The 57,048-nt window shown below is 70.8% G+C and carries 49 protein-coding genes and 1 tRNA gene (2 of these 50 cut by a window edge); 26 read left to right on the top strand and 24 right to left on the bottom strand.

The window, feature by feature from the left end:
* The 7 genes from asnB to WME79_RS21540 all read right to left on the bottom strand — a co-directional run.
* Positions 1–1,723: the 5' portion of an asparagine synthase (glutamine-hydrolyzing) gene (asnB, locus tag WME79_RS21570; RefSeq protein ID WP_437538516.1), read on the bottom strand. The gene continues 290 nt to the left of window position 1, outside the view; the window shows 1,723 of its 2,013 coding nt (coding positions 1–1,723); the start codon lies at positions 1,721–1,723; its stop codon lies beyond the left edge, outside the window.
* A gap of 1 nt (position 1,724) precedes the next feature.
* Positions 1,725–3,314: a class I adenylate-forming enzyme family protein gene (locus WME79_RS21565; protein ID WP_437538515.1), complete on the bottom strand. Its 1,590-nt coding sequence runs from the start codon at positions 3,312–3,314 to the stop codon at positions 1,725–1,727.
* 19 nt (positions 3,315–3,333) lie between these two features.
* Positions 3,334–3,594 (bottom strand): acyl carrier protein, encoded by a 261-nt coding sequence (locus WME79_RS21560; RefSeq protein ID WP_437330509.1) that lies wholly within the window; start codon positions 3,592–3,594, stop codon positions 3,334–3,336.
* 383 nt (positions 3,595–3,977) lie between these two features.
* Positions 3,978–4,952 carry an NAD(+) synthase gene (gene nadE, locus WME79_RS21555; protein ID WP_272099610.1) on the bottom strand — a complete coding sequence of 325 codons (975 nt, stop codon included), beginning with the start codon at positions 4,950–4,952 and terminating at the stop codon, positions 3,978–3,980.
* A gap of 192 nt (positions 4,953–5,144) precedes the next feature.
* Positions 5,145–6,110: an aspartate carbamoyltransferase catalytic subunit gene (locus tag WME79_RS21550; RefSeq protein ID WP_272099608.1), complete on the bottom strand. Its 966-nt coding sequence runs from the start codon at positions 6,108–6,110 to the stop codon at positions 5,145–5,147.
* Between the two features lie 8 nt (positions 6,111–6,118).
* Positions 6,119–6,682, bottom strand: coding sequence for a bifunctional pyr operon transcriptional regulator/uracil phosphoribosyltransferase PyrR (gene pyrR, locus WME79_RS21545; protein ID WP_437538514.1), 564 nt, complete (start codon positions 6,680–6,682; stop codon positions 6,119–6,121).
* Between the two features lie 165 nt (positions 6,683–6,847).
* On the bottom strand, positions 6,848–8,182 hold the full coding sequence (locus WME79_RS21540; protein ID WP_437538513.1) for a hypothetical protein: 1,335 nt from the start codon (positions 8,180–8,182) through the stop codon (positions 6,848–6,850).
* Between the two features lie 106 nt (positions 8,183–8,288).
* Between WME79_RS21540 and WME79_RS21535 the strand changes: the two genes are divergently transcribed.
* The 9 genes from WME79_RS21535 (at position 8,289) to ribD (ending at position 15,578) form a co-directional block, all read left to right on the top strand.
* On the top strand, positions 8,289–9,020 hold the full coding sequence (locus WME79_RS21535) for a YceD family protein (protein ID WP_437538512.1): 732 nt from the start codon (positions 8,289–8,291) through the stop codon (positions 9,018–9,020).
* A 4-nt stretch (positions 9,021–9,024) separates the two neighbouring features.
* Positions 9,025–9,219, top strand: coding sequence for a 50S ribosomal protein L32 (rpmF, locus tag WME79_RS21530; protein ID WP_012236448.1), 195 nt, complete (start codon positions 9,025–9,027; stop codon positions 9,217–9,219).
* Positions 9,220–9,307: 88 nt separating this feature from the next.
* The gene (locus WME79_RS21525; RefSeq protein ID WP_437538511.1) at positions 9,308–10,303 is read left to right on the top strand and encodes a beta-ketoacyl-ACP synthase III; all 996 of its coding nucleotides are present in this window, start codon (positions 9,308–9,310) and stop codon (positions 10,301–10,303) included.
* A gap of 159 nt (positions 10,304–10,462) precedes the next feature.
* Positions 10,463–11,404: an ACP S-malonyltransferase gene (gene fabD, locus WME79_RS21520; protein ID WP_437538510.1), complete on the top strand. Its 942-nt coding sequence runs from the start codon at positions 10,463–10,465 to the stop codon at positions 11,402–11,404.
* Positions 11,405–11,410: 6 nt separating this feature from the next.
* Positions 11,411–12,157 (top strand): 3-oxoacyl-ACP reductase family protein, encoded by a 747-nt coding sequence (locus WME79_RS21515; protein ID WP_437538509.1) that lies wholly within the window; start codon positions 11,411–11,413, stop codon positions 12,155–12,157.
* Between the two features lie 146 nt (positions 12,158–12,303).
* Positions 12,304–12,558: an acyl carrier protein gene (gene acpP / locus WME79_RS21510; protein ID WP_012236444.1), complete on the top strand. Its 255-nt coding sequence runs from the start codon at positions 12,304–12,306 to the stop codon at positions 12,556–12,558.
* A gap of 127 nt (positions 12,559–12,685) precedes the next feature.
* On the top strand, positions 12,686–13,930 hold the full coding sequence (fabF, locus tag WME79_RS21505; RefSeq protein ID WP_437538508.1) for a beta-ketoacyl-ACP synthase II: 1,245 nt from the start codon (positions 12,686–12,688) through the stop codon (positions 13,928–13,930).
* A 24-nt stretch (positions 13,931–13,954) separates the two neighbouring features.
* Positions 13,955–14,416: a transcriptional regulator NrdR gene (gene nrdR / locus WME79_RS21500; RefSeq protein ID WP_012236442.1), complete on the top strand. Its 462-nt coding sequence runs from the start codon at positions 13,955–13,957 to the stop codon at positions 14,414–14,416.
* A gap of 16 nt (positions 14,417–14,432) precedes the next feature.
* On the top strand, positions 14,433–15,578 hold the full coding sequence (ribD, locus tag WME79_RS21495; RefSeq protein WP_437538507.1) for a bifunctional diaminohydroxyphosphoribosylaminopyrimidine deaminase/5-amino-6-(5-phosphoribosylamino)uracil reductase RibD: 1,146 nt from the start codon (positions 14,433–14,435) through the stop codon (positions 15,576–15,578).
* 18 nt (positions 15,579–15,596) lie between these two features.
* Here ribD and def read toward each other — a convergent pair whose 3' ends face one another.
* Both def and WME79_RS21485 read right to left on the bottom strand, forming a co-directional pair.
* Positions 15,597–16,109 (bottom strand): peptide deformylase, encoded by a 513-nt coding sequence (def, locus tag WME79_RS21490; RefSeq protein ID WP_437538506.1) that lies wholly within the window; start codon positions 16,107–16,109, stop codon positions 15,597–15,599.
* Between the two features lie 124 nt (positions 16,110–16,233).
* Positions 16,234–18,444: an ATPase, T2SS/T4P/T4SS family gene (locus WME79_RS21485; protein WP_437538505.1), complete on the bottom strand. Its 2,211-nt coding sequence runs from the start codon at positions 18,442–18,444 to the stop codon at positions 16,234–16,236.
* A gap of 928 nt (positions 18,445–19,372) precedes the next feature.
* On the opposite strand from WME79_RS21485, the gene WME79_RS21480 reads away from it, so the two are divergent.
* Complete coding sequence (locus tag WME79_RS21480; protein ID WP_012236438.1) at positions 19,373–19,579, top strand: cold-shock protein; 207 nt, start codon at positions 19,373–19,375, stop codon at positions 19,577–19,579.
* A 176-nt stretch (positions 19,580–19,755) separates the two neighbouring features.
* Here WME79_RS21480 and WME79_RS21475 read toward each other — a convergent pair whose 3' ends face one another.
* Positions 19,756–20,700, bottom strand: a complete 945-nt coding sequence (locus WME79_RS21475) for a metallophosphoesterase family protein (protein ID WP_437538504.1) — start codon at positions 20,698–20,700, stop codon at positions 19,756–19,758.
* Between the two features lie 105 nt (positions 20,701–20,805).
* The gene (locus WME79_RS21470) at positions 20,806–21,771 is read right to left on the bottom strand and encodes a formylglycine-generating enzyme family protein (RefSeq protein WP_437538503.1); all 966 of its coding nucleotides are present in this window, start codon (positions 21,769–21,771) and stop codon (positions 20,806–20,808) included.
* A 263-nt stretch (positions 21,772–22,034) separates the two neighbouring features.
* Here WME79_RS21470 and WME79_RS21465 point away from each other — a divergent pair, with 263 nt between their 5' ends.
* The 3 genes from WME79_RS21465 (at position 22,035) to fxsT (ending at position 27,655) form a co-directional block, all read left to right on the top strand.
* Positions 22,035–23,534 (top strand): SIR2 family protein, encoded by a 1,500-nt coding sequence (locus tag WME79_RS21465; protein WP_437538502.1) that lies wholly within the window; start codon positions 22,035–22,037, stop codon positions 23,532–23,534.
* Positions 23,535–23,560: 26 nt separating this feature from the next.
* Positions 23,561–24,637 carry an ATP/GTP-binding protein gene (locus tag WME79_RS21460; RefSeq protein ID WP_437538501.1) on the top strand — a complete coding sequence of 359 codons (1,077 nt, stop codon included), beginning with the start codon at positions 23,561–23,563 and terminating at the stop codon, positions 24,635–24,637.
* A gap of 147 nt (positions 24,638–24,784) precedes the next feature.
* The gene (gene fxsT, locus WME79_RS21455) at positions 24,785–27,655 is read left to right on the top strand and encodes an FxSxx-COOH system tetratricopeptide repeat protein (RefSeq protein WP_437538500.1); all 2,871 of its coding nucleotides are present in this window, start codon (positions 24,785–24,787) and stop codon (positions 27,653–27,655) included.
* Between the two features lies 1 nt (position 27,656).
* Here the strand turns inward: fxsT and WME79_RS21450 are convergent, their stop codons facing one another.
* The 4 genes from WME79_RS21450 to WME79_RS21435 form a co-directional block, all read right to left on the bottom strand.
* Positions 27,657–28,976, bottom strand: a complete 1,320-nt coding sequence (locus tag WME79_RS21450; RefSeq protein WP_437538499.1) for a pyruvate dehydrogenase complex dihydrolipoamide acetyltransferase — start codon at positions 28,974–28,976, stop codon at positions 27,657–27,659.
* A 39-nt stretch (positions 28,977–29,015) separates the two neighbouring features.
* Positions 29,016–29,999, bottom strand: a complete 984-nt coding sequence (locus WME79_RS21445; RefSeq protein WP_437538498.1) for a pyruvate dehydrogenase complex E1 component subunit beta — start codon at positions 29,997–29,999, stop codon at positions 29,016–29,018.
* Positions 29,996–30,973 carry a pyruvate dehydrogenase (acetyl-transferring) E1 component subunit alpha gene (gene pdhA, locus WME79_RS21440; RefSeq protein WP_437538497.1) on the bottom strand — a complete coding sequence of 326 codons (978 nt, stop codon included), beginning with the start codon at positions 30,971–30,973 and terminating at the stop codon, positions 29,996–29,998. Before pdhA ends, WME79_RS21445 begins: the two co-directional genes overlap by 4 nt.
* A gap of 200 nt (positions 30,974–31,173) precedes the next feature.
* The gene (locus tag WME79_RS21435) at positions 31,174–32,580 is read right to left on the bottom strand and encodes a serine/threonine-protein kinase (protein ID WP_437538496.1); all 1,407 of its coding nucleotides are present in this window, start codon (positions 32,578–32,580) and stop codon (positions 31,174–31,176) included.
* Positions 32,581–32,759: 179 nt separating this feature from the next.
* On the opposite strand from WME79_RS21435, the gene WME79_RS21430 reads away from it, so the two are divergent.
* Positions 32,760–33,815 (top strand): hypothetical protein, encoded by a 1,056-nt coding sequence (locus WME79_RS21430; protein ID WP_437538495.1) that lies wholly within the window; start codon positions 32,760–32,762, stop codon positions 33,813–33,815.
* 117 nt (positions 33,816–33,932) lie between these two features.
* Here the strand turns inward: WME79_RS21430 and WME79_RS21425 are convergent, their stop codons facing one another.
* Positions 33,933–34,505 (bottom strand): hypothetical protein, encoded by a 573-nt coding sequence (locus tag WME79_RS21425; RefSeq protein ID WP_437538494.1) that lies wholly within the window; start codon positions 34,503–34,505, stop codon positions 33,933–33,935.
* A gap of 136 nt (positions 34,506–34,641) precedes the next feature.
* Between WME79_RS21425 and WME79_RS21420 the strand changes: the two genes are divergently transcribed.
* Positions 34,642–35,736, top strand: coding sequence for a M48 family metalloprotease (locus WME79_RS21420; protein WP_437538493.1), 1,095 nt, complete (start codon positions 34,642–34,644; stop codon positions 35,734–35,736).
* Positions 35,737–35,852: 116 nt separating this feature from the next.
* Positions 35,853–36,182, top strand: coding sequence for an FKBP-type peptidyl-prolyl cis-trans isomerase (locus WME79_RS21415; RefSeq protein WP_437538492.1), 330 nt, complete (start codon positions 35,853–35,855; stop codon positions 36,180–36,182).
* Positions 36,183–36,290: 108 nt separating this feature from the next.
* Here the strand turns inward: WME79_RS21415 and WME79_RS21410 are convergent, their stop codons facing one another.
* Both WME79_RS21410 and WME79_RS21405 read right to left on the bottom strand, forming a co-directional pair.
* Positions 36,291–37,505, bottom strand: coding sequence for a Stp1/IreP family PP2C-type Ser/Thr phosphatase (locus WME79_RS21410; RefSeq protein WP_437538491.1), 1,215 nt, complete (start codon positions 37,503–37,505; stop codon positions 36,291–36,293).
* Between the two features lie 101 nt (positions 37,506–37,606).
* Complete coding sequence (locus tag WME79_RS21405; RefSeq protein WP_437538490.1) at positions 37,607–38,386, bottom strand: hypothetical protein; 780 nt, start codon at positions 38,384–38,386, stop codon at positions 37,607–37,609.
* Positions 38,387–38,553: 167 nt separating this feature from the next.
* On the opposite strand from WME79_RS21405, the gene WME79_RS21400 reads away from it, so the two are divergent.
* The gene (locus tag WME79_RS21400) at positions 38,554–39,990 is read left to right on the top strand and encodes a sigma 54-interacting transcriptional regulator (RefSeq protein ID WP_437538489.1); all 1,437 of its coding nucleotides are present in this window, start codon (positions 38,554–38,556) and stop codon (positions 39,988–39,990) included.
* 36 nt (positions 39,991–40,026) lie between these two features.
* On the opposite strand, the gene WME79_RS21395 is transcribed toward WME79_RS21400, so the two are convergent.
* The 3 genes from WME79_RS21395 to WME79_RS21385 all read right to left on the bottom strand — a co-directional run bounded on the left by WME79_RS21395 (position 40,027) and on the right by WME79_RS21385 (position 43,360).
* Positions 40,027–41,394: a hypothetical protein gene (locus WME79_RS21395; protein WP_437538488.1), complete on the bottom strand. Its 1,368-nt coding sequence runs from the start codon at positions 41,392–41,394 to the stop codon at positions 40,027–40,029.
* 90 nt (positions 41,395–41,484) lie between these two features.
* On the bottom strand, positions 41,485–42,591 hold the full coding sequence (locus tag WME79_RS21390) for a hypothetical protein (protein WP_437538487.1): 1,107 nt from the start codon (positions 42,589–42,591) through the stop codon (positions 41,485–41,487).
* Positions 42,592–42,943: 352 nt separating this feature from the next.
* Positions 42,944–43,360: a YbjN domain-containing protein gene (locus tag WME79_RS21385; RefSeq protein ID WP_437538486.1), complete on the bottom strand. Its 417-nt coding sequence runs from the start codon at positions 43,358–43,360 to the stop codon at positions 42,944–42,946.
* A gap of 213 nt (positions 43,361–43,573) precedes the next feature.
* Here WME79_RS21385 and WME79_RS21380 point away from each other — a divergent pair, with 213 nt between their 5' ends.
* On the top strand, positions 43,574–45,385 hold the full coding sequence (locus WME79_RS21380; protein ID WP_437538485.1) for an N-acetylmuramoyl-L-alanine amidase: 1,812 nt from the start codon (positions 43,574–43,576) through the stop codon (positions 45,383–45,385).
* Positions 45,386–45,425: 40 nt separating this feature from the next.
* Here the strand turns inward: WME79_RS21380 and WME79_RS21375 are convergent, their stop codons facing one another.
* Together WME79_RS21375 and WME79_RS21370 are read right to left on the bottom strand one after the other, a co-directional pair.
* The gene (locus WME79_RS21375; protein WP_437300818.1) at positions 45,426–46,013 is read right to left on the bottom strand and encodes a response regulator; all 588 of its coding nucleotides are present in this window, start codon (positions 46,011–46,013) and stop codon (positions 45,426–45,428) included.
* A 3-nt stretch (positions 46,014–46,016) separates the two neighbouring features.
* On the bottom strand, positions 46,017–47,009 hold the full coding sequence (locus tag WME79_RS21370; protein WP_437538484.1) for an NUDIX hydrolase: 993 nt from the start codon (positions 47,007–47,009) through the stop codon (positions 46,017–46,019).
* Positions 47,010–47,456: 447 nt separating this feature from the next.
* Here WME79_RS21370 and WME79_RS21365 point away from each other — a divergent pair, with 447 nt between their 5' ends.
* The gene (locus tag WME79_RS21365) at positions 47,457–47,819 is read left to right on the top strand and encodes a TraR/DksA family transcriptional regulator (RefSeq protein WP_437538483.1); all 363 of its coding nucleotides are present in this window, start codon (positions 47,457–47,459) and stop codon (positions 47,817–47,819) included.
* A 126-nt stretch (positions 47,820–47,945) separates the two neighbouring features.
* Here WME79_RS21365 and uvrA read toward each other — a convergent pair whose 3' ends face one another.
* Entirely contained in the window at positions 47,946–50,915 is a 2,970-nt protein-coding gene (gene uvrA / locus WME79_RS21360) for an excinuclease ABC subunit UvrA (RefSeq protein WP_437538482.1), read from the bottom strand.
* 244 nt (positions 50,916–51,159) lie between these two features.
* On the opposite strand from uvrA, the gene WME79_RS21355 reads away from it, so the two are divergent.
* From WME79_RS21355 to WME79_RS21325, 7 genes are all read left to right on the top strand, one after another.
* A complete protein-coding gene (locus tag WME79_RS21355) occupies positions 51,160–52,218 on the top strand; it encodes an SUMF1/EgtB/PvdO family nonheme iron enzyme (RefSeq protein WP_437538481.1) in 1,059 nt (352 codons plus the stop codon).
* Position 52,219: 1 nt separating this feature from the next.
* Positions 52,220–53,209, top strand: a complete 990-nt coding sequence (locus tag WME79_RS21350) for a formylglycine-generating enzyme family protein (RefSeq protein ID WP_437538480.1) — start codon at positions 52,220–52,222, stop codon at positions 53,207–53,209.
* A 266-nt stretch (positions 53,210–53,475) separates the two neighbouring features.
* Positions 53,476–53,549: transfer RNA gene (locus WME79_RS21345), tRNA-Ile, on the top strand.
* Positions 53,550–53,584: 35 nt separating this feature from the next.
* The gene (locus tag WME79_RS21340; protein ID WP_437538479.1) at positions 53,585–54,340 is read left to right on the top strand and encodes a zinc ribbon domain-containing protein; all 756 of its coding nucleotides are present in this window, start codon (positions 53,585–53,587) and stop codon (positions 54,338–54,340) included.
* 13 nt (positions 54,341–54,353) lie between these two features.
* On the top strand, positions 54,354–55,625 hold the full coding sequence (locus WME79_RS21335) for a serine/threonine protein kinase (RefSeq protein ID WP_437538478.1): 1,272 nt from the start codon (positions 54,354–54,356) through the stop codon (positions 55,623–55,625).
* A 166-nt stretch (positions 55,626–55,791) separates the two neighbouring features.
* Positions 55,792–56,313, top strand: a complete 522-nt coding sequence (locus WME79_RS21330; RefSeq protein WP_437538477.1) for a hypothetical protein — start codon at positions 55,792–55,794, stop codon at positions 56,311–56,313.
* Positions 56,314–56,466: 153 nt separating this feature from the next.
* Positions 56,467–57,048: the beginning of a PrkA family serine protein kinase gene (locus WME79_RS21325; RefSeq protein WP_437538476.1), read on the top strand. The gene runs 1,692 nt beyond the window's last position; 582 of the gene's 2,274 nt are visible here — the first part of the coding sequence; its start codon is at positions 56,467–56,469; its stop codon lies beyond the right edge, outside the window.

Here is a 57,048-nt window from a genome sequence, read left to right as displayed (position 1 = left end):
GCTGCACCACGGGAGCGCGGTACGGCTGCTTCTTCCGCTCGAGGACGCCGGGCGGCAGGAGATCGCCCATCGCGCGCTTCAGCACGTGCTTCTCGTCGAGGGTGCGGAGCTTGAGCGCGTCCGGCAGCGCGTCCGCCACGTCCATCACGTTGGGATCGAGGAACGGGAAGCGCCCCTCGACCGAGTTCGCCATCATCATGCGCTCGCCCTGGGAGGAGAGCAGGTAGCCGGAGAGCAGCGTCGTGATCTCCAGGTACTGCGCGCGCGCGAGCGGCGTCCATCGCGTGAAGTCGCGCGGCAGCTGCTCCCTCAGGCGATCGGCCGCGGCGGTGTCGCCGATGCCCTCGCGCATCGCGGGATCGAGCATCAGCTTGATGCGGCTCGTGGCGTCCCAGCGCGGGCGGTGGGAGTAGAACGGGTCGTCCGTCTGCGCGAGGTTCCGCCCGAAGAAGGCCTTGGCCATCTCGACCTGCGCGACCGGCGACCGCTGCAGGTAGGGGTAGAGCCGGAGGAGGAGCTGCGGCCTGAGCTTGCTGTCCGGGTGGCGCGCCCAGAAGCGGCGTACCCGGTCCTCGCGGAAGATGTCGTAGCCAGCGAAGAACTCGTCGGCGCCCTCGCCCGTCAGCACCACGCGGTAGCCGCTCTGCCGGACGAGGCGCGCCAGGATGAACAGCGGCGCCGGGGCGGTGCGCAGCAGCGGGGCCTCGGCGTGGTAGACGACCTCCGGGAAGACGCCGGCGATGTCGGCGTCGCCGCACTGGATCGACGCGTGCGACGTGCCGAGGTGCGCGACGGCGGCGCGCTGGTACTCGGCCTCGTCGAACTCGCGCTCGGCGAACTCGACCGAGAACGTGCGCAGCGGCACCTCGCGGTTCGAGGCGATGAGCGCCGCGACGATCGTGGAGTCGAGTCCGCCGCTCAGGTAGCTGCCGACGGGGACGTCGGCGCGCAGGCGGATCGTCGAGCCGCCGCGGACCGCCTCGCGCACGCTGGACACGAGCCCCGCCTCGTCGCCGCCGGGCGCGCGCCCGGCGGGGAACTCGGGGCGGAAACGGATCGAGACGCGCGGCGCCACGTCGCGATCGAGGTCGAGCGTCGCCACCGCGCCCGGCGGGATCTGCTGGATGCCTTCGTACGGCGTGAGCGGGGCGATCGGCGCCCAGAACGTCAGCGCCTCGTCGAGGCCCTCGCGGGAGATCGCGCGGGGGATGGTGGGGTCCTGGAAGAGCGACTTCACCTCGCTGGCGAACCGGAGGACGCCGCGGTGGACTGTCCAGAAGAGCGGGTTGATGCCGACGCGGTCACGCGAGAAGAACGCGCGCCTCCGCTGGACGTCCCAGATGACGAACGCCCACTGACCGTTCAGCCGATCGACCATGGCCTCGCCGTACTCGGCGTAGGCGTGGATCAGCGCCTCGGTGTCGCTCTTGGTCCGGAAGTGGTGGCCCTTCGCCGTGAGCTCCTCGCGGAGCTCGATGTAGTTGAAGATCTCGCCGTTGAAGCAGACCCAGAGCGTCTCCTCGGCGTTGGCCATCGGCTGCCAGCCGCCGTCGAGGTCGATGATCGACAGGCGCGAGTGGGCCAGCGCGACGTGGCGATCGCGGTAGATGCCGAAGCCGTCAGGGCCGCGGTGGCGGAGCGCCCGCGCCATCTTGAGGGCCAGCTCGCGGTCGGGGTTCGGCGCGTCGGTGCGTAGGTTGATGAGGCCGGCGATACCGCACATATCAGATGAGCTCGCTCTTCTTGACTTTGCCGCTCGCCGTCTTGGGGAGCGAATCCATGAACTCGACGAACTTGGGCACGGCGACCTCGTCGAGCTCGGACCGCACCTTCTTGCGGACGTCGTCGGCGGTCACCGCTGCGTCGGGGGCCTTCACCACGGCGGCCTTCACCGCGACCCCGAGCACCTGATCGGGCACGCCGACCACCGCCGCCTCGACGACGCCCGGGACCTTGCAGATCACCGACTCGACCTCGAGGGGACTCACCTTCTCGCCGCGGGTCTTGATGATGTCGTCCTTGCGCGCGACGAAGTAGAGGTACCGGTCCTCGTCCATCTTGAAGAGGTCGCCGGTGTGCAGCACGACCTCGCCCGGGAGCGGCCCCGGCCGGAGCGCGCGGGCGGTCGCGTCGGGGTTCCTCCAGTAGCCGCGCATCACGTTTGGCCCGCGAACGACGAGCTCGCCCACCTCGCCCGGCTCCGCGTGCGTGCCGTCCTCTCGCTCGATCCAGAGCTCCTCGTTCGGCATCGCGATGCCCACGGAGGACGGCCGCTCGAGCGCCAGGGAGGGCGGCAGGTAGCAGACGCGCGTGCACTCGGTCTGGCCGTACATCGCGAAGAAGGAGACGTTGGGCAGGAGCTCGCGGAGGCGCAGGAGCTGCGGCGCCGGGAGCCCGTACGCGGCGTTCGTCATGTACCGGAGCGCCGAGAGATCGGCCTTCGCGAAGTTCTTGAGCGAGAGCATCGACGCGAAGATCGTCGGCACGCCTGCGAAGCCGGTCGCCCGCTCCTCGGCCATCCGCTGGACGATGGGCCACGGCATGGAGAAGCCCTTCTCGAGCACGACGGTCCCGCCGAACGCGTGGGTCACGAGCAGCTGGAAGAGCCCGTAGGTGTGCGACAGGGGCAGCACGCAGAGGATCACGTCGTCCGCCGTGTGCTCGAGGTACGCGCCGATGGCCGCGGTGCTGTTGCGGAGGTTCTGGTGCGTCAGCATGACCCCCTTCGACTCGCCGGTGCTGCCGCTCGTCCAGCAGAGCGTCGCCAGATCGAGCTCGATCGCGCGGCGCGCAGGGGGCTCGACGGGCGCGCCGGCCAGGGCCTCCTGGAAGTCGCGCCCGTCGGGAGGGGGCCCGGCCGCGGCCGGGGGAGCCGCGCCGCTCAGGAATGTCGCCGCCGGCCTCGCGCCGGGCGGGAGCTCGGCCACGGCGGCGAGGCCCTCGCGCATGCCGCGCGCCGCCACGAACACGCGGGGGCCGGCGAGCTCCATCACCTGGCCGAGGCGCCGCGGTCGCATCGCGGTGCCGAGCAGAGACGGCACCCCGTCGGCCCGGAGCGCGCCGTAATACGCGACGACCGCGTCCACGCCGTTGTCGAGCGCGACCATGACGCGATCGCCGCGCTGCACGCCCGCCTCGCGGAACAGGGCGGCGCAGCGATCGGCGAGCGCGTCGAGCTCCCGGTAGGTGATCCGCCGTCCCTCGCAGACCAGCGCGATGTGGTCGGAGCGCGAGGCGGCGAACGATCGCAGCGCGGAGTCGATGAGGAAGCGATCCGAGCGCGGATCGCGACGAGCGGTGTGCTGCGTGCTCATGCGCCCCCCAGGGTTCGGGCTAGTTGCTGTTCTTCTTCCCGCTCACGTAGGTGACGAGCCTGGCGATCGAGCCGAAATTCTCCGGCACCATCTCCTCGTCGGCGACCTGAATGCCGAGGTCCTGCTCGAGGAACTGAACGATCTCGAGGACGGCCGTCGAGTCCAGGATCCCTTGATCGAGCAAAGCGACCTCGGACCCGAGATCGGCGGTAGCGCCCCGGTATCCGAACGAGGTGACCAGGAAGTTGCGAATCGTCGATTCGATGTTGGAAGTGCTCATGGAGGTAGTCTCCACGTCTATCACCCCCCCGGCTTTCCTGTCGAGAACACTCCGCGGAGCGACGGCCAGCGCGCGGATCGAGGCAGGACGCAAGCTGCGGTTGCGGTTCATCGTTCGCGTGTTCGCCGCGTTCGCCGCGTTCGCGTTCGTTCGTGAGCGGCATGCCCCGTGCCGCTCACGAACGAAGGCCGCTGCCAGGGCACGCCGCTGAGGTGAGATTGGCGACTGACGATCTCGCTGTGAGGCCGTCCATCACCGTCGTCAACGTGAGTGAATGTCCGCGAGGCTCCGCGCTGTTTCCGGCGGGTTTCACGACCGGGGAACGGCGTACCAAGCTGAGAATGCCGTTGACAGCGGCGTGAGCGGTCCGACGGCGCGGCTCGTCAGGCGTGGCCCTGATCGCGGACGAGCAGCGGCTGCGCGTGGAGGTACTGCGCTACCCGGCGCTTCGCTTCGATGTCCTTGAACACGCGCTCGACCTGCTGCGGCGTGATGCCGACGGCGGCCGCCGCGTCCGCGGCCGGGACGTTGTTGTTGTAGGCGTACAGGCAGAGGTCCATCTTGTCGTAGGGCAGCGCGAAGTAGAACTCGTCCTGCCCCTGCGGCATCGAGAACGTGTCCGTCGTCGGCGCGCGCCTGCGGATATCGGCAGGGACGCCGATGTACTCGGCGAGCGCGTAGACCTGGCTCTTGTACAGGTGCGCGATCGGCTTGAAGTCCGCGGCGCCGTCGCCTTGCTTGACGAAGAAGCCCTGATCGTACTCGAGCAGGTTCGGCGTGCCGGCGACGGCGTAATTGAGCCTGTCCGCGTGGTAGTACTCCATCATCTTGCGGATGCGCTGCTTGAAGTTCGTCGCGGCGACGAGCTGCAGGTACGCGTTCAGGGGGATCCGCTTCACGCGCGGCTCCTCGCCGGGCGGCTGCGCGGTCAGCTGCGAGACGTTCAGCCTGTCGCTCTCGAGGATCGAGGGAAGCGTGATCTTGAACTTCCAGCTCTCGTTGTAGTCCGGGTAGACCATCCGGATCGCCTCGTCCTGGCGCTCGTAGCAGCGGAGGCCGGTCAACGCGGGCTTGATGTTCTCGATGACCGCCTCGATGCCGAGCCCCTCGGCGAGCAACTTGCCGAGGCGGAGCGCGTCATCGGAGGTGTCGCGCTCGGGCATGAAGATGCCCAGCACCTTGTCCTTGCCGAGCGCGCGGACGCACAGCGTCGAGACGACGGAGCTGTCGATCCCGCCCGAGATCCCGACCACGGCCCCGCGCCGCCGCAGCGTACCGAACACCTGATCCCGGATGGCCTGCTCGATCTCTTGCGCTACTGCCGGGGCATCGATCCTGAGGACGTCTCGCGAAAACATGGTTGGCTCCACCCTTTCAAAAAGATGGACCAGCCTATTAAAACGAGACGCAACAGGGAACCCTGTTCGCTGCGAGCGGGCGTATGCCGGGGGGAGCCGCGCGCGGGGGCTGCGTCTTCCATGGTTCCGTGGGATCCATGGGCGAGGGCGTCCGTCTGCCCCGCCTGCTCCGCGCGACGGCCGGGGCGGTCGTCAGGGTGCTGGCCGCGGCTCGCCGGTGGCGGAGAACTCGTTGGCCTCTGCGGCCAGGATCCAGAGCACGGCCATCCTGACCGCGACGCCCGCCTCGACCTGGTCGAGGATGACGCTCTGTGCGCCGTCGGCGACGCGCGGATCGATCTCCACGCCGCGGTTCATCGGCCCCGGGTGCATCACGATGGCGTCTGGCTTGGCGAGCGCGAGCCGGGCGGGGTTCAGCCCGAACGTGCGGCTGTACTCGCGCGTGCTGGGCAGGAAGCTGCCGCTCAGCCGCTCGCGCTGCACGCGCAGCATCATCACCACGTCGGCCCCCTCGAGGGCGGGCTCGATCCGATCGTAGACGGTCGCGCCGAGCGACTCGCCCGCGATCGGCAGGAGCGTGCGCGGGCCGGCGAAGCGGACCCGCGCGCCCATCGTCGTGAGCAGGTGCGCGTTCGAGCGGGCGACGCGGCTGTGGACGATGTCGCCGCAGATGGCGACCTCCAGCCCTTCGAGTCGGCCCTTGGCGCGCCGGATGGTGAACGCGTCGAGCAGCGCCTGCGTCGGGTGCTCGTGCGTGCCGTCCCCCGCGTTGACGACCGCGGCGCGCGTGTGCGCGGCGACGTGGTGCGGGGCGCCCGACGCGGCGTGCCGGATGACCAGCACGTCCGGCTGCATCGCCTGGAGGTTCTGCACCGTGTCGAGCAGCGACTCCCCCTTGACGGCGCTCGAGGTGGAGACGCTGATGTTGATGACGTCCGCGCTGAGCCGCTTGCCCGCGAGCTCGAACGACGTCCGCGTGCGCGTCGAGGGCTCGTAGAAGAGGTTCACGACCGTCTTGCCGCGGAGCGTGGGCACCTTGCGCACGCTCCGCCGGGAGACGTCGAAGAGCGACTCGGCGGCGTCCAGGAGGGCCACGATCTCGGTACGCGAGAGCCCCTCGATGCCGAGCAGGTGTCGGTGCGGGTAGATCCTCCTCATGCGCTGGCTTACGTTCCTTCCGGTGGCGGGGGGGGCTCCGAGAGCTTTGTGCCGGCGGCGGTGACGAGAGCCCAGAGCTCGCCCGCGCGCTCCACGACGTCGATGCGCTGCCCGGGGGCGAGCTCGACCGCGCGGACGACGTAGTCGGGGTGAATCGGCAATTCCCTGCCGCCGCGATCGACGAGCGCGACGAGCTCGATCCGCTGCGGTCGCCCGTAGTCGAGCACCGCGTCGAGCGCCGCGCGGATGGTGCGCCCGGTGTAGATCACGTCGTCGATCAGCACGATGCGCCGGCCGTCGACGGGGAAGGAGATGTGGCTTGGGCCGATGCGCGGGTTCGGCAGGGCGGTCGCGGCGTCGTCGCGGTAGAGCGTGATGTCGACGGCGCCGACCGGCGGCGCGTGCCCCTCGATCTCGAGGAGCAGCGCGGCCAGCCGCTTGGCCAGCGGCTCACCGCCCCGTCGGATCCCGATGAGCGCCAGATCTTCCACGCCGCGGCCGCGCTCGGCGATCTGGAGCGCGATGCGTCGCAGGCCGCGCCCGATGGCGGCCGGGTCGAGCAGAGCTTCCATGGCGCGGCGAGGGCTAGCACGGCGAGCGCCTTGCACCCAAGGCCCGCGTGCGCCGCCCGCTGGATCGCCCGCGCGCCCGAGGGAGCGCGCCCCCTCCGGCCGTGCTGAGGAGGAGGAGCGTCCTCGGCGCGGCGTCGCGGCAGCGGCGCGGAGGCGCGGGCGGCCTCAGTCGGGCTGGTGCAGGACCCGCTGGGTGCGCTCGACGAAGTAGAACCGCTCGTAGCCCGCGCGCTGGAACGTGAGCGCGCCGAACCCGTTGACGGCGATCGCGGCCGCGCCGAGGGCGTAGAACGGCGCGCTGAAGCGGCGGCCGGAGACGGCGATCATGGCGAAGAGAAACGGGGCGAAATCGTTGGAGAAGCGGTAGCCGAACTGGAGCCAGCCGGTGTTCTGGTAGAGGAGGCTCGGCAGCGCGACAGCGGATACCGTGGCGGCGAGCGCCCAGAACGGGGGCGGCGTGCGTCGGGGCCAGAGGGCCCACGCGTAGATCGGCGTGGTCACCCAGAGCGCCAGCCCGTGAGCGTTGATCTGGAAGGGGGCGCCCTGCACGTGGGTGTACGGCAGGCCGGTGAGCACCACCGCGAGGTTGCGCGGCAGGTAGTGGTACGAGAAGAGCCCCCACTTCTCGATCCGCGCGCGCCACGCGATGTGGAGATACTGGTGGCCGAACTCGACCGCGTCGCCGAAGCGCGCGTGGTTGTGCCAGAGCAGCGCCGAGAGCACGAGCGCCGCCGGCGCGGCGAACAGGGCGAGCCGGCGCAAGAGGGCTCGCGGGTCCGAGCGGTCCACGCGGAGCGCCTCGAACAGGAACAGCGGCAGGGCGAAGCCGAGCGGCGTGCGGGTCGCGAAGCCGAGGCCCAGGGCGAGGCCCGCCGCGAGCGGATGGGCGGCTTCGAGCGCGCAGTAGAGATAGACGCACGCCAGCGCGACGCCGACGACGTGCGCCGCGAACCACACCGTCCCTTGCACCGCGCTGAACCAGTAGACGCTCCCGAGCGCGAAGAGCAGCGAGAGCGCGACGTTCTCGGCCTGCGTGCGGTGGCTGCAGCGCGAGGCAGAGAGCTTCTCCAGCGCGAGGAAGAGGACAGCCGGCCCGATGCCGGCGAACGCCAGGAAGAACTGCCCGTCGCGCACGCGCTCTGCGCTGCCGGCGAGCTTGACGAGCGGCGCGATGAGGACGGCGGGGAAGGGGGGGAAGCTGACGTAGTAGCGGTCGCCGAACTCGGCGAAGTCGTTGCCACCCGCGTGCGCCGGCGGCGGTCCGCCGAGATCGAGGCGGCCGTGGAGCCACGCCTCCGCGAGCAGCGCGTAGTGGTTGTAGGGCGTGTGGGCCGCGAAGATCTCGCGGGAGGAGCTCGCGGCGTACGCGAGCGTCACGAGCGCGTAGAGGGCGATCGCGACCGCTGCGCGGCGGCCTGCGCGCCGTGCTTCCCCTGAAGGTTCCGGCCGCCGATCGGCGGCGCCCGCGGCGCGGGCCTCGGGCGTGGCGCTACGGTCCATGCGCGGGCGACGCTACCATGCGGCCTGATGTGACGGCGGCTGCGGGTCGTTCTTGCGAGCCAACGCACCCCGCGCTAAACGCTCCGCTTTCACTGGTCCGGAACCCATGTCCCAGTTTGCCGTCTCTGCCAACGACATCGACATCTCCGGTATTTCGCTGGACATGCCGCTTCCGCTCGACTGGATGAACGCGGCGCTCGCTGACGCCGACGTCACCGGGCGCGCGCCAGGCCACCTCTCGGCCCGCCTCTCACGGACGGGGAACGAGATCGTCGTGCGCGGCCGCGTCAAGGCGGCCGTCGCCACGCCCTGCGCGCGGTGCCTTGCGCCTGCCGCGCTGGACATTGACGCAGAGCTCTCGCTCCTCTTGCGTCCTGCCCCGAAGGCGGACGGCCACGGCCACGGCCACCGGCGGGACGACGCCGCCCGCAACGGCGCGGCGAAGCCGGGGGCCAGCAAGGTCAAGGAGCCGGAGTACGAGTTCACGGCGGACGAGGCCGACGTCGACACGTACGATGGAGAAACGGTCGAGCTCGACCCGTTCATCCGCGAGGCCATTCTCCTCGAGATGCCGAACTTCCCCTTGTGCTCGGAGGCTTGCCCGGGTATCGGTCCTGCCGCGTCCCGAGAGGACCGCGAAGGCGGCTCCTCGGCCCTCGTCCGCGGGGCGGCGGAGGAGGATGAGGCCGCTCCAGGCCTCGACCCGCGGCTCGCGCCGCTCAGCGCGCTCCGAGAGAAGCTTGGACAGAAGCCCAGCGGCTCTGACAGGCGCGCGCAACCTGCATCGACCCCCCCGGCCAAGGCCGGGACACCGAAGAAGAAGACCAAGAAGGAGTAGTTCCGTGGCCGTCCCCAAGAGGAAAACCACCCCCAGCAAGCGCGACATGCGGCGCGCCAACCACGACAAGGTGACCCCCGTCCAGCTCGTTTCTTGCGAGAACTGCGGGGAAGCCCGGCTCCCGCACCGCGCCTGTGGCGCCTGCGGGCACTACAACGGGCGCAAGGCGAAGGCGACCAAGGCGACCGCGGCCTCATGACGGGCGCGGGTGCGCCGGCGCGCGCGAACGCTGCGCCCGCGCACCTGGGCGCGGCGCCGGCTCGCGCGGATGCGCGAGGGGCCACCGCATGAGCTCCACGCAGCCGAGGAGCCGCATCCTCGGGACGGGCAGCTACGCGCCCGCCCGAGTCCTGCACAACACCGATCTCGAGAAGATCGTCGACACCTCCGACAGCTGGATCAGCGAGCGAACGGGGATTCGTCGGCGTCATGTCGCTGCCGAGGGAGAGCTCACGAGCGACATGGCCGCCGCGGCTGGCCGCTCTGCGCTGGACGCCGCCGGGCTCTCGGCGGCCGACCTCGACATGATCATCGTCGGGACGATCAGCGGCGACACCCCGATGCCCTCCTGCGCCGTGTACGTGCAGGAGAAGCTCGGCGCTCAGGAGATCCCCGCGTTCGACATCTCGGCGGCCTGCGCCGGCTTCGTCTACGGCCTCACGATCGCCGATCAGTTCATTGCGAACGGTGTGGCCCGGCACGTCCTCGTGATCGGCGTCGAGCTGCTCTCGCGCATCCTGAACTGGAAGGATCGCACCACGTGCGTCCTGTTCGGTGACGGCGCGGGCGCGGTCGTGCTCGGGCCTGCGTCGGGCGACGGCAGGGGCATCATCTCGACACGGATCTTCAGCGACGGCACGCTCGCGAACTCGCTGGTCATCCCGGGCGGTGGCACGGCCGAGCCGCTGACGCCCGAGGGCATCGAGCAGAGCCGCAACAAGGTCCACATGGTGGGGCAGGATATCTTCAAGGTCGCCGTGAAGAACCTCTCCAGCGCCTCGCTGATCGCGCTCGACACGGCAGGGATGGCGGCCGGTGACCTGGACTGGGTCGTCGCCCATCAGGCGAACCTGCGGATCATCAGCCAGGTCGCCGCGCGGCTCAGCCTCCCTCTGGAGAGGTTCGTGCTCAATATCGAGGAGTACGGCAACACGTCGAGCGCATCGATCCCCATCGCCCTCGATGAGGCGGTGCGCGACGGGCGCATCAAACCGGGGCAAAACGTCCTGTTCTGCGCGCTCGGCGCTGGCATCTCCTGGGGCGCGTCCGTCATCCGGATGTGAGCGGGCCATGCGCGTGTGCCTGCGTTGGGGTCGAGGTCTGCGCGCCCGCTTGAGCTCGCCGCGCGATCCGGCCTGAGGTAGTCTCGCGCGCGCCGGCTGCATGACGTGGTTCGGGGGACGGACGACGTCCGCCTCCCTGGCTTGGAATTGAGGGCAAACGTGAAAATCGCTTGGCTGTTTCCAGGGCAAGGGGCGCAAGAGGTGGGGATGGGCAAGGCGCTAGCGGAGGTCTCGGCGGCCGCGCGCGGCGCGTTCGCGCGAGCGGACGCGGCGCTCGGCGAGCCGATCTCGCGGCTTTGCTTCGAGGGGCCGATGGAGGCGCTGACGCAGACGAGCAACACCCAGCCCGCCATCGTCGCGACGAGCTGCGCCGTGGCCGCGGCCCTCATCGAGCACCTGCCCAACCTCGAGCCGCCGCTGTACGCGGCCGGCCACTCGCTCGGCGAGTACAGCGCGCTGGTCGCCGCCGGCGCGCTGGAGATCGAGGACGCGGTGAGGCTCTGCCGGATCCGCGGAAGCGCCATGCAGGAGGCCGTACCGGCGGGCGAGGGGGCCATGGCGGCGCTCATCGCGCTCGACCAGGAGGTGGTGCTCGCGATCTGCGCCGAGGCGGCGCAAGGCGAGGTGGTCGCGCCGGCGAACTACAACGGGCCGGGGCAGATCGTGATCGCCGGGCACGCCGGCGCGGTCGCGCGCGCGGGCGAGCTCGCCGTCGCCCGCGGCGGCAAGGCCATCCCGCTCAAGGTGAGCGCGCCCTTCCACTGCGCGTTGATGCGCCCCGCGGCCGAACGCTTGCGTCCCGAGCTCGAGCGCACGCAGCTGATGCCGCTCGCCTTCCCCGTGATCGCGAACATCGACGCCACGCCGAACGCCGACCCGGAGCGGGTGCGGCCGCTCCTCCTGCGCCAGATCGATGGCACCGTGCAGTGGATGCGGACGATCGAGCGCATGGCAGAGGACGGCGTTACGCACGCCCTCGAGATCGGCCCTGGCAAGGTGCTCGCCGGGTTGGTGAAGCGGATCACGAAGCAGATCAAGGTGCTCAGCGTGAGCGACATGGCGGGGATTGAGCGCGTGAGCGCGTTCCTTTCGGAGGCATAGGCATCGATGTTCGACCTTACGGGCAAAGTTGCGATCGTCACGGGTGGATCGCGGGGGATCGGGCGTGCCGCGTCGGAGGCGCTCGCGGCGCAGGGAGCGCACGTGGTCGTCAACTACGTGCGCGGAGAAGCCGAGGCGCGCGCGGTCGTCGAAGCGATCACCGCGCGCGGCGGGAAGGCCGAGGCGCTCGGCTTCGACGTCGCGGACCTGCCGGCGACCGAGGCCGCCATCGCCGAGGCGGCGAAGCGCCTTGGCCGGCTCGACATCCTCGTCGCGAATGCGGGGATTGCGATCGACGGACTGCTCCTGCGGATCAAGGAGGAAGACCTCGATCGCCTCTTCGCCGTGAACGTGAAGGGCTCGATCGCGTCCGCGCGCGCCGCCACCAAGGTCATGATGCGCGCGCGCACGGGCCGCATCGTCTTCCTCTCCAGTGTTGTGGCGGAGATGGGCAACGTTGGCCAGGCGGCGTATGCCGCCACGAAGGCGGCCCTGCTCGGCGTGACGAAGTCGCTCGCCCGCGAGTATGCGGGGCGCGGCATCACGGTCAACGCCGTGGCGCCCGGGTTCATCGACACCGACATGACGACGACGATCAGCGCGGAGATGAAAGACGGGCTCACGAAGATGGTCCCGCTCGGGCGCACGGGCCGAGCAGAGGAGGTCGCCGCGGCGATCGCATTCCTATGCTCCGACGAGGCGAGCTACGTGACGGGCGAGACGCTGCGCGTCAACGGCGGGATGTACGTGTGAGAGCGCTGGCTTGAGGACCCCGGCTGCCAGGCGTCACGCACAGCGGCAAACCAGGCGCACACGAAAAAAGCGGTCGCAGGTAATTCGATGGTGCAACGCTGATGGCGATGGGCTACTAGGGGTTCCGTTTTCCCGGGAGGAATACCATGGCTGAAGGTCGCGACATCACGGCCGAAGTAAAGCGGATCATCAAGGAACAGCTCGACGTCGACGAGAAGGACATCAAGCCTGAGGCGAGTTTCATCGACGATCTGGGCGCCGATTCGCTGGGCCTGGTGGAGCTTGTCCTCGCGTTTGAGGAGGCGTTCGAGATCGACATTCCGGACGAGGACACGGAGAAGATCCGGACTGTCCAGGACGCGATTGACTACATCGAAAGGAATGCCAAGGACAAGAAGTAGCGTCCCCACCGCCCTACCGGACGCGGCGTCACCATGGAGGTGGGTTGGCGCGTGAGCCAGCGAAGGGTCTGCTCTTCGCCGATGCACGCACTCCCGCCTCTGTGGTGGCGCTAGGGCAAGAAGAGCCATGGAACGCGTTGTCATCACCGGTATCGGGCTCGTCACGCCCAATGGCCTCGGGACGCAGGCTACCTGGCAATCTTTGCTGGCTGGTCAGTCTGGTATCGCACCCATCACCCTCTTCGACGCGAGCACGTTTCCTACGCGCTTCGCCGGCGAGGTGAAGGGCTTCGTGCCCGAGGAGTACATCCCCAAGAAGAAGGTGAAGGAGATGGGCCGCTTCGCCCAGCTCTCCATCGCTGCATCGCAGATGTGCATGCAGGACGCGGGGATCGAGCTCACCGACGAGGACCGCGATCAGTGCGGCACGTTCATCGGTGTTGGCCTCGGGGGCCTCGAGTACCTGTTCCAGCACTCGATCACGCTGCACGAGAAGGGGCCCCACAAGGTCAGCCCCTACTTCATCCCGACGGTCATCGCCAACCTCGCCGCAGGGCAGGTGGCGCTGTCGCTCGACCTGCGGGGCGCGAGCTACTGCAACACGAGCGCGTGCTCGTCGAGCGCGCACTCGCTCGGCGAGGCGTTCGAGTGGATCCGCCGAGGTCGCTCGCACATCATGGTCACGGGCGGCGCGGAGGCGACGATCACCGGCCTCGGCATCGGCGGCTTCTGCGCGATGTTCGCCCTCTCGAGGCGCAACGACGAGCCGCAGCGGGCGAGCCGCCCCTGGGACAAAGGGCGCGACGGCTTCGTCTGCTCCGAGGGCGCCGGGTCGCTGCTGCTCGAGTCGCTCTCCCACGCGAAGAAGCGCGGCGCGAAGATCTACGCAGAGGTCGTCGGGTACGGCGCCTCGTGCGACGCGTACCACATCACGAAGCCGGCGCCTGACGGCGCTGGAGCGCAGCGAGCGATGAAGATGGCGCTGGACGACGCCAAGCTCGCGCCGGACGCGATCGACTACATCAACGCTCACGGGACCTCGACCCCGCAGGGGGACATCGAGGAGACCCGGGCGATCCTCAAGACGTTCGGCGAACACGCGGCGTCAAAGCGCCTCTGGGTGAGCTCGACGAAGTCCGCGATGGGCCACCTGCTCGGGGGCGCAGGTGGGGTCGAGGCGGCGGTCTGCGCCCTCGCGCTGCGCCACGGCGCGGTGCCGCCGACGCTCAACCTGGACGATCCCGACCCCGAGTGCACCCTCGACTACGTCCCGTTCACCTCTCGCGAGCGCCGCTTGAAGCATGTGATGTCGAACTCGTTTGGCTTCGGTGGCACCAACGTGTCGCTCGTGTTCTCCCAGTTCGACGGCTGATCGCGCGCCGCGCTGGATGGCTCGATGAAGTGCCCATTTTGCGGCCATCTCGAGGACCGGGTCATCGACTCCCGCGCTGGCGGCGCGGGTGAGGTGATCCGGCGTCGGCGCGAGTGCGCCTCGTGCGAGCGCCGGTTCACGACGTACGAGCGTGTCGAGGACATCCTGCCCACCGTCGTCAAGAAGGACGGTCGGCGCGAGTCGTTCGACCGACAGAAGCTCGTGCGTGGGCTCCGGATCGCGTGCAACAAGCGGCCCGTGTCCACCGACCAGATCGAGGCCATCGCCGACGCGATCGAGCGCGAGGCGCAGGAGTCCGAGCGGCGGGAGATCTTGTCGACCGAGCTGGGCGAGCGGGTGATGAACCACCTGCGTACCCTCGATGAGGTCGCCTATGTCCGGTTCGCAAGCGTTTATCGTTCCTTTCGGGACATTGACCAGTTCATGGTCGAGCTTGGCAAGCTTGTGAAGGCCAAGGCGCCCTAGTAGATCCGGCACTTCGATGTCTGCGAAGCCCCCTAGCCCAGATCCCGAGCTCGACGCCGCGATGATGCGCCTCGCCATCGAGGAGGCGCACAAGGCGATGCCGTCGCCGAACCCCCCGGTCGGCGCGGTGGTGGTGAACGCCGCGGGGGAGGTCGTCGCCGTCGCGCACCACGCGCGCGCGGGCGAGGAGCACGCGGAAGGGCTGGCGCTCACGGCCGCCGGCGACGCGGCGCGCGGAGGGACGCTCTACGTGACGCTGGAGCCCTGCAACCACGAGGGGCGTACGCCGCCCTGCGTGGACGCGGTGCTGAGCGCCGGAATCAAGCGGGTCGTCGTTGGCACTCCCGATCCGAACCCTTCGGTGGTCGGCGGCGGGGCGCAGCGGCTCAGCGACGCAGGGCTCGCCGTGGAGCTCGGCGTCGCCGGCGCCGAGGCTCGCGCGCTGATCGCGCCCTGGACCAAGTTCATCACGACGGGCATCCCCCACATCGCGCTCAAGCTCGCGCTGTCGCTGGACGGTCGCATCGCGACCCGCACAGGCGCCTCGAAGTGGGTCACCGGCCCAGAGGCGCGCGCCAAGGTCCAGGAGCTCCGCTCGCGCCACGACGCGGTGGCGATCGGGATCGGCACGGCGCTCGCCGACGACCCTCGGCTCACCTTGCGCGAGCCTGCGCTCGCGCCCGGGGGGCGGAGCCCCATCCGGCTCGTCTTCGATACGCGGCTCCGGCTGCCGCTCCACACGCGCCTCGCCCAGACGGCGCGGGAGGTGCCGACCTGGGTGCTCACGGGCGCGGACGCGCCCGAGGAGGCGGAGCAGGTGCTCGTCGACGCTGGCTGCGTCGTCCTGCGCGCGCCAACCTCGGCGGAGGGCCGGGTCGACGTGACCGCCGCGATGCGCCTTTGCGCCTCGCAGGGGATCGTCTCCATCCTGGTCGAAGGAGGCGCGGAGCTGGCCGGCAGCCTGCTCGCGTCGCGCCTGCCCGACGAGCTGCACGCCTTCGTCGCCCCGATCCTGCTTGGCCCGCGCGGCCGACCGGGCGCGGTCGACTGGGCGGGCCCGGACACGCCAGGCGACGCGCCCCGGATCGTCGATCCGCGCTGGGAGCTCTGCGGCCGCGACGCGTACGTCAGCGGCCCTCTCGCCTTCCCGGCGCGCAGCTGAGCGGGGCGCCCGGGCCGGTCAGTTCGCGGCTTCTGCGCCGCGCTTCTGCATCTTGCGCTGGACGATGCGCTTCTTGAGCGTGCCCATCCGGTCGATCATCAGCACGCCGTCGAGGTGATCGAGCTCATGCTGGATGGCCACGGCGAGCAGGCCGTCGGCGGCGATCTCGAATGTCGCGCCGTCGCGCCCGCGGGCGCGGACAGTGACGCGCTCGGCCCGCTTGATGTCCTCGCTGATGCCAGGGAACGAGAGGCACCCTTCGGGGCCGGTCAGCTGCCCCTCTTGGCGCACGATCTCCGGGTTGATGAACACGAGGAGGTTGCTCGGCTCGTTGTCCGCGGCGATGTCAACGAGGAAGACGCGGTGTGGCTCCCCGATCTGCGTGGCTGCAAGGCCGACGCCAGGCGCCGCGTACATGGTCTCGGCCATGTCGTCGATAAGCTTCGTGATTTCGGGCGTGATGTCCCCGACCGGCTGTGCCTTCTGGCGCAGGCGCGGGTCGGGATAGTGGAGGATGGTGCGGATGGCCATGGCTACTGAGCATCATAACCTCCGTTCCTAGCTGGCGCCCGTCAAGACGCTCTCGTCTCGCGGGTTGCGCGTGCCTCGCGCTGGCCACGCTAGCCACGCTGGTCACCCATCGCGCGGCCAGCCGCTAGCGATTTCGTCGGAACGAGGTCGACGTATCGACGCTGAGCCCGCGGGACTGAAGATCTTCCACGATGTCCGGCACCAGCCCGGAGGGGTGAAATGTCCCCTCGAGCGCGCCGCCGGCGGCCGTCCGCTCGACCACGAACGTGAAGACGTCGCGAATGGCGATCTGCCCGCCCTCCACCGCGAGCTCCGCGATGCGGAGAACACGGTGGCGGCCGTCGCGGAGCAGCGCGATCTCGATCGCGAGGTCGAAGGACGAGGCCAGCCACTCGCGCGCCGTCTCCGGCGTGATCCCGGGGCGGGTCGCGGCGATGTCGGCGGGGAGCCTCGTCACGGCCTGTCGCAGCGTCGGCGCCCGGGAGGCCGCGAGCACGCCGTCCATGCCGCCGCCGATGGCATCCACGATTTCGGCCGCGACGTGGCCCGAGAACGAGCTCACCACGACCCGCTCTGGCCGGATGCGTACGGCCGCCCGCACGGCCCGGGTGCGTTCGTCCGTCGTGGCGCCGACCGCGATGGACAGCGTGTTCGGCTGATCGAGGGCCAGCTCGTCCTCCTCCTGGAGCACCACGATCCGGTCGTCCGGCTGCGCCGCGGCAGCGAGCGCGCCGAGCAGCCAGCCCGTCCCGGCGTCCCGCGTCCCGGTGACGAGGAGGTTGCCGCGACCAAGCACGCACTGCGCGAGCAACCCGGCCATCGCGCGCGAGATGGTCCCGTTGCGCACCAGGTCGTCCAGCGTGACGTCGGGGCGCTGCGGCTTCCGGATCACCAGGGTGGAGGTCGCGGCCGGCGGCAGCACGGCGAACAGCCGGCGCCCCTTCGGCAGCGTCCGCTCGACAAAGCTCGCGCCCGCCTCGATCGGCTGGCCGGCCGTCACGCAGAGCCGGCGGATGGCCCGGCCGACCGCGCGCTCGCTGCTGAACCCGACCTCCGCGATGACGCGCCGGCGCCCGTGCATCGCGATCACGTGGTCGTAGCGGAACACCTGGATCTCGCTCACATCGGCATCTTCGAGCAAGCGATCGAGCGGACCGAGCGTGAGGAGCTCCCGCTGCGCGTCGGCCAGGAGCGCCTCGACGTCGACCTCGGGGGGGAGCTCGCCCGCCGCGCGCAGCGCCTCCGCGCCCGCGGCGATCGCCTGCGCGATGCGCTGGGCGAGCGCGCTGTCCGGCGGCGCGCCGCTGTCGAGCGGCGTGAGGTCGACCACGTCGGCGAGCCGCTCCATGAGGCGCCCGAGCGCCCGGCGGTGCGCTACGGCCTGCGCCGAGTCGCCCTGTCCCCGGTCGACCCGATCCGAAACGGGCGGGATGGCTCGCCGGCTCGGGATCGGGACGACGCTGGGGTGGACGGCGACGTTCGCGGCGCCGGGTGGCGACACCGTGGCGGTGCTCGTTGCGCTCTGTGCCGGCAGCGGGGTCGCGGTCGCGTACGGGCGCGGCGCCTGGGGGGGCGGGATGGCGGCGTTGACGGCGCGGCCGTCGCGCGCCGGCGAGGCGTTGGGCATCGCCGGGTGCGCCGGCAGCGGCGGGACGGACGCGCCGCCGTGCGAGCCCGGAGAGAGGGGCGGGCGAGGCGAGGGGATGCGCGGCGGACCGGGGACGGGGATGGCCGCGGCCGCGTCGACCGACTCGTCCGGATCGTTCTCGAGAGGGAAGTGGCTGATCACGCCCTGGCTGGTGCGCGACGGCTCGCCCCTCTCGTTGATCAGCGGCAGCGGCGCCGACCGGTGCAGGCCCTTTTCGGCGGACGGCGGCGGCCCGCGATCGGGCAGAGGTCCCGGCTCGCCGGACATCTCTTCCGGCACGCGCGGAGGCGCCGTGCTGTCTGGCGGGGCCGTCCCGGCCGCCGCCGTCTCGATCCGCAGCACGAAGTCGCCGATGTAGATCTTGTCGCCCTCGCGAACGATCGTCGCCTGAGCGATCTTCCGGCCGTTGACGTACGTGCCGTTCGTGCTCTTGAGATCGGTGACGATGAAGCGCCCGTCGCGGAAGAGCAGCCGAGCGTGCCGCTTCGACACGTTGCCCTTCGGCAGCATCAGGTCGTTGCCCTGCACGCGGCCGACGTTGATCTCTGTCCGGTCGAAGGTTTCGCGGCGCTCCGCGCCCCCCTTCTCGCTGATGATCACCGAGAACATCTCGTCGCCTCGCGGGGCCAGGGCGGAGGTGAGACCCGATGCCCTCGCCACGCCATACGAGCAAGCTCGAACAGACATGTCAACGAGATGCCTTCGATTCCTGCTCCCGGGCGGCGAGCAGGCTCGAGCCCGAGACTGCGCCGCCTGCGCCCCGTGAGCACACGCGGCGCGGTGCAGGTCGAGCGCGCGATGCCGGGCCGGGGATCGATCCGCCGAGCTGTCGCGCCTGCGCGCGCACGGGGCAGGTCGGCGAACAGGCTGAGCCAGTGCCGCCAGGCGAGTGATGTCCTCCGAGCAGGTCGCCTGCTCCGCTGCGGCGCTCGAACGATGTTCTTGGCAAAAGCTCGGCAAACGCCTGGCCTGCGCTCGGCAAGCGCCCGGCGCGCGCTGCGTCGCTCGGCTCCCCCGATCCCCCGACGCGCAGGGCGCGAGGAGCGCGCCCGCGTCGCCGCGCCATCGTGGCGCAGGCCAGGAGATCGCCGGCCGACGTGCGAGGCTCGCTGCGTGACATGGCGAAGCCCTCACGGAGCACGACGCCCTGCGCGGGCCGAAGGACAAGGCTCTTCGATAAGAGCGCAAATCTTGACGGTTGCGCGAACTCTGCTTCGCACCCTACGGCGCGCGGTCACCGCGCGTGATCGTGTACTCGCCGTCAGGAGCCGCTGTACGACGCGAAATTCTCATGGGCGGCTGCTGCAACCGGAGACTGCCGGTGAAGCGGTACTGCCTCGCGTAAGCGCCGGCCGAACCGTCATCGCTGCTTGACCTTGGCGCATCGAGCCGTTTACGTTGGCGCCCGCTCGGACCGGGGAGAATCGTCGAAGTCGCCGCGCATTCACATCAACCAGCGGCTGGGCAGCCGCCCTGCGCAAGCTGGATCTGTCTACGAGGGGGGTTTGCTGCATGCAGCCAAGCCCGCATCGGAATCAGGGACCGCACCCGTGGTCACCTCCCGACTGCCAGCCTGCGCGCCTCGGGTATCGACGAGCTCTGAAGTGGAGGAAATATGGCAGTTGGCAAGGTAAAGTGGTTCAACGACGAGAAGGGTTGGGGCTTCATCAAGCAAGAGACTGGCCCCGACGTCTTCGTTCACTATTCGCAGATCAACGGGGAGGGGCGCCGTCGTCTGTTCGAGGACGAGACCGTTGAATTTGAGATCAAAGAAGGTCCCAAAGGTCTGCAGGCGGTCAACGTGATCCGCGCCACCGCCTGACTTTCCTCCTGACCAGAGCCCCACCGGACTGCCCGCGCAGCGCCCCCGCTGCGCTCGAGTCACGGCATCGCCGAGCCCCGAACATCGCGCGCCCGCTTGGAGGGTCCTGCGTGCGACGGATGGTTTGCGCGCGGCTCCGGTGGGGCGCTCGGCAGAGGGCCGAGCGCGCGGCGGGCTCATCGCTCGGGGACCGGGACCTCGCGGAACGCGTCTTGACCCGGGACGAAGCGGTGCGACGTGATGCCCCCGATCGTCCCCGCGTCGTCGATCTCGTAGACATTGAACCCGGCCATCCGTTCATCGCTGTCGTGAAGGAGCGAAGCGCTGGTGGCGCCCACGGCGTCGATGTGACCCCGCTCGGTGTGCAGCTTGCGGTGAATGCGCCGGTGCAGGTGCCCGTGCAGCAGCAAGCCGCGGCGCACCTGCCGCAGCAGCCGCCCCTCGGCCGCGGCATCACCCAGGCCTTCCAGCAAGGTCTTCGCCCGGCTCGCCGGGTTATGGAAGGGGTGGTGCTGGAGCACGACCGGCGTTCGCCGCCGCACCTCCGGGTGCGCTAGCGCTCGCTCGAGCGCGCGCAGCTGGACCGGGCCGAGCCGCCCCGATGCCACCAGCGGGGGACGCGGCCAGGCGGTCGAGAGGCCGATGATCGCGACCGGCCCGCGCAGGTGCACGAAGGGGAACGCCGAGCCTCCGCCATCGCGGGTGGCCCCACCGTCGTCGCTCTTCCCAGGCGCGTCGAGGACGAGGTCGGAGCGCAGGTACGGAGCGAAGTACTGAGAGAAGCGCTGCGAGCGGTGCGCGCCCTTCGTGTACGCGTCGTGGTTCCCCGGGACGATGCTCACCCGCTCGGGCGGAAGACCGAGATCGCCCTGCAAGAAGTTGCGGACGAGGACGAACTCTCGTTCGAGCGCGAGGTTCGAGACGTCGCCGGTGATGACGACGTGGTCCACGCCGAGCCGCCGTATCTCCCGCGCCGCTGCGTGCACCGCGTGCGGCTTGTGGATGGCGTGGCGCCGGAAGCGGAGGTTGAGGTAGCCCGTGAGACGCTTGTTCAGCAGCCGGAACGGGACAGCCCCCTCGAGGGAGAGGAGGTGCAAGTCAGAGAGGTGCGCGATCCTCACGGGCGCAGTATGGGCTCTTCCGGCGCGGCGGCCAACCGCCGCGCGCCTCGGCCCGCGCGGCGGCACACCGCCGCGCTCCTCGGATCGAGCGTCGCCCGCCGCGGCTCAGGCGTCGCGCGCGCAGCGGAAGCCGCGCCACGCGCGGCGGCTGGTCGGCGAGTCGTGCCCTCGCGCGGCGCCGCGCAGCCAGGGCCGACCCAGGATGTAGCTGCCGCCCCGCAGCACGCGCTCCTCCCCCATGTCGGGCCCCCGCGGGTTCTTCGCGCTGCCGCTTGGATACTCGGGATGGTAGTAATCAGCGACCCACTCCTCGACGTTGCCGGCGAGGTCGTCGATGCCGTCGGGGGTGCGGCCGGCCACGAGCGAGCCGACGGGCGCGAGCTCGAGGAAGCCGTCGCCGTCGTCGAGCTCGTCGAACGAGAGCCTCCCGTGGTTCGCGTGGAAAGGGTTGTAGACATGGCCCCAGGGGTAGCGGCGCCCAGCCACGCCCCGCGCCGCCCGCTCCCATTCGGCCTCGGTCGGCAGGCGACCGCCGGCCCAGACGCAGTAGCGCTGCGCGTCGCTCCACGCGACGAGCACCACCGGAACATCGGGCCGATCGAACCGCTGCCCGCCGGAGGCATACGGAGGTTCGGCGCAGACGCCCGCCGAGACGCACCGGCGGTAGCTCGCGACGGTCACCTCGGTTCGGTCGATCCAGAAATCCGACAGGTACACCTCGTGGGGCACGAGCTCATTCGCGAAGCTCGCCTCGGTCTCGTCGACGCACAGCTCCCCGGCCGGCTCGAGCTTGCAGAGCGTCACGGCGTGCGCGATCTCGACCTCGCTCGAGCCCATCATGAAGCTCCCCGCGCGCACGAGGACGGCAGGCGGGCCGGGCGCGCGCAGCGCGATGACGCTGGCGGGCGAGCGCGCGCTCTCTCCCTCGGCGCCCGCCGAGAGCGCGGCCTCCGCGCGCGCCGGGAGGCGTGGGGCGCGCCGCGCGCGGGGCGGTGGAGCGGCCACGCCGGCCAGAGAGAAGGCGACGAGCGAGGCCACCGTGGCCAGCGTGAAGAGGGCCGCCGGACGCATGTCGGAGACGTAGCATGCTCCAGCCTCGCGGACTGTTTCCGCCTCTTCCGACTTCGCTCGAGGCGGCGGTCCGTCGTCTGGGACGTCATGACCGCAGCGGGCCGCCCGGTCGAGCAATCGACCCTGCGCCGCGCGGCGCACTTTTGCCGCGCCGCGCGCTCTCCGCGTGTCGCGCTCGCCGCGCGACGTGCGGCGAAGGTGCGCCGCGCGACGCGCCGCAAAAGTGCGCTGGGCGGCGAGGAGCGATAGACTCGAGGGGCTCGATGTCAACCCTTATGGACAACGCGAACACGGTGAGCGCGGAGGTCGACGCCGCGGTGATCGAAGCGCTGCATGAGGCGCTCGAGAGCGGAGAGCTCGTGCTCTTCGTGGGGGGAGGCATCTCGGCCGCGGCCGGGCTGCCGACGTGGCGTCAGCTCGTCGACCTGCTCGTCGAGAGGGTGCGCGAGCAGACCAGCGACGAGGTGGCGATCGCCGAGGTCGCGGCGCTCGCGCGATCGCAGCGCTACAGCGAGGCGCTGGGCGCGGCGGAGCAAGCGCTCGGCCCAGCGGAGTTCAACGCGTTCGTCGAGGATGCGCTCGACGACGAAGGGCTCGAGCCGCCGCGGATCGCGATCGCGATCGCCGCGCTGCGAGACAAGCTGCGCGCCGTGCTCACCACGAACCTCAACCACCTGCTCGAGCGCGCCTTCGGCTTCGAGTGGGACACCATGTGGCGCGTCACGGACGAGGTCGCGTGGCGGCGGCGGTTCATCCTCAAGCTGCACGGCACGCTGAAGGAGCCGCACAGCTGGGTGTTCGCGCGCGAGCGCTTCCTTGCGTCGATCGCGCCGCCCGACGTGCGCAAGTCGCTCACGACCGTGCTCTCGCGGTGCCCCGTGCTCTTCATTGGCTTCGGGCGCGCCGACGGCAACTTCGACGAGATGCTGGCGGACATCCACGCGCTCTCGGGCGCCTCGCCGCCGCCCCGCTTCGTCATCGCCCCGGGCGCGAGCCTGACGCCTCACCGCCGCAAGACGCTCGCGGACATGGGGTTCCTGCTCCTGCCTTACGACACCCCCGACGGCAGCCACGACCGGGTGCTCGCGCTCCTCGAGCGCACGTGCGCGCCCCGGCCGCGCGCGATCACGTCGCGCGGTCGCTCGATCCTTCCGCCCCCGATCCCCGATCTGGAGCTCCCGCCCTCGTCGTCGCCGCTCGGCGCGCTGTACGACCTCCCGCCCGACTCGGCCGCGTACGACGACACGGTCACGATGACGGGGGCGCTCGAAGCGTCGCGGCGCGAGCGCGTCTCCGAGCCCCCGGCGAGCCCGATCGAGGTGTTCTTCTCGTACTCGGAGAGCAACCGCGAGCTGCGCGACAAGCTCGAGACGCACCTCGCCATCCTCAAGCGCAAGGGCGTCATCCGCGGCTGGCACGACGGCGAGATCGGGGCTGGCGAGGAGCGCGACACGGCGCTCGCCGAGCACCTCGAGACCGCGAAGGTCATCCTCCTGCTCATCAGCGCGGACTTCCTCGCGTCGGACTTCTGCTACGACGTCGAGATGCAGAAGGCGATCGAGCGCCACGATCGGGGTGAGGCGCGCGTCATCCCTGTCATCCTCGACGCCTGCGACTGGGAGGGCGCGCCGTTCGGCAGGCTGGCCAGCTTGCCGCGGGGCGGGCGGCCGGTGACGAGCTGGGTCAACCAGAGCGAGGCATTCACCGACATCGCGAAGGGCATCCGAAAGCAGGTCGAGCAGCTCACCCAAAACCCCTCCTGAGCTCACCGAACGCCGGCACCCAGCCGGTGAGCCATTCAGAGGTGCCACCGCCGCCCGGGATCTGGAGCGTCCCCGCGTCGACCAGCCGGAACCTGGCCGCGCGCGACGATCTGCTCACCGAGATCGGCGCCACGCTCGCCAGGCGCGGCGTGGCGCCGCTCTGCGGGCTCGGCGGCACCGGCAAGACGAAGCTCGCGATCGAGTACGCGTACCGCAACGCCGGCGCCTACGACACCGTCTTTCTGATCGACGGTCAAAGCCAGGCGACGATGGACGCCTCCTTCGCCACGCTCGCCGCGGAGATGAGGCTGCCCGAGCACGAGCAGCTGGATCCCGCTCGCGCAGTCGGCGCGGTGCGCAGCAAGCTCGGGCGCCGCGGGCGCTGGCTCCTCCTCTTCGATGGCGTGCGCGATCCGAGCGAGGTCGAGCCCTACATCCCGAGCGTCTCCCACGGCGGCCACATCCTCACGACGTCGCAGAACCCTATCTGGCGCGGCCTCACGACGGTGAGCGTCCGTGGCATCGAGCGCGCCGAGTCGGTGCGCTTCCTGCTCCAGCGCACGGGCGAGACCGACGCGGAGTCGGCCGACGCGCTCGCAGAGGAGCTCGGCGATTTGCCGCTCGCCCTGGCGCAGGCCGGCGCTTACATCGAGGAGACCGGACGCCCGCTCGCGGAGTACCTCGCACTGTTCCGGCAGCGGCCGGCCGCGCTCCTGGAGCGCCCCGTCAGCTTCCCGGTGACGGTCGCGACCGCCTGGGAGAGCGCGCTCGCGGCCGTGTTCAGCCACCAGGCAGCGGCAGAGCTCCTCAGCTTGTGCGCGTTCCTGCCGATGGACGCGATCCCTCGGCGGTCGCTCGGCGAATACGATCCGCTCGCGCTCGACGACGCCATCGCGATGCTGCGGCTGCACTCGCTGATCGAGGTGCGGCCGCACGCGCTCAGCGTCCACCGCCTCGTGAAGATCGTCGTCCGCAACCAGCTGCGGCGGGACGATCGGCGGCGGTGGATGGAAGCGGCGCGCCGTATCGTTCAGGCTTCCGGCCGGATCTCCCCGAGCACGGAAGAGGAGCGCGAAGGTAGGACGGAGCCGGAGTCGGGGTAAGGCAAGCCCCCCACGAGACGATGGAGGTTCGACCCGCATGTATCCGCCGACAGCGTCAACTACCGTCTCTTCCTGGGTCTTTTCCGACCGCGTATTCTCGTTGCGCGTCAGGTCCGTCGTGAGACTTTAAGGCCCGCGAGAGGAACTATGGTTGCCTTGGCGACGAGCCCCGCCGATGTGTTCTTCTCCTACTCTCCGAGGGACGAGGACCTGCGGCCCAAGATCGAGACCCACCTCGACGCGCTGAAACGGCAGGGGGTCATCCGGAATTACCAGGGCTTCGCGCTCGGCGGAGGGAGGGAGCGGCGAGAGGCGACCGCGGCGAGGCTGCGCGAGGCGCGCGTCGTGCTGCTGCTCGTGAGCGCGGACTTCCTCTCCACCGACGCATGGCTCTCTCCAGAGATGCGGGACGCGATCGCTCGCCATGAGGCCGGCGAGTGCCGGGTCATCCCTGTGATCCTGCGGCCCTGCGCCTGGGAGAAGACGCTGCTCGGCAAGCTGCAGCCGCTGCCGAGCCGCGCGCGGCCCGTGACGAGCTACCCCAACCAGAGCGAGGCGTTCACGGAGATCGCGAAGGGGATCCGGAGCGCCGTCCGCGAGACGGAGCCGCCGACGCAGCGGCCGGCCGCTCGAAGACCGTCGAGCTCGCCCGACGCGGAGCCTCACATCAAGAAGCTGCCGCCGCGCAACCCGGGCTTCACCGGGCGCGACCAGCTCCTGAGCGAGCTGCGGAGCACGCTCACGACGGGGGGACCCGCTGCGCTCACGCAGTCCATCAGCGGCCTCGGCGGCGTCGGCAAGACGCAGCTCGTCGCCGAGTACGCGCACCGGTACGCGAGCCAGTACAACGTCGTCTGGTGGATCCGCGCCGAGGAGCCGGCCACGGCGGCCGAGGACTTCGCGCGCCTCGCCGAGGCCCTCGATCTGCCAGAGCAGAACGAGGCTGACCAGCGGATCGCGATCGAGGCGGCCCGGTCGTGGCTGTCGCGGAACGACACGTGGCTCCTCATCTTCGACAACGTCAACGACCCGCAGGACGTCGCCCCGTACCTCCCGCACCCGCGCACCGGGCACATCCTTATCACCTCGCGCAACCCGAGCTTCCGCGGCATCGCCACGCCGCTCACCGTGCCGGCGCTGGATCGCGCTGACTCGGTGAAGTTCCTGCTCGATCGGACCGGGCAAAGCGACGCGCGCGCCGCGGAGAAGCTCGCCGAGACGCTCGGCGATCTCCCCCTCGCGCTGGTGCAGGCGGCGGCGACCATCAAGGAGACGGGATCGTCGATCGCGACCTACCACGCCGCCTTCGGTGATCACCAGCGAGGGCTCTTGCTCCGCGGCATGCCGATGGACTACCCGACGCCGATCGCCACGACCTGGGGCCTCGCGTTCCAGGAGGCGCAGCGCTTCTCGCCCGTCGCGGTCGACCTCTTGAGCCTGTGCGCGTACCTGGCGCCCGATGACATCCCGCGCGAAGGCCTCGCCGACGCCGCGCCGCACCTGCCGGCGGCGCTCGCGGAGGCGCTGAGCGATCCGCTGATGCTCGACGAGGCGGTCGCCGCGCTCCGCCGCTACTCGTTCATCGACGTGCACGAGGGCGCGCTCTCGGTGCATCGCCTCGTCCAGGCGGTGGTCCGCGATCGCCTCTCGCCCGAGGACCGGAAGGTGTGGGCCGAGGCGGCGGTCCGGCTCGTCGATCACGCGTTCCCCGAGAGCAGCGACGAGGTGGAGACGTGGCCCTTCTGCGCCCGATGGCTGCCGCACGCGCTCGCCGCGGCGAGCCAGGCCGAAGCGCACGACGTCGCGAGGGAGGTGCGCGGTCGGCTCCTCGCCCGGTTCGCCGTCTACCTGCAGGGGCGCGCCGCGTTCGCGGAGGCGAAGGGGTTCCTTGAGCGGGCGCTCGCGCTCCACGAGGCGGTGTTCGGCCACGACGATCCGAAGGTCGCGGCCGTGCTGCGCAGCCTTGGCAGCGTCCTCCACGACCTCGGCGATCTCGGCGGCGCGCGGGCACACCTGGAGCGCGCGCTGGCGATCGACATCGCGAGCTTCGGCCCCGATCACCCGGACGTCGCGCGCGACGTGAACGACCTCGGAAGCGTGCTCATGGATCAGGGCGATCTGCCGGGCGCCCGCAAGCACCTGGAGCGCGCCCTCGCCATCGACGAGGCGACCTACGGCCCCGACGATCCGAGCGTCGCGATACGGCTCAACAACCTGGGCGCGCTCTTCCGCGACCTCGGCGACTTCGCGGGCGCGCGCGTGCACCTGGAGCGGGCGCTCGCGATCGACATCCGCGCCTACGGTCCGGACCACCCGACGGTCGCGATCGGGCGCACGAACCTCGGTCGGTTGCTCCACGATCTCGGCGACCTCAAGGGAGCGCGCGAGCAGTTCGAGGAGGCGCTCAAGATCGATGAGCACAGCTACGGCCTCTACCACCCGCGCTTCGCGCTCGCGCTGAACAACCGCGGGCGCGTGCTGCGCGATCTCGGCGACCTGGCCGGGGCGCGCGCCGACTTCGAGCGGGCGCTCGCGATCGTCGAGGACACCTACGGGCCGGATCACCCGGACGTGGCGCGGGACATCAACAACCTCGGCAGCGTGCTGCGCGACCTGGGCGATCTCGAGGGTGCGCGCGCGAACTTCGCGCGCGTGCTGAAGATCGCCGAGGCGACGTACGGCCCGGACCACCCGGCGGTGGCGATCGGCTGCAACAACCTCGGCAGCGTGCTGCAAGCGCTCGGCGAGCTGCCCGGGGCGCGCGAGCAGCTGGAGCGCGCGCTCGGCATCGCGCAAGCCACGTACGGCCCGGAACACCCGGTCGTGGCGAGCATCGTGAACAACCTCGGGCGCGTCTTGCAGGCGCTCGGCGATCTGTCGGGCGCGTGGCAGCAGATCGAGCGCGCCGTGGCGATCGCCACGAAGGCGCTCGGGCCGTCGCACCCGTCCGTGCAGATCTTCTCGCGGAATCTGGCGCGCCTCGGCGACGCCCTCGGGGGCAGCGCCGAGGCGACCTGAGCTAACCGATCAGGATCTGCGTCGGGTGCTCCAGGAGCTGGCGCAGGACCTTGAGGAAGGTCGCGCCGACCGCGCCGTCGACGACGCGATGATCGCAGGAGAGCGTCATGCTCAGGCGGCGGCCCGGCACGATCTGCTCGCCGCGCACGACGGGCTCGCGACGGACCTGGCCCACGGCGAGGATCGCTCCCTCGGGCGGGTTGATGACGGCGCCGAAGTTGTCGATCCCGTACATGCCGAGGTTCGAGATCGAGAACGTGCCGTTCGCCATCTCCTCGGGCCGCAGCTTCTTCGCCTTGGCCCGCCCGGCGAGCTCGCGCACCTCGGCCGCGATGTCGAGGACCTGCTTGCGATCGACATCGCGCACCACCGGCGTGACGAGGCCTTCGGGGACGGCAACAGCGACCGAGATGTCGACGCGCTGGTGAACGAGGATCGCGTCCGGCGTGAACTGCGCGTTGCACTCCGGGACGCGCACGAGCGCGATGGCGCACGCCTTGACGAGGAGATCGTTGAAGCTGACCTTGGCCGGCTTCTCCCCCTCGGCGGCGGTCGCCGCGAGATCCGCGTTGATCTGCTCGCGCAGCGCGTTCAGCGGATCGGCGTCGACGTCGATCGAGAGATAGAAGTGCGGGACCGTCTGCTTGGACTCGGTGAGGCGCCGGGCGATCGCCTTGCGCATCATGCTGAGCGGCCGCACCTCCGGCGCAGCGAGCTCGCCGGGGGCGATCGCCTTGGCCGCCCCGGCGGCCGGCGCCGGCTTCAGCCCATCGAGGTCGCGCGCGACGATGCGCCCGCGCGGACCGCTGCCCGCGACGCTGCTGAGATCGAGCCCGCGCTCCCGGCCGAGCTTCCGCACGTAGGGCGACGCCTTGACGCGCCCGTTCGACGACGGCTGCGGCGCTGCCGGCTGCGTGGGCGGCGAGACCGCCTCGCCGCGCGCCGCGGGCGGCGGGCTCGTCACGGGCGCCTCGCTGCCGGCCGGCGGCGCGGCGCGCTCTCCCTTGGGCTGAGCCTCCGCCGCGCTCGGCTTCGGCGCGGGGGCGCCGCCGCCCCCGCCGGCGAGGGCGCTTACGTCCTCGCCCGGGGAGCCGATGATCGCGACAGGCTGGCCGAGCTGAACCACGCTGCCCGCAGGCACGAGGATCTTGAGCAACGTCCCTCGATCGAAGGACTTGTACTCCATGGTCGCCTTGTCGGTCTCGACCTCTGCGAGCAGATCGTCGATGTCGATCGCGTCGCCTTCCTTCTTGTGCCAGGCACTGATCTGCCCCTCCTCCATGGTCGGGGACAGCTTCGGAAGTTCCAGAACCTTCGCCATGGGTCTATCAACCTTGATCGGGGATGTGGGTCCGCTCAGTCAGCTTTTGTAGAGAACGCGGTGAACATTTTCGATGATCCGCGACGCCTGCGGGATCACGTACTGCTCCAGCCGCGCGTTGTAGGGCATCGGGACGTCGAGCGTCGTCGCGCGCAGCACGGGCGCGTCCAGCTCGTCGAACGCGAGCCGCTGGATGCGATCGGCGATCTCCGCGCCGACGCCGCCGTACGGCCAGCCCTCGTGTGCCACGACCGCGCGGTGCGTCTTCGTGACGCTCTTCACGATCGTCTCCTCGTCGAGCGGGCGCAGCGATCGCAGGTCCACGATCTCCGCGCTGATGCCCTCCTTCTCCAGCTCCGCGGCCGCCTCGATCGCGACGTGCACCATCCGGCTCCACGCGATGATCGAGACGTCGGTCCCCTCGCGTACGATCGAGGCGACCCCGAGCGGCACGATGAAATCGGGATCATCGGGCACCTCGCCCTTCACGCCGTAGAGCGTCTCGCTCTCCATGAAGAGCACCGGGTTGTCGTCCCGGATCGCCGACTTCAGGAGACCCTTGGCGTCCGCCGGCATCGCGGGCGCGAGGACCTTGAGGCCGGGGACGTGCGCGTAGAAGTGCTCCATGGAGTGCGAGTGCTGCGAGCCGACCTGCTTCGCCGAGCCGTTCGGCGCCCGCAGCACGAGCGGGATGCTGAGCTGCCCGCCGGACATCTGCCGGAGCTTCGCCGCGTTGTTGAGGATCTGGTCGAACGCCACGGCGGAGAAGTTCCACGTCATGTACTCGACGATCGGCCGGAGCCCGACCATCGCCGCACCGATCGAGATGCCGGTGAACCCGCTCTCGGTGATGGGCGCGTCGATCACGCGCTTGCTCCCGAACTTGTCGAGCATCCCCTCGGTCACCTTGTAGGCGCCCTGGTAGTGCCCGACCTCCTCGCCGACGAGGTACACCCGCTCGTCGCGCTCCATTTCTTCGACCATGGCGGCGCGAACCGCCTCACGGAATCTTAGGACGGTCATCGCGCAAAAGGTCCTGCATAGGTTGTGGGCTCGAGCACCTCGGGCCCGGGTTCGGGGCTCTCCTCGGCGAAGCGGATCGCGTCGGTGATCTCGTCTTCCACCTCTTTCTCGATCGCCTCGAGGGCGGCCTTGTGGCCCTTCTCCTCGAGCTCGATGCGAGAGCGAAGGAGCACGTCCTTCTTCTTGCGCTCCTCGAGCTCCTCCTTCGTCCGGTACTTGCCGGGATCGCTCATCGAGTGGCCCCGGAAGCGGTACGTCCTGATCTCGACCAGCGTCGGCTCCGAGTGCGTGCGCGCCCGCGCGACGGCCTCGGCGAGGCGATCGCGCACCTGGAGGACGTGCTCGGAGTTGAAGCGATCGCGCTCCATCCCGTAGGCGAGCGCCTTCAGCGAGACGTCCTCGACCGAGAGCGTCCGGGAGAGCGGCGTCCCCATCGCGTACTCGTTGTTCTCGCAGACGAACACGATCGGCAGCTTCCACAGCGCCGCGAGCGACATCCCTTCGTGGAAGTCGCCGATGCTCACCGCGCCCTCGCCGAAGAACACCATCGAGACCCGGTCCTCGCCGCGGTACTTCGACGCGAACGCCGTCCCGACGGCGATGGGGATGTGCCCGCCGACGATGCCGTAGCCGCCGAGCATGTTGTGCTCTTTGTCGAAGAAGTGCATCGAGCCGCCGAGCCCCTTCGAGCACCCGGTGACCTTGCCGTAGAGCTCGGCCATCGCGGCGCGCGAGCTCATCCCGCGGGCGAGCGCGAGCCCGTGATCGCGGTAGGTCGTCATCACGTAGTCGTCGGGGCGGAGCGCCGCGGAAGCACCGACGGCGATGGGCTCCTGACCGATGTACAGGTGAAGGAACCCACCGATCTTGCTCTGCGCGTACGCGCGGGCCGCTTCTTCCTCGAAGCGGCGGATCTGAAACATCTTTCGGTAGAGCGACAGATGGAGATCGTCGCCGTTTGTCTGGGTAGTCATCGCGGAGATCTCAAGGGGCAGAACAGCAATTCAGACAGTCGCTAACGCGGCGGTCGGCGTGTTTCCAGGGCGTTTCTCCGGGGCCTGCGATGGACCCAGCGAGTCGCCAGACGTCGGCCGTGCAGGACAGCGACGGTGCTTACTCGGGCTCCTTTACGGGAGTTTTTCCCGCGTGACAACGCATCCGCGATGTCACCCGTTCAACGCGCAGCAGCATCGGCTTCACCGGCGTCCTGCGTGCCTGGCTCTGTGGTCTCTGGCACGCCGAGGTCGTCGGTCTCCGGTGCTCCGGCGTCCGCGGCCTGCTCGTCGTCGGGGAGCGCGGTGGGCACGGGCGAGGTCGTCGCGCTGCCCGGCGCGCTCGCGCTGGGCTCTGCGCTGACCGTCGCGCGCGCCGTTGTGTCGGCGGGGTCGTGCTTCGGGCGCGCAGGCCGCGCCGACGGCACGGGGCGCGGTCGTGGCGCCGCTGTCGCCGACGACGCGATCGGCGCTGCTCCGGCGGCGGGCTCCTCGGCGGGCGCGTCAGCAGATCGCAGCGCGGTGTGGAGGAGCAGCGCGGCCGTGGCCACGACCACGGCCGCGCCCACCGCGATCTGCCCCGCCTTCCGCTCGCGGGGAGGGAAGTCGGCGTCGAGCGGATCTGCGCGCACCGCGGCTGGCTCGGCGGACAGCGACGGCGTCACCGTGACGGCGCTGTCCAGCATCCGCCTCGGCATCTGGCTCGAGGCGGCCCACTCGAGGCTGTTCGCGAACGCGGCGCCGAACTCGTCGCAGCTCGGGTACCTGTCCTCGGGTCGCTTCGACAGCCCGCGCGCGAGCACCTGATCGAGCGACGGAGGGAGGCCGAGCTCCTTCGCGATCGGAGGCGGCTCGTCGGTCGCGATCCTCGACGCGACCGAGACCGCGTCGTCGCCCGGGAACGCGCGGCGCCCGGAGATCGCCTCGTACACCACGGCGGCGAGCGAGAACTGATCGCTCTCGGGCGAGAACTTCCCGACGCGGAACGTCTCCGGCGCGCTGTACGCGGGCGTCCCCATGAGCCCTCCCTGGTGCGTCAGCGTCGAGTCCGGGATCCGCGCGATGCCGAAGTCGGCGATCTTGCCGCCGTTCGCGGAGAGGATGATGTTCTCCGGCTTGATGTCGCGGTGGACGATGCCTGCCCGGTGCGCGATCGTGAGCGCCTCGCCGAGCTCGCGCGCGAGGCGCGCCGCCTGCGCCGCCGAGAGCGGCCTCTCGAGGAGGTGCTGCTTCAGCGTCGGCCCCTCGACGTACTCGAAGACGAGGTAGAGCCCGAAGTCCGGGTCCTCGCCGACGTCGTGGAGCGTGACGAGGTTCGGGTGGGTCACCCGGGCGGCGGCGCGCGCTTCGTGGCGCATCCTCACGATCAGCTGCTCGCGGACGTCGCGCGGGATGCGCAGGTCGTCGCGCAGGTGCTTCAGCGCGACGTCGCGATCGAGCAGCGGATCGTGCGCCAGCAGCACGCGCCCCATCGCCCCTTCGCCGAGGAGGCGCTGCACGTGGTAGCGGCCGAGGGCGGCGGGCAGCACGGAGCTATCGCTCGGCTGTGCGAGCGCGCCGCCGCCATCGGAGGACGAGGATCGAGGCACGTCGCGTCGGTTCTATCCGTCCGGCGGCCCCGGCGGAAGGCCTGGCCGGCGTCCCGCTTCCGGTTATGCTCTGCCGCAGCGCGCCCCGGGTCGATGAGCGGCGCTTGCGGTTCTGCGGAGGCGGTACCCGCAGGGCCCTGGCGGCGCGCGGCATCCCAGAGAGGGCGCAGCGAGCACAGATGAGCACCGAGAGCGCGTCGAAGCCGGTCCAGGTCGCCGGAGCTACGAAGAAGCGAGGCAAGGCCAAGTACATCGTGCTCGTCGGCCTCGTGCTCATCATCGTCCTCGCCCAGCAGACGGGGCTCCTCGGCTTCGGCGTGGCGCACCTCCGCGCCGCAACCTTCCCGAGAGACGAGTCGCTGCTCGAATATGTCCAAGGCAGCGTTCCCGGCGTGGTGATCGTCGACCCTCACCAGATCGACCTGCAGGCGCTCGGCGCGGAAGGGGGCGCGGTGCGGCTGCACATCGAGCGCACCCGAGACGACATCAAGAAGGCGACGGGGATCGATCTCGGGTTCGACGTCGACAAGCTGGTCGTCGCCCCGTCGCTCGTGGTCGCGCGCGGGCGTTTCAACGAGCAGAAGCTCGCGGAGCGCCTGGCGACGCACAGCTACGTCCAGGCAGAGTACAAAGGCGTGAAGTACCTGCTCCGCGCCGGCGAGGACGCGATCGCCGTGCGCAACGGGTCGATCCTGCTGTACGGCGCCGAGCCAGAGATCCGCGCGAGCATCGACGCCGAGGAGGCCGGGACGTCGCTGGCGAGCCGGGACGAGGCGACGTCGCGCCTCGCGCACATCGGGTGGGATCGCCCGCTCCTGGGCGTCGCCCTCCTTTCCGAGAGCAAGCCGAGCCTCCGCGCGATCCTCACCGGCTCGACGGGCCCGCGCGCCGTCACTGTCGGCGTCTCGACGAAGGGCGGGCTCTCGGTGACCGTCGCGATCGACGCCGCGTCGGCTGACGCGGCCGAAGAGATCCGGAAGCTCCTCGAGGAGAAGCGCACGAACGTCGATGCCCTGAAGGCGCTCGTTGGCCCGGAGCCCGGGGCGGCGCTCGCCGAGATCGCGAAGCGCGCGACCCTCGCCGTGGAGCCAGGCCCCGGCCGGCTGACGGTGCAGGTGGAAGTGCGCCCCGAGGAGATCGAGCTGCTCGCGAAGGCCGGCCATGCGGCGGCGGGCTCGCTCGGGGAAATGTACAAAAATGTGCGGCTGCTTCAGCTTCTCGCGCCGGGCCCCTGACGCCGTCGTCCGAGCAGCAGGCGCTCTCCGTCCGCATCGAGGTGGGCACAGCGGTGCATGACCGCAGCACCGCTCATGTCGAGCTGGAGCTGTCGGCGGTGCGTCTCTGGTCGAGGCTCAGAGCTCGGCGCAGCGCGGGCACCGCGCCTCGACCCGGTCTGTCGCGCTCTTGACCCGGGTGCGTGCGGCATCGCACCGCTGGTCCGCATCACCGGCGAGCCCGCAGAGGTGCTGCGCGGCGCGGCTCATCGACGCGAGCGCGCGGCACGCGGTTTCGCACGGCGGCGCGGAGGTCGGCTCAGCCTCGCTCTTCTTGGCCGGGTGCTCGCCGCCGGCGGCCGTCGCTCGCGGTGACGGCGCGGCGCGGCTGTCGGGTACGCTCGGACTCGGCGGTGAAGCCGTCGGCGGTGGCGCTCCCGGCTGCGCCGCTTCCGCCACGGCTCGGCCCTCGTCGCGCTGTGCGGGCGCGCCGATCGCCTGATCGAGCTCGTCCTCTGCGCGCTCGAGCTCCGCGAGCGCATCATCGGCTGTCTCGACGGAGCTTCCCTTGTGCGGCGACATCGATGTCGCACCGGCGGGCTCCGGCGCCACGGGGGCTTGCGCTACGGAGGCGCCGCCGCAGCCCGAGAGCGCGGCGGTGCTGATCCACAGGGTGGCGGCTGCGGCAGACCAGGCACGGTGTCTGTTCATCGGTCCTCTTGCGCCTGACGCCCGGCGCCCGGCTTTCGGCTCATCGCGGCGCCGTGGACCGCGACCGCGACCGCGCCGAGATCTTGCGTACGGCGCGGCCAGGTTGACCCCCTCGCCGTGCGCTATGCTCGCGGCGATGAATCTGCTTCGACCGATCGGCGCCCTCGTTCTGGCTCTCGGACTGGTCGCAGGCTGTCAGCGAGGCAGCTCGCGCCGGCCTGCGTCTCAGCCGTCGTACGGCCAGTATCCTCCGTACGGCGCGCCCCAGCAGGGTGCTCCTCCACAGCAGCCCGGGTACCCGCAGCAGCCCGGGTACCCGCAGCAGCCCGGGTACCCGCCGGCGCAGACCGGGCCTGTGCCGGCGCCCACCTTCAATGTGCCCACGATGCCGGGGCTGCCGGTGCTCGGCGATCCCATCAACGACATCAACATCGGCTGGCTCCAGTCCGAGGCCGGCGTCGTCATGGGCGCGTTGATCGGCGCGCTGCCGGCGGGCGCGCAGCAGAAGGTGAGGGGCATCCCGTTCATCGCCGATCCGACGGTGGGCGAGGTGAACGCGTTCGCCGGCTGTGACGACCAGCGGATGCCGTTCATGGCGATCACCGACGGGCTGCTCGAGGTAGAGGCGCAGATCGCGCAGTTCAAGGCGACCGACGAGGTCTTCGGCACGAGGAAGCTCGACGAGTTCCTGCGGATGCTCGCGCAGCGACAGCGGCCTGGGCAGCCGATCATCCGGCCGCCGGCGGGCTTCGTCGATCCGGTGCAGCACACGGACGCGCGCAAGGTCGAGCGGCAGCGCCAGCTCTACGACGAGCAGCTCGCGTTCGTTCTCGGCCACGAGCTCGGCCACCATCACCTCGGGCACACGGGCTGCGCGAACGGGCAGGGGGGGAGCCGGGGCGTCACGCCCGCAGATCTCGGGCGGATGCTGTCGCGCACGCTCCCCATCTTCAACCAGCCGAACGAGATCGCGGCGGACGTGGCGGGCGTGAACAACCTGCTCTCCGCTGGCGCGCGGCAGCAGGGGTACCGCTGGACCGAGGGCGGCGCGATGCTCACGCTCGGCTTCTTCGCGTCGCTCGATCAGCTCACGCCGGCCACGATCATCTTTGCCTTCGAGCAGACGCACCCTCACCCGCTGCTGCGGCAGCCCGTCGTCCAGCAGACCGCCAACACCTGGCGGATGACCGGAGGCGCGCCCGTGTTCACGTTCCCTGGTTTCGGCGGCTGAGCCACGATTTCCCGAGCGTCTTTGCGCTCGCGGGCGCTCGTCCGGAGAGCTCATCTGCTGCTTCGGCTTGACGCGACCGTGCAGCGCTCCTCCCATCGCGCCGAAAGGAGTCGACCATGCAAGCAGAGCTCGGGATCGAGGACCTCAAGGAAGGCACAGGCGCCGAGGCGAAGCACGGCCAGCTCGTGACGGTGCACTACGTCGGCACGCTGACCAACGGCAACAAGTTCGACAGCTCGCGCGACCGCGGCCAGGGCTTCTCGTTCAAGCTGGGGGCCGGGCAGGTGATCAAGGGATGGGATCAGGGGGTCGCCGGCATGAAGATCGGCGGCCTCCGCAAGCTGACGATCCCGCCGGAGCTCGGCTACGGCGCTCGCGGCTTCCCGCCCGTGATCCCGCCGAACTCGACCCTCGTCTTCGAGGTCGAGCTGCTCGCGGTCAAGTGATCTGCCGCGTTGGCCCCGCGGCGTCGGCCGCTGCTCGCGACCGGCGCTCGGGGCGGCGCGCAAGTCGACGCCGACGGCGCGCCGCGCATCGCGCGCCCGCGGCGCTGCTCACGGCTTGATGGCGGCGCCACACTCGACGCAGAACCGGTTGCCGATGAAGAGCTCGTGCTTGCAGTGCGCGCACCGCGCGACCCGCACCTCGGTCTGGCGCTTCGCGGGCTTCGATGAAGGGGCTTCCTTCACGGGAGGCCTCGCCGCCGTCGTGACCGCGGTGTAGCGGCCGGAGCCAGCGGCCGCCCGGGAGCGCCGATCCGTGAACGGCGCGGCGGCCATGCGCGACACCGTACCTGGCGCGCTGTGGGCCTGGCTCCGCAGGCCGCTGTCCGCGATGGAGTGGACCTGCTGGGCCGCGATGCGCTCGCTGTCTGACGAGGCGGCCGCGTCGAGATCGACCTCCTCGACCGGGAGCTGTGCCTCGTGGACCACCGCGGGCGGAAGCGCGTCGCCGAACTCATCGACGTGGAGGGGCCGGGTGTCGTCGAGCTCGGCGCTGTTCGGTTGCCGCTCGTCCTGCGCGTCGAGCTGGATGCGGACGATCAGCGCCGAGATGTTGTCGGTCCCGCCCGCCTCGTTGGCCATCTCGATGAGGAGCTCGCAGGCCTCGTGCGGATCCTGGGTGATGTCGAACACATCGAGCATCTGCTGCTCCGAGATCATCCCGCTCAACCCGTCCGAGCAAAGCAGGAAGGCGTCGCCGGGCTGGGTCTGCTCCGAGCGGATGTCGACCTTCACGGCGTCCTTCATGCCGAGCGCGCGTGTGATGATGTTCTTCGGGAGCCTCGCCAGCTCGTCCTGGCTCAGGTCGGGCTTGAGCGCGAGGGCGTCGTTGATGAGCGAGTGGTCCTTCGTGAGCTGCTCGATCTCGCCGTGTCGGATCCGGTAGCAACGGCTGTCGCCGACGTGCCCGACGTGGATCTGCTCCGTTTCGCACGACACGTAGGCGGCGACCACCGTCGAGCCCATGCCCTGGTGCTGGGTGTAGGTGTTCGAGATGACGAACACATCGTGGTTCGCCTTGCGGATCGCCGCGACGATGCGCCGTGCTTCCGGATCGAGCTCCTGCTCGTCGGCGGGGACGGGGCCTGGCAGGCTGCCGGCACGGGTCGCCTCGAAGAAGTTGTCGAGCGATTTGGTCGCGAGCGCGCTGGCGACGTTGCCCGCGTTGTGCCCGCCCATGCCGTCCGCCACGACGAAGAGGCCGAGCTCGGACTTCACGAGGACGTTGTCCTCGTTGTGCTTTCGCTGGCGACCTACGTCGGTCACGGCAGCCGCGACGGGTCGGGTGCGGCTGCTCGTCCTGAACTCGCCCATTCGCGGCAGATTATACCTGCCCCTCGCTCTGGACCGCCCACATTCCGGCTGCTTTAGCGGCGGGCTGCTCCCTGGGAGCCGGTCGCCTGAGCGGCGATCCTCGGTGATGTACCGGCCGAGGCTGCCGGTGGTCGCGTGCCCCGGGGTAGGGGATCCAGCGCGAGGCGCACACCGAACTGGAAGAATCCGTAAGCCGTGGGGTCGGAACCCTCGTCAGGGCGCGAGAGGTAGGTGCCGGCGTCGAGCTCGGCGAACACACCGACGCCGAGGATCGGCGCCGGGTAGAAGTCGGCGCCCAGCGCGACGCGGGCGACATCGAGACCGTGGAACACATGATCGGTCTCGATTGAACCGGCCGCGGAGGCCTCCGGCCACGTGAAGACCGCTCGCCGGTACCCCACGCCGTAGCTGATCCAGGGGTCGACCGCGATCCCCTGGGCGACGTGGTAGACGAACCCCAGACCCAGGTCGAGGCTTCGGCCGGAGCAGTCGCTGCAGCCTGCCGCTGCCGGGAGCAGGGTGTAGGAGCCGCTTGCTTCCAGGACGGTCACGCGGCTCAAGCCGATGCCGAGGTTGGCGCCGAAGGCGAGCCCGCCCGAGACCGTGTCGGTGACCGGTTGACCGGCGGCCACGCCGCCGAAGGGCTGGCTGAACCCGGCCCGTCCCTGGAGCAGGAGGTGTCCGCTTCGCTCGTCGGGCCCGGCGGGGCGCTTCACCCCGGCTTCCGGCCCGGCCTCCTCTTCTTCCTCGGCTGCGGCCGTCGTCTGATCTGCGGGCTGGGCGAGGGCCTGGTTGGCCGAGAGCACCCAGCCCGCTGCCGCCACGCCGAGCATGGGCGCGGTCCACCTTGTCGAGCGCGATCTCACGAACGGCCTCTAGAACAGCGCGGTCCAGAGCGCAAAGGGGGCGCGTGCCGATGAGCAGGAATGTCGCCCGGGCGGCGCGGGCGACGCAACTCGACGCAACTGCGCCACGCGTCCCGACGACAGATCTCCTGGACATGGACAACGCACCGATCCGCAGCGACCACGACAGCCCTTCCAGACCCCTCACCTCTGCGCACCGCGATATGGCGTCCGCGCCGCCCGCGGCGCCGGCCGCACCCCTCATGGCATTGCCGGGAGCGCCCGGCGATCGATCGGACCCTGGCGTACGCGGCGGCGATTCCTTCTCGACCCGGGACGTCACGCTCGAGCTCGTGGACGATAGCGACGCGCTCGCCACGGTGTGGCTCCGCTGCGAGCACCCCGGAGGAGGCGCTCCGGTGCGCATCGCCGTCGCGCCGGGGGCCGAGCTCATCCTGGGCAGCGCTCCGGCTGCGGACGTGAGGCTCGACGATGCCGCGGTGAGCGCCAGGCACTGCCGCGTCGCGCACCGCGGCGCATCGATCGAGGTGACGGACCTCGGCTCTCGCAACGGCGTTCGCGTCGGCGGCGTCCGCGTGCGGCAGGCGATGCTCGTTCCTGGCGGCTGCTTCGAGATCGGTCGCACGGCGATGTGCGTCGAGGCGGCTCGAAAAGTGCCGGTGATCGAGGAGGATGGGCCGCCGCTCCCCGGGCTCATCGGCCGCTCGCGGCCCATGCGGCAGCTCGCCGCGACGGTGCGGCGGGTTGCGCCGCTGCAGCTCCCCGTGCTGCTGCGCGGCGAGTCGGGTACGGGCAAGGACGTCGTGGCCCGGGCGATCCACGCGGAGAGCACCCGGGCCGACCGGCCGTTCGTGGTCCTCAACGCCGCGACGATCCTGCGGGAGCTCGCGGAGTCCGAGCTGTTCGGCCACCGTCGGGGCGCGTTCACCGGCGCGGTTCGGGAGCGTCAGGGGGCGTTCGTCGAGGCCAACCAGGGGACGCTCTTCCTCGACGAGATCGCGGCGCTCTCGCTGGAAGTCCAGGCGAAGCTGCTGCGCGTCGTGGAGGAGGGGATGGTCCGCCCGCTGGGCGCGGAGAGGGCGACGCAGGTCAACGTGCGGCTCGTCGTCGCCACCTGCGAGCCCCTGGAGACCCTCGTCAGTGAGCGTCGCTTCCGCGCCGATCTCTACGAGCGCCTGGCGGTGTGCCGTATCCAGCTCCCCGCGCTGCGCGATCGGCCCGACGATATCCCGCTCCTGGCCGAGCACCTCTTGGCGAGGTCCGAGATTGGCCGGCGCCAGCTGTCCCCTGGGGCGCTCGCCGCGCTGAGGGCGCACCGCTGGCAAGGCAACGTCCGCGAGCTGCGGAACGTGCTCATTCAAGCCGCGCTCCGCGCGCACGGCCGTGTGCTGCCCGAGCACATCACGGCGGTCCTCGCCGATCGCGAGCCCCCGGTCCGCCGGAAGATCACGCCCGCCGATGCGCTCCGCGCCTTCGAGGAGGTGGGCGGCAACGTCAGCGCCGCGGCGCGGCTTGCGGATGTCCCGCGCTCGACAATGCGGGATCTGCTCCGTGTCGCGAGGGAGACGTGAGCTCGGGCCGCGGCGCGCGCGTACCGGACTGCAGCGCTAGAAGGCGCCTGCGACGCTGAGCGTGGCTTGACCGGGCGCCACGAACGGCGCGATCGCGGTGATGCGCGGTCCGTCGGCCGCGGTCTGCTGCTTCTGCGGGTACCAATCGATCATGGCGTAGGTCGCGGTGCCGACGACCCCGACGCCGAAGAGGACCCACCCTGTGATTGCCCAAGGGACCGCGCCGTCAAAGCGGTCGAGCTTCTCGCGCAGCTTTCCGCACGCGTTCCTGAAGTCGGGGAGGTCGCCCGACGGATCTTCGCGCGCTCCACAGGGCTGAGACCTGCGGTTCGCGGGGATCGCGCTCTGGTGACCCGCGACGTACGTCTCGATCTGCTGCCCGATGTCGTCGGCGCTGCTGCGTGCGTCCACCGTGATGGCCGAGCCGACGATCCCCATGACCAGGCCGACGCCGGCGACGCCGGTCCCCGCCCAGGCGAGCGGCTTGCGAGCGTACCAGTGGAAGAACGGCTCGCGTCCGCCAGAGGCCTGCGCTGGGCCCATCGAGCCCATCGTGCTGCTCGTGGAGACGCTGAAGCCGCCGGAGCCCGTCGGCGCTGCTGGTGATGGTGAGGGGCTCGGTGCGCCTGCGCCAGGAGGCGTCGCGCCGGGAGCGGGCGCGCCCGGCGCCGGCTGCGCGATGTTCGTCGCTGGAGGCTGTGCCGGCGGTGTCGGCACGGCAGCCGGGGGGGCTGAGGTGGGCGCACCGGTCGGCGTCGCCGGGGTTGGCGCGCCGACAGGCGGCGTCGCGGGCGTCGCACCGGTCGTTCCCAGGGTGAGCGTCGCGGGCGTCGCTGTGCCGACCTTCGCGTCCACCTGGGTGGTCGCGGATCGGTCCAGGTAGGTCGCGAACAAGGTGTGCTTGCCGGGCGTCACGAACACCGGATCGAGCAGCGGCGCCTTGCCGATGAGGACGCCGTCCACGCTGATGTCCGCGCCATTCGCGTCGGCCGTCACGACGAGGAAGCCGGTCTTCCGCTTCACATCGGCGATCGCCTTCTCCGCTGCGGCACGCTGCTCCGGGGTCGCCGCGGCGTGCTCGCGCAGGAACTGCTGCAGATGCTTGCCGGCGTCTTCGAGGTGATTGGAGCGAAGCTCGCTCTGTCCGAGGTTGAGGAGCACGGCCGGGTGTCGCTTGAGCGCGTAGACCTGAAGGAAGGCGGTGCGTGCCTCCTCGAACCGACCGCCGTCGTACGCCTTGACCCCTTCCTCGTAGCGCTGGCGCGCGACCTCGGTCACGGGATCGGACGGTTGCGCGAAGCTCAGCGGTTCGCTGAAGAGAGAAGGGGGGAGCCCGGCCTCGGTGAGCACGGCGGGAGCGATCAGCGAGAGCAGGAGGACTGGGGCGCAGGCGCGTGTTTTCATGGCTCCTCAGATCGGGCTTCGCCTCGTCGGCGCCCGCGAAACGTAACGATTGCAGCAGGCCTCGCTGCCGAGGCGAGAAAGAGGTGCGCTTCAGAACGGCGCATCGCGGATGATGCCGCCGCCCTTGCTGCCTCCGGGCGAGCTCGTGCCGCGCTGCGCCGGTGCTGGAGGCGCAGGCCTCTGTGCAGGGGGCGCCGCCTTCGGCCTGGTCGCTGGTACCGCGGGCGTCGCTGCGCTCCCGGTGGAAGCGGGCGCCGCGGCAGAAGCGGGCGCCGTGGCTGCAGGAGGCGTCGCTACAGAGGCAGACGGCGTCGCGGTGGCAGATGTTGTCGCCGCGGGAGCCGGAGGCGGCGCCAGCGCTGAGGCGCTCGGCGCCGGCGAGGCGCCGTCGTCCGCACCCGCGGCGGCGGTCGACGCACCGGGAGGCGCCTGCGAGGCGGCGGGGGGCGTGGTCGCTGCGGCGGGGGTCTCCGCTACCGACGACGCCGCCGGGGGCCCGGGATCCTCTCCGGCGTCGTCTTGACGCAAGGTGCGAACAACGACGAGCAGCAACGCCACGCCCGCGAGGGCGAGCACGATCCGCAGCGCCGTCTTGTTCGGCGTGGACACGGGGAGCTCGATCGGATCGTGGTCTTCCGTGCGGACGCCGGACGCGGCCACGGTATCCGCGCTCTCCCTGGCCGGCTGCGCCGCGCGGGAGCCCCTGCGCGCCGGCCGCGCCGACGGCGGTTCATTCTCCGGGGGCGGGGCGGGGGACCGGTCCACCCGCGGCTGTGGCTCAGCGGCGTGCGCGCCGGACGCGGCGTCCGGCGCGGCCGGCGACGCGCCCGCCTCTGCCGGCTCACCCATTCCTGCCTGCGTTTTCCCGGCTGGCGCAGGGGGCTGATCCCGCGTCACGGCGCCGCCCTCGAGCGCGATCGGGGCGCCCGCGTCGGCGGCGCCGCCGCCTGTCCGGGCGTCGATGAGCGGCTGAGGCGCGGGGCTGGCCTGATCACCGGCCCCCGCCGCGCCCGCGTCGCGGGACGTGGCCCCCGCCGCGGGCGGCCCCGGCGGGTCGTCACCGATGGCGATGGTCGGGACCCCCTCGATCACGGTGTCGGACACGCCGGCCGCGCCGGCTGGGGGGGCTTCGAGCACGCGCGTCGTGGGCGCCGCAGGTGCAGCAGGAGAAGGCGCCACCGCCGGTCCAGGCTTCACCGCCGGCGCTTCGGCGGGGGCGGCCGCCTGGGCTTCCGACGATTTCGCAGTGGATGCGCCGGGCTCCTGAGCAACGGCGCCGCCGCGCGGGTCGCCTCGGGCGCCCGACAGCTCGTCGAACCCCTCCCAGGATGGCCGGATCGACGCTGCGATCCGCTCCGCCTCCTCGGCAGAGAGGGAGCGCTCACCAGGTTCCGCGGTCGTCGGTTGCTCCCCCGCAGTCATCGCGGTGAGGAACTTACCACCCGCGTCTGCTGCACCGCAATCTCGCGACGGATCGGCGCATCACGGGCTGCCGCGCACGGCGGGAACGCGCGCCCCCCTGGCGCCCCTGGAAACTACCGCCAACGGCTCACCCGCCGCGCACCTCGCGCAGCAGCGCGTCATCCCAAGTGTCGGCGACCTGGCTCACCGTCGTGACGATATCCTCGAACTCTTCGTACTCGAGCGCGCTGAGGCGCCGCAGACAGCGCACCACCACCTCGTTGCGCGATTTGTCGATCGCGAAGGCTGCGTCGGAGGTGGTGATGAAGCTGAGCTCCAGGAGACGCCGGTAGAAGGCCTCGCGCCCGCTCAGGGGGACGGCCATGATGGGAGAGAAGACCATCAGGACGCCCTGAGCCTCCAGCACGTTGACGCCGATCGTCGCGCTCCCGTGCTGAAGCTGCGCGTATCCCGTCTCGTCGAGCGTGCTGGCGCCAGCCCCGCTCGGCGATCTGGCCCCGCCCTGAGAGCTCGCGTTGTACCGGGCGAGATACGCGTTGACCATGCTCGTCGCGTCGGCAAACCTCTCCCCCGACGCGCGGTCCGCGTAGAGGGGTCCTGTGGATGAAGTGGGCGTGAGGTCGGGCACGTGAAACCTCCTGGACGCATCGCCAGTCGCTCGGCGCGCGGGGCTGAACTGGCGAGCCGACAGCACACCAGCCCGGCGCCGTTGCATCGTAGCGCCCCGGCGTTCGCGGCGATCGCGCTTTTTGCAGTGGTGACGCACGCCACCGTCGGATGCAGCGCGGAGGGCAGCGCGCCGGCTGCGCCCGCCGGCATCTCCGACGAGGAGCGCGCCGCCGCGCTGCTCGATCCGGCTGCGCTCCTACCCCCCCGCGCCGAGACGGTCGCCCTCGCCGATGCCGTCGCCATCGCGTCATCGCGGGCCGGGGCGCCGGCGCAGGCGGCCTCGCTCGCGGAGCTGGCCGGCGATCTTCGAGTGCGGCTCTTCCGCCTCGATCAGGCGGTCACCGACGCGCGCGAGGCGATGGAGCTCTACGGCGCTGCGGCGACGGCCTTCCGCGCCTCGGCCGATCCGGCCCACGTCGAGCGCGCGTGCCAGGCCGAGCGCCGCCGCGCGCTGCTGGCCGGCGAGCTCGCTCACGACGCGGCCGTCGCGTACCGCGAGCTCTACCTGGTCTCGCGGCGCTACGCGGCCCTCGCCCCGCCCGCGCCGTCCGGCGGCGGGCCGCGCTCGCAGTGCCTGGGCGCGCTCGCGCTCGCGCTCGCGCAAGCCGCTGCCTACCGGCCCAGCGGGGATGCGCTGCGCGCGCTGGAGCAGGAGGGACACCGCGTCGAGGGCGTCGCGCTCGCGCTCGCATCGGGGCCCGCGCCGGGCTCCTCCGCCGCGCCCGCGAGCTCCGCGGGCGCAGCGCCGGTGCAGGTGACGACCGCCGAAGCCACCGGCGACGTCGTCGTCGCCCCCCGGGCGCCGGCCGCGCCCACCGGCCCGGTGAAGATCACCTCGATCGAGCGACACGGCTCGGACAAAGGGGCGCGCGTCGTGGTCGAGCTCTCCGCGCCGACGACGTTCGACGTCGGCACGCTCGCGGCGGACCAGAGCGCCGGCAAGGACGCGCGCGTGTTCGTCGACATCGCGAGGGCGACGTCGCGCGGTATCGCGCGGGAGATCGAGGTCGGCGGCGTCCTGCGGCGGGTGCGCGTCGGCGTCCAGCCGGATGGAACGCGCGTCGTCCTCGATCTCGCCGCCAACCTGCACCGCCGGATCTTCTACCTCCCCGATCCGTTCCGGATCGTCGTCGACGTGAGCACCCGCGCTCCGTTGCGCGACGACAAGGACAACCCCGGCGGCGCGCGGGAGGTCCGGCGCGTCGCGATCGACCCGGGGCACGGCGGCAACGACACCGGCGCCGTCGGCCCCACCGGGTTGAAGGAGAAGGACGTGACGCTCGACGTCGCCCACCGCGTCGCCCCGCTCCTCGCGCGCGAGCTCAAGATCGAGACGCTCCTCACGCGGGACAGCGACACCTACGTCCCGCTGGAGCTCCGCACCGCGCGGGCGAACGCGTTCCACGCCGACCTGTTCGTCTCGATCCACTGCAACGCGAGCGAGAACGGCCGCGCTCGTGGGGTGCAGACGTTCTCGCTCGCGGCCCCTCACGACGGCGAGGCGACGTCGGCGCAGCTCGCGGCGCGCGAGAACGCCGCCCGCGCCGAGCGGGGAGGGCAGGGCGTGGACCCAGGTGATCCCGGCGCCCGCCTCGAGGTGGCGGCGATCCTGTCGAACCTCAACGTCGGCGACATGGCGGCCCGCTCGCGCCACTTCGCCGAGCTCCTCCAGCGGTCGTCGCTCGCCTCGCTCTCGCCTCGCTACCCCGACACGAAGGATCAGGGCGTCAGAGGCGCGGGCTTCTTCGTCCTCGCGGGCGCCGACATGCCGGCCGCGCTGTTCGAGACCGCGTTCATCTCGAACCCCGAGGACGAGGCTCGCCTCGCGACCGCCGACTTCCGGCAGAAGATGGCGGACGCCATCGTGAACGCGATCCGCGCCTACCGCGAGGGCAAGTGAGGGGCGCCGCTGGCCTGCGCGGGCGTCGCCCGCGCAGGCGTCACCCTCGCTCGAGGCCCATGAGCCGCTCGAGCGAGTCGCGCAGCTCGCTGGCCTCGCCCTTCTTGATGAAGTCGTAGGCGCCGGCCTCGGTCGCGTTCTTCTTCATGTCCTCGTGGTTCGAGTACACGATGCAGCGGATGTGCGAGGTTGCGTCGATGGAGCGGAGCCGCTCCAGGCAGCGCACGCCGTCGAGGCCCGGCATCATGATGTCCAGGATGAGCGCGTCGGGCTGGAGGTTGCCCACCGCGACGAGCGCGTCGAACGGATCCTGGAACGTCGTCAGGTCGAACCTCCGCGACAGCGTCTTGCGGAGCGCGGCGAGGACGGAGGGATCGTCGTCGACCACGACGACCTTCGGCTTGCCCATCCGGAGGATCTCCGGGATCGGGTAGCCGTACTTTCGGAGGAAATCGAGCACGTCCAGCCGCCGGAAGCGGAGGTGCCGTCCGGGCGTGCGGAAGTGGCGGATCTCCCCCTTGTCCGCCCAATTGTGGATGGTTTTGAGGTCCACCTGACAGAAGCGCGCGACGTCGCTCGCGGTGAACAGCTCGGGCTGCGTCGTGTTCTCTTTCGGGTTCGTTTCCATGGCTCACTCCTCGAGATCAGGCGTCGCCGGCACGGAGGGGGCATTCGTCTGGGGGGTGTCGAAGCTGGTCGGCACGGGTGGATCTGGCTCTCGTTCCTGTTTGATGTGGATCAGGGATCCATGTGCGCAGCATTCTTCGGCGACGAAGCGCCCGTTGCGCAGGACATAACGGGTCGGACCCTCGGTGCGCCGATCGCGGGCCTCGTGCGAAGGGTCGCCTGGCAGCGCCAGGTAGGGCGGCTCGGCCCCATCGCCCGGGACGAAGCGCGGACAGATCGGCAAGAGCGACTGGCGTTCCGCGAGCGCCACAGCGCTGCGCACGTCCACGACCGCGGCGAGCAGCTCGAGCGTGCGTGAAGTCGGCGGAGCGAGAAGGATCTCCCCACGCGCGGCGCGCTCCAGGATCTCGGACGGCGCTGCCCAGAAGCTCATCGTCGTCTCGTGCCCGTCGTGCCGCCCGATCTGGCCTGGCGGTAGCGGTAGCAGGAAGAAGCGCGCGTCGAAGCGCCGCGCCTCGGCGACAGGCGTGATCCACCGCGCCCACGGGACGAGCGCCGCGAGGGCGAGCTTCAGGCCTCGCCGCGCGAGGACCGCATCGAGCGGCGCCCCGGCGGCGAGCTCCCGCCCCACCGCGTCGACTTCGTCGCCGGACAGCGGCAGATCGGTCGGCAGGATGGACCCCTCCTCCAGCGTCTCGCGGCACGCGGCCACGCACAGCGCTCGCGTCGGCGTCTCGCCCGTCGCGAACGCAGCGGCGCGCGCCGGTGGCTCGGTCGCCCGATCCCTCCAGACTTCCGCGCCGTCCTGCGCGTCCACCTTCCCACCAGGGAACACCACGGCGCCCCCCATGAAGCTCGAGCTCGCGTGGCGGCGAACGCAGAACACCTCGATTCCAGCACGACCGTCACGGAGGACGATCACCGTGGAGGCATCGCGGGGACGGACAGGGGTTCGGTTCTGATCGAAATCCAGCAATATGGGATAAATTTGTTCCACGTGAGCTGCCTTTCGTCAAACCGTCCGCTGCGTCTCATTTCCGGCGTGCTCTGTGGTGAGCATGCGGGTTTGAGGCCAAGTCCGCCGCCTTTTCCGGCGGCTCGGGGACTTCCCGCAGATGCTTTCCACGCTGTCCCGACAACCGATGCCGACTGATGCCGCAGCGTCCGGTCGGTCGCGGGCTTGATGGCGACCGATGGCGAATCGAGAGGCGTCGGCCGCGATGAGATCGGGCGATCTCTGCCTGCGACGGAGGCGTCGTTGACGGGCTCGGCTCCCACGCCTAGAATCCCGCGCCTCGCAATTTCGGGGGGCTGTCTGGCCTCTCCGGACATGTCGCGGAGCCGTAAGCCCCGTCCCGGCAGCCGGGGTCAGCGCCCCGCGGCTTGCATGCGCCAGGGAGCTCAGACGGCAGCGCCGAACGGCGCATTCGACGCGAGAGGACCTATGAACAAGGCCCAGCTGAAAAAGTTCAAGACCCTGCTTGAGACGAAGCGCGACGAGATCGTCAAGAAGGCCAAGCAAACGCTGACCGAGGACATGATGCTCGACGCGAACGATCTCCCTGACGAGATGGACCTCGCGTCGAGCGAGTACCTGCAGTCGTTCACGTTCCGGCTCCGTGGCCGCGAGAAGTCGTTCCTCGACAAGATCCACAAGGCGCTTGTGAAGATCGAGGACGGCTCGTTCGGCAAGTGCGAGGAGTGTGAGGAAGAGATCTCGGCGAAGCGCCTCGAGGCGCGCCCCGAGACGACCCTGTGCATCCGCTGCAAAGAGGACCAGGAGAGGGTCGAGAAGGACTACGGCTGACGCTGCGCCGCGCGAGGAGGCCGCCCGTCGGCCGCCTCCTTGCGCGAGGGTGCCTCCGCGCCGTCGGGCGTGCGCTCCTGCTCTCGGTCCACATCGTGCGGACCGGACGGGGCCACGCCCGTTCTGCTATTTGCGGGCGACTGCGCGGCCGCGCGGCTGCTGTGGGGTGCGGCGCTTCGACGCCGCGAGCACGTCGCGCAGGTACGCGCCGGTGAAGGACGCCTCCTCCTGCGTGATGTCCTCCGGGGTGCCAGCGGCGACGATCGTCCCGCCGCGCTCGCCGCCCTCGGGGCCGAGGTCGATCACCCAGTCGCTGCAGGCGATCACGTCGAGGTTGTGCTCGATCACGAGGACGGTGTTCCCGGCGTCGCGCAGGCTCATCAGGCTCGCGGTGAGCACCTCGATGTCCGAGAAGTGCAGGCCCGTCGTCGGCTCGTCGAGCACGTAGAGGGTGCGGCCGGTGGCCTTGCGCGCGAGCTCGCGCGCGAGCTTCACGCGCTGCGCCTCGCCGCCCGAGAGCGTCGTCGCGGGTTGCCCCAGCGTGATGTAGCCGAGGCCGACCCGCGCGAGCGCGGCGAGCCGCTCCCGGACGCGGGGGAGCGCCTCGAACTGGTCGATCGCCTGCTCGACCGTCAGATCGAGCGCGTCGGCGATCGACATCCCGCGGTAGAGCACCTCGAGCGTCTCGCGGTTGTACCGGCGGCCGCCGCACGTCTCGCACGTCACGAAGATGTCGGGCAGGAAGTGCATCTCGATCCGGAGCACGCCGTCGCCCTGGCAGGCCTCGCAGCGGCCGCCCTTCACGTTGAACGAGAAGCGGCCCGCCTTGTACCCGCGCGTCCTCGCCTCCGGCAGGCCCGCGTAGAGCTCGCGGAGGAGCCCGAAGACCCCCGTGTACGTCGCCGGGTTGGACCGCGGCGTGCGGCCGATCGGGGCCTGATCGATCGAGATGACCTTGTCGATGTGCGAGAGGCCCTCGATGCCGTCGCACGCGCCGATCGGGGCGGAGCTCCTGTACAGCTCGTTCTTCGCGGCCGGCAGCAGCGTGTCGACGATGAGGCTCGACTTGCCCGAGCCGGACACGCCGGTGACCGTGCAGAAGAGGCCGACGGGGATCTCGGCCGTGACGTTGAGGAGGTTGTGGGCCCGCGCGCCGCTCACGCGGATGAAGCGCCCGTCGGGGCGCCGGCGCTTCGTGGGGATCGCCAGCTGCTTCTTGCCGCTGAGGTAGGGGCCCGTGATCGACGCCGGATCGGCGCTCAGCTCCTCCGGCGTGCCCTGCGCCACGACGTTGCCGCCGTGCACGCCCGCGCCCGGGCCCATGTCCACGATGTGGTCGGCCGCGAGGATCGCGTCTCGATCGTGCTCGACGACGACCACGGTGTTGCCGAGGTCCACGAGCCGCCTGAGCGCCTCGAGCAGGCGCGTGTTGTCGCGCGCGTGCAGGCCCACCGAGGGCTCGTCGAGCACGTAGAGCACGCCGACGAGCGCGGCCCCGATCTGCGTCGCGAGGCGGATGCGCTGCCCCTCGCCGCCGGAGAGGGTCTGCGCGGAGCGGTCGAGCGTGAGGTAGTCGAGCCCGACGTCGATGAGGAACCCGAGGCGGGCGATCACCGCCCGGAGCAGCGGCTCGGCGATCGCGCGCTCGCGCGGCGCGAGCGCCCCGTCGACCGGGGCCTCGCCCGCGGCCTGCCCATTGGCGGAGGCCCGCGGCGCCCCGTCCTTCGGCGGCATGAGGCCCTCGAGGAAGACGCGCAGCGTGCGCAGCGGCAGGGTGCCGACGTCCGCGATGTTGCGATCCCCGAGGCGCACGGCGAGCGCCTCCGGGCGCAGGCGCCTGCCGTCGCAGGCGTCGCACACGCGCGTGATGACGAAGCGGCCGATCTCGTCGGAGAGCGCGGCGCTGTCCTCGTCGGGATCGGCCTCCTCCTCGTCGGCGAGGGCGGGCTCGCCGCTGCTCAGCAGGCGCTCGAGCCGCGGGATGATCCCCTCGTAGGCGGCCCTCTTCTTCCCCCGGCCGCCGGCGCCCTGGGCGTCGCTCCCCTCGAGGATCGCCTGTCGCACCGCCGCCGGCAGCTTCGCCCACGGGACGTCCGGATCGCAGCTGAGCGCGGTGACGGCCCGCTCCGTCTCGGTGGCGAGCGAGAGCGAGCCGCGGCGCCCCCAGGCCACCACCGCGCCCTCGCGGAGCGTGCGCCGAGGATCGGGGACCACGCGGTCCGGATCGATGCGGGTCCTCGCGCCGATGCCGTCGCAGGCGGGGCACGCGCCGTGCGGGCCGTTGAAGGAGAACATCCGCGGCTCGATGGGCGGCAGCGAGATGCCGCAGTCGATGCACGCGAAGCGCTCGCTCATCCAGAGCGGCTCGATCTTCATGCCCTCGCTGGAGATGTCGACGAGCAGCCTGCCCTCGCCCAGCTTGAGCGCGAGCTCGACGGAGTCGGTGAGCCGGCCCTTGATGCCGTCCTTGACCACGATCCGGTCCACGACCACATCGAGGTCGTGCGCGCGCGTCCGGTCGAGGACGATCTCGTCGCCGAGATCGACGATCTCGCCGTCGATGCGCGCTCGCACGAAGCCCTCCCGGCGCAGCCGCTCGATGTCGAGCTTGAGCTCTCCGCGGCGGCCTCGCGCGATGGGCGCCATGATCGTGACCCGCGTCTTGTCGCCGAAATCGAGGATGCGGTCGACGATCTGCTGCACGGTCTGGGCTTCGATCCGCTTGCCGCACGCGGGGCAGTGCGGGGTGCCGACCCGCGCGAAGAGCAGGCGGAGGTAGTCCGAGATCTCGGTCACCGTGCCGACGGTCGATCGCGGGCTCTTCGCCAGCGCGCGCTGCTCGATCGCGATGGCGGGCGAGAGGCCCTCGATCGACTCGACGTCCGGCTTGGACAGCTGCTCGAGGAACTGCCGCGCGTAGGCGGAGAGCGACTCGACATAGCGGCGCTGCCCTTCCGCGTAGATGGTGTCGAACGCCAGGGACGACTTGCCCGAGCCGCTCGGGCCGGTGATCACCACCAGGCGGTCGCGCGGAAGCGACACGCTGACGTTCTTGAGGTTGTGCTGCCGGGCGCCTCGAACGACCAGTCGATCCATAGGGGGAACCGGAGAGCTATCACACACGGAAGCGGGCGTGGCGCCGCTCCTGCTCGCCGCTCGCTGCTCTGTTGCCTCTGTTGCCTCTGTTGCCTCTGTTGCCCCGACCCGTCGCGCGCTGCGACGCGCCGCGCACGGCGCGGGCCAGGTCTTCCGGTTGTCTTGCAATTCTTCTCACGTCGCTGCGCTGCGAGCTGGACTATGAGAGGGCGCGCAGGTGGAAGCGCGTACAAGGAGTGTCCTGATGGCGGTCGGCGCCGGCGCTGCGCTCGGCGTGGTCGCGCTCCTTGCGCGGTACGCCCCTGAGCTCGACGCGCTGCTGCTCGCGCCGCCCTCTCCGTCCGAGCGCTCCGAGCTCGGTCCCCCTGCGGCGCGTTCTGCCGGGCCCGCAGCACCAGCATCGTCCACGCATGCACCCGCCACGGACGCTGGTCAGGGGGAGGCAGCAGCGCCCGCTACGGGCTCGCCTCCCGGTGCGGCCCCGGTTCTGCGAAGCGTGAGCCCGCAGGCCGCGGCGGTGGCCACGCTGGTCGATCCCTTCGCGGCGGATCCGGTGGCGCGCGCTGCGTGCCCCGCCGACATGACCCTCGTTGAGGGCGATTTCTGTCCATCCCTCCCGTATGTCTGCACCCGCAGCGGCGATGGAGCCGGCCATGGCTGCCCGGAGTACGGGCGTGGCGCCCGCTGTCGGGCTCCGGTGGATCACCGGCGCTTCTGCGTCGATCGCCACGAGTGGCCGAACCGGGTGGGCGAGCTCCCGCGCGTCTACGTCGACTGGTACGAGGCGAAGGCGCTCTGCGCCTCGATCGGCAGGCGGCTGTGCCGGCGCTCCGAGTGGATGCTCGCTTGCGAAGGACCGAAGCGCCTGCCGTATCCTTGGGGCTTCGTGCGCACGCCCAGCCCCTGCAACATCGACCGTGCCGCGATCGAGTTCGACATCGACGCCATGGTGGACGAGGCGACCCGCGAGGGCGAGATCGCTCGGCTGTGGCAGGCCGACCCGATCGGATCACACCCGAACTGCATCAGCGCCTACGGGGCGTACGACCTCTCGGGCAACGTCGACGAGTGGACCGACAACCTCGCCGACGATCCGGGCACCGCACGCCCGGCCACGCTCAACGGTGGCTACTGGGGTCCTGTTCGGAACACCTGCCGCCTCACGACCGGGGGGCACGGGCCGACGTTCAAGTTCTACCAGGTCGGCTTCCGCTGCTGCGCGGACACGGTCGACGGCGTCGTCACGCCGCCGCCGCGGCCCTTCATCGAGCGCGACCGCGAGAAGGACGGCGTGTACGACTGACATGCGCGAGCGCATCGCCTTCATCGCCGCCCTCGTCGTCGCCGCCCTGGTGAGCGCGCTCCTCTTTGCCCCCCGCTTCCAGAGGCCGCCTGGGCCGCTCGAGGCGGCGAGCGCGGCTCCGGCTGCGAGCATTGCCCCGCCGGAGCCGGCCCCGCCCGCGCCCGCGCTGGCGCCGCCGGCGCCTCCGCCGCTGCCTGCGTACGTGCGCGTCGACCCGGAGAGCCGCACGGCTTGCCTCGGCGGGATGGTGCTCGTCGACGGCATCTATTGCCCGTACGTCGGGCATCACTGCGCCGCTTACATCGACGAGGAGAAAGACATCTGCGCGCGGTTCGAGCCGGAGGTCCTCTGCGAGGGGCGCCTCCAGCACCGGCGCTTCTGCATCGACGTCTTCGAGTACCCGAACATCGAGGGCGTCCGCCCCGTGGTGATGGTCAACTGGCTGGAGGCGAAGCGCGCCTGCGAGATCGAGGGCAAGCGGCTCTGCTCCGGCGAGGAGTGGGAGTTCGCGTGCGAGGGGCCGCAGATGTGGCCCTATCCGTACGGGATCGCTCGCGATCCCGACGCGTGCAACATCGACAAGAAGATCTCAATGCCGGTGCTCGAGACGTTCGCTGACCCATGGAAGATCTCGGCGGAGGTCGAGCGGCTCGATCGCCGGGTTGCGTCCGGGGAGATGCACCGGTGCGTCAGCCCCTTCGGCGTGCGTGACATGACCGGCAACGTCGACGAGTGGGTGAACAATGAGCTCGGCACGCTGGACGAGAAGCCGTTTCGATCGACGCTGAAGGGGGGGTACTGGGGGCCGATCCGCTCGCGATGCCGCCCGGTCACGTCGACGCACAACCGGTGGTTCCGCTTCTATCAGGTCGGGTTCCGGTGCTGCTCCGACGCGCTCGACGGGGGCAAGGCCGTGACCCCGGCAGCCAAAACAGCGCGCATTCCGCGCCGCAGCCCGATGGTTGATCCGGGCGGGCGGCAGGGGCCGTGAGGGGCCGCAGCCCGCGTGGGCCTCTGGCGTCGGCTAACCGTGCACGCCGGCGCAATGTCCGTGCGCGGCGTCCGTCGAGGCCCCGTCGCGCTGCGCCCCGCCCGCGGACGGGCTCCCCGCACGGCCGAGCCACCCCTGACCGCCGTGGCGCCATCGTGGAACCCGGTCCGGCTGAACCGCTCCCCTTCCAACTGCGCGCCGCTTGGACTACGTTGTCCGCCGGTGCGAAAGTGGGCGGACCCGATCGGGGGTTCGCCCTTGTACCAGGGCCTATAGCTCAATCGGTCAGAGCCCCCGGCTCATAACCGGGCTGTTCCTGGTTCGAGTCCAGGTGGGCCCACGAAAGCCACGAAACAGAAGGAGACAAGGAAGCACGTGAGCATCCGCGAGCAGATCGCATTCCTCGAAGAGCTGTCGGCCATCGACAGCGAGATCCGCCGCATCGATGAGCAGCTCGACAAGCAGCGCGGCAGCCTGGAAGGGATGCGGTCCGACCTGAAGCGGCTAGAGGAGCGGCTGAAGGGCGATCGGGAGACCCTGGCGGCGATGGAGAAGACGCGCTCCGAGCTCGCCGTCGAGCTCCGCCAGATGTCGAGCCAGATCGAGCGCTCGCGGGAGAAGCTGCAGCGCTCCCGGAACGAGCGTGAGTCCAACGCGGCGCAGCGCGAGATCGAGGAGCTGCGCAAGCTGCACCGCGATCGCGAGGAAGAGATCGAGCGGCTGAACTCGGCCTCCGAGGGGGCGCGCTCGGCGATCGATGTGGCGGAGGCGAAGCGCGTCGAGCTGGCGGGGGCGATCGACGGCAGCGCGCCGGGGACGCAGGCGTCGCTGGCCGCGCTCGAGGCCGAGCGCACCCAGCGCGCCGACGCGCGCCAGCAGGTGGTCGGCAAGCTGCCGGTCGTCCTGTACCGCCGCTACGAGTCGATCCGGACGCGCAGGCCCGTCGCGATCGCCCGCACCTACGACGGCACATGCCTCGGCTGTCACCTGTCCGTGCCGCCGATGATGTTCCAGAAGATGCGCCGCCAGGAGGAGTTCGAGCGGTGCCCGAACTGCAACCGGATCCTCTACTACATGCCGCCGGAGCCCGCGACGGGCAGCACGCCGGCCGCGGACCCCTCCCGCGCCTGATCCCGGGTGCGGCTTGAAGACGTGCTCCGCCTGCTTCAGGCTCTTCTCGCACGACAGCGGCTTTTGTCCGGTCGACGGGCAGCGCCTCATCCCGGTCACTGAGGTGGCGCCCCCGGTCCACCCGGAGGACAGGCGCGTCGGCGCGACCCTCTGCGGCGGGCGCTACCAGGTCTGGCGGATCGTCGCCGACGGGGGCATGGGGCGCGTCTACCAGGCGCTCGATCTTCGGACCGGCCGCAGCGTCGCGCTGAAGATCCTCCACCCCGAGGTCGCGCTCGACGAGGTGAGCGTCGAGCGCTTTCACCGCGAGTTCGAGGTCAGCGCGTCGCTGCCCCACGACCAGATCGTCGACGTGCTCGCCTTCGAGAAGACCGAGGACCACAGCTTCGCGCTGGTCATGGAGTACCTCGAGGGCGAGGAGCTGCGGACGGTCCTCAAGCGCGACAAGGTGCTGCCCCCCGAGCGCCTGGTGCGGATGCTGTCGCAGATCGCGCTCGGCCTCGAGGAGGCGCACAAGCGCAAGGTCGTGCACCGCGATCTCAAGCCGGACAACATCTTCCTGGTCGGCACGCACGACGGCGACATGGTGAAGATCCTCGACTTCGGCAGCGTGCGCGACAACAGCGAGGGCGCGAAGAAGCTGACCGTCGTCGGCACGACGATCGGGTCGCCCTTCTACATGTCCCCCGAGCAGGCGCAGGGGCTGCTCGCGCTCGACCATCGCGCCGACGTCTGGTCGGTCGCGGCGATCGTGTTCGAGTGCGTCACGGGGAAGGTCCCGTTCCACGCGCCGACCGGTCCGATGATCCTCGTGGCCATCATGGGCAGCAATCCGCTGCCTCCGAGCGTGGCGGGCAAGGCGTACGGGGCGCCGGCCTCGCTCGATCCGGTGATGGAGGAGGCCTTCATGAAGAGCCCGGAGGCGCGCCTCCCCTCCGTCGGCCTGCTCGCCGATCGCGTGGGCCAGGCGTACGGCCTCGCGGGGTCGCACCGCGACTGGGCGTACCTACCGCAGAAGGAACTCGCGGCCCGGATCCGCGCCGCGCTGCCGTCGGTCCTTGCCCGCCAGCCGTATGCCCCGGCGAGCGTGGGCGCCGTCCCTGCCGGTGCGAGCGGCGGGTCGCTCGCCGCTGCGGTCATCGCGCCCTCGCCGGACGCCGCCGAGGCGTTTGCCGAGGACATCGTGATGGGCGTGCCACAGCGCTTGCCGCGGTGGGTCATCCCCGCGGTGGCTGGCGCAGCAGTGCTGCTCTGTGCGCTCGTCGCGCTGCTGATTTCGCGCTGACGGCGGCGTCGGGCCGCGCGCTCGTCCGACGCTGCACATTGCGCGCCGCAGCGGCGGCGGCGGCGGCGCGTAGAACGTGCGCGCGCTCCGGTTCAGTGCGCCATCGTCCTGGGCGCCGGGGCCCCGCGTTCGCGCTGGCGCCGCCGCTGTGTTATTTGTGTTGACCATGAGCACTCATCCTTCAACTCGGACCGGCAAGCCCCTCTCCGCCGCGATGTGCCTGATCGCGCTCTCCGGGCTCCCCGTCCTCGGCTGTAGCCAGAGCGAAGCGGCGACCTCTCGCGGCGCCACCGAGGCAGCACCTGCGGCCCCACCCCAGGGCGGAAAATCGAAGGTCGAGGATGCGGTCTACACCCTCGAAATGAAGCCGACGGGGACGTACAAGGCCGGCCAGGAGGGGCTCGTGGAGGTGTCGCTCCTGTCGAAGGGCGACTACCACATCAACGACAAATACCCCATCAAGTTCAAGGTCACCGAGGCGGCCGCCGAGGGCGTTTCGTACCCGAAGCCATTGCTGAAGCGCGAAGACGGCGCGTTCGAGGAGACCAAGGGCCTCCTCAAGGTCCCGTTCGTGGCGGTCAAGAAGGGCAAGACCAAGGTGGCGGGCGTGCTCTCCTTCAGCATCTGCAGCGCCGCGAATTGTTTGATGCAGAAGCAGGAGCTCGAGGCGGTCGTCGACGTGCAGTAGGCAGAACGGTAAACTCAGCCTCACGTGAACAACGACACCTCCGGTTGCCGGGGGGGCCAGCCCAGCGAGGTCGGCCCCAGCCAGACGGTCCAAGGCAGTGCGGCTGAGCGGGCTCGAAAGGCCCTCTCTGAGCTCGATGCCATCGCCTCCTCGATGGCTCGGCGCTTCAACGAAGAGCAGCGGGTCCTCTCGTTCCAGCAGTACCTGGAGCTCTTCGCTTCCAATCCGGTCCGCTTCGGACGCGACGCGGCTCGCTACGTCCGCGACATGTTCGACCATTTCGGCACGCGGACGATCAAGAAGCCCTGGGGGGAGCTGACCCGATTCCAGCTCTTCGATCTGCCGTGGGAGCTCCCCGCAACCGAACCCGCGCAGCAGGGCGCGCCGGCCGCGGCTTCGTACCACGGGCGGGACTTCGCGCTGATCGGCCACGAAGAGCTCCAGGCCGAGGTCTACCGGGTGCTTTGCAACTTCGTGCGCGAGGGCAGGGCCAACAGGCTCGTCCTGATGCACGGGCCGAACGGCTCGGCGAAGAGCACGCTCGCCGCCTGCATCCTGCGCGCCCTGGAGCACTACTCGACCCTCGATGAGGGGGCCGTGTACCGCTTCCACTGGGTGTTCCCGAGCCGCAAGACGATGCGCGGCTCGATCGGCTTCGGCGGCGACGTGAAGGCGAGCGCCGCGGACGGCACGAGCTACGCCCACCTCGAGGACGATCAGATCGACGCCCGGCTC

Source organism: Sorangium sp. So ce726 (assembly GCF_051521405.1).
Lineage (GTDB): Bacteria > Myxococcota_A > Polyangia > Polyangiales > Polyangiaceae > Sorangium.
This window is presented reverse-complemented; position numbering and strand designations above follow the sequence as displayed.

Bases quoted from the DNA above. Each gene is read 5' to 3' on its own strand.
- WME79_RS21565 (WP_437538515.1), bottom strand. From the start codon at position 3,314: ATGAGCACGCAGCACACCGCTCGTCGCGATCCGCGCTCGGATCGCTTC.
- WME79_RS21560 (WP_437330509.1), bottom strand. From the start codon at position 3,594: ATGAGCACTTCCAACATCGAATCGACGATTCGCAACTTCCTGGTCACC.
- nadE (WP_272099610.1), bottom strand. From the start codon at position 4,952: ATGTTTTCGCGAGACGTCCTCAGGATCGATGCCCCGGCAGTAGCGCAA.
- WME79_RS21550 (WP_272099608.1), bottom strand. From the start codon at position 6,110: ATGAGGAGGATCTACCCGCACCGACACCTGCTCGGCATCGAGGGGCTC.
- pyrR (WP_437538514.1), bottom strand. From the start codon at position 6,682: ATGGAAGCTCTGCTCGACCCGGCCGCCATCGGGCGCGGCCTGCGACGC.
- WME79_RS21540 (WP_437538513.1), bottom strand. From the start codon at position 8,182: ATGGACCGTAGCGCCACGCCCGAGGCCCGCGCCGCGGGCGCCGCCGAT.
- WME79_RS21535 (WP_437538512.1), top strand. From the start codon at position 8,289: ATGTCCCAGTTTGCCGTCTCTGCCAACGACATCGACATCTCCGGTATT.
- WME79_RS21525 (WP_437538511.1), top strand. From the start codon at position 9,308: ATGAGCTCCACGCAGCCGAGGAGCCGCATCCTCGGGACGGGCAGCTAC.
- WME79_RS21515 (WP_437538509.1), top strand. From the start codon at position 11,411: ATGTTCGACCTTACGGGCAAAGTTGCGATCGTCACGGGTGGATCGCGG.
- acpP (WP_012236444.1), top strand. From the start codon at position 12,304: ATGGCTGAAGGTCGCGACATCACGGCCGAAGTAAAGCGGATCATCAAG.
- fabF (WP_437538508.1), top strand. From the start codon at position 12,686: ATGGAACGCGTTGTCATCACCGGTATCGGGCTCGTCACGCCCAATGGC.
- nrdR (WP_012236442.1), top strand. From the start codon at position 13,955: ATGAAGTGCCCATTTTGCGGCCATCTCGAGGACCGGGTCATCGACTCC.
- ribD (WP_437538507.1), top strand. From the start codon at position 14,433: ATGTCTGCGAAGCCCCCTAGCCCAGATCCCGAGCTCGACGCCGCGATG.
- def (WP_437538506.1), bottom strand. From the start codon at position 16,109: ATGGCCATCCGCACCATCCTCCACTATCCCGACCCGCGCCTGCGCCAG.
- WME79_RS21485 (WP_437538505.1), bottom strand. From the start codon at position 18,444: ATGTCTGTTCGAGCTTGCTCGTATGGCGTGGCGAGGGCATCGGGTCTC.
- WME79_RS21480 (WP_012236438.1), top strand. From the start codon at position 19,373: ATGGCAGTTGGCAAGGTAAAGTGGTTCAACGACGAGAAGGGTTGGGGC.
- WME79_RS21470 (WP_437538503.1), bottom strand. From the start codon at position 21,771: ATGCGTCCGGCGGCCCTCTTCACGCTGGCCACGGTGGCCTCGCTCGTC.
- WME79_RS21465 (WP_437538502.1), top strand. From the start codon at position 22,035: ATGTCAACCCTTATGGACAACGCGAACACGGTGAGCGCGGAGGTCGAC.
- fxsT (WP_437538500.1), top strand. From the start codon at position 24,785: ATGGTTGCCTTGGCGACGAGCCCCGCCGATGTGTTCTTCTCCTACTCT.
- WME79_RS21450 (WP_437538499.1), bottom strand. From the start codon at position 28,976: ATGGCGAAGGTTCTGGAACTTCCGAAGCTGTCCCCGACCATGGAGGAG.
- WME79_RS21445 (WP_437538498.1), bottom strand. From the start codon at position 29,999: ATGACCGTCCTAAGATTCCGTGAGGCGGTTCGCGCCGCCATGGTCGAA.
- pdhA (WP_437538497.1), bottom strand. From the start codon at position 30,973: ATGACTACCCAGACAAACGGCGACGATCTCCATCTGTCGCTCTACCGA.
- WME79_RS21430 (WP_437538495.1), top strand. From the start codon at position 32,760: ATGAGCACCGAGAGCGCGTCGAAGCCGGTCCAGGTCGCCGGAGCTACG.
- WME79_RS21425 (WP_437538494.1), bottom strand. From the start codon at position 34,505: ATGAACAGACACCGTGCCTGGTCTGCCGCAGCCGCCACCCTGTGGATC.
- WME79_RS21420 (WP_437538493.1), top strand. From the start codon at position 34,642: ATGAATCTGCTTCGACCGATCGGCGCCCTCGTTCTGGCTCTCGGACTG.
- WME79_RS21415 (WP_437538492.1), top strand. From the start codon at position 35,853: ATGCAAGCAGAGCTCGGGATCGAGGACCTCAAGGAAGGCACAGGCGCC.
- WME79_RS21405 (WP_437538490.1), bottom strand. From the start codon at position 38,386: ATGCTCGGCGTGGCGGCAGCGGGCTGGGTGCTCTCGGCCAACCAGGCC.
- WME79_RS21400 (WP_437538489.1), top strand. From the start codon at position 38,554: ATGGACAACGCACCGATCCGCAGCGACCACGACAGCCCTTCCAGACCC.
- WME79_RS21395 (WP_437538488.1), bottom strand. From the start codon at position 41,394: ATGAAAACACGCGCCTGCGCCCCAGTCCTCCTGCTCTCGCTGATCGCT.
- WME79_RS21385 (WP_437538486.1), bottom strand. From the start codon at position 43,360: ATGGTCAACGCGTATCTCGCCCGGTACAACGCGAGCTCTCAGGGCGGG.
- WME79_RS21375 (WP_437300818.1), bottom strand. From the start codon at position 46,013: ATGGAAACGAACCCGAAAGAGAACACGACGCAGCCCGAGCTGTTCACC.
- WME79_RS21365 (WP_437538483.1), top strand. From the start codon at position 47,457: ATGAACAAGGCCCAGCTGAAAAAGTTCAAGACCCTGCTTGAGACGAAG.
- uvrA (WP_437538482.1), bottom strand. From the start codon at position 50,915: ATGGATCGACTGGTCGTTCGAGGCGCCCGGCAGCACAACCTCAAGAAC.
- WME79_RS21355 (WP_437538481.1), top strand. From the start codon at position 51,160: ATGGCGGTCGGCGCCGGCGCTGCGCTCGGCGTGGTCGCGCTCCTTGCG.
- WME79_RS21350 (WP_437538480.1), top strand. From the start codon at position 52,220: ATGCGCGAGCGCATCGCCTTCATCGCCGCCCTCGTCGTCGCCGCCCTG.
- WME79_RS21330 (WP_437538477.1), top strand. From the start codon at position 55,792: ATGAGCACTCATCCTTCAACTCGGACCGGCAAGCCCCTCTCCGCCGCG.